Below are 54,993 nucleotides of genomic sequence, written 5' to 3' on the forward strand. Positions count from 1 at the left end.
TGACGTCCTTGTCGTTGCCGACCTGCCGCATGATCCGGTTCATGGCCTTGGTGTCGCGGTGGCGTCGGGCGATGGCGTACTCGCGGCCGAGTTCGACCATCTCCTCATCGCGGGCGGGCTCGGGGGTCGACTTGCGGCTGAAGATGCCCATGTCAGCGGCCCTTCTGGTTGTTGAGGAGCGAGCGGAGGACAACGGCGGTCACGGCGACGGACATACCGGTGATGGCGACCGCGAGGAGCATGGAGACCAGGACCGCGCCGACGACCAGGACCACGGCGGTGCCGCCGCCGACGAGGGCGAGCGTGCTGCCGGGGGTGAGCTGGATCGTGGGCCGGTTCGAGGCCGGAGCCGGGACGACCGGGACCGGGGCCTGAGCCAGCGTGAAGTTGGCCGGGGTGTGGTCGGACGTGGGCGCCGGGGCCGGGCCGGAGACGGGGGCGGTGTCCGGGGGCGGGTATTTCGGGGTGAACACGGGGTTTTCTCCTTCTCTCAGGCGGTGCAGCGGTGGGTGCGGGCGGAGAGTTCGGCGGCGGAGCGGTCGCGGTGTTCGGTGGAGAAGCCGCAGCCGGGGGCGGTGCAGGCGGCGGTGTGCCGGGTCTGGCCACGGCCGTTGTTGAAGGTGCCGACCTCGACCGGGCCGATGCGGATCACGTTGTAGAAGCGGTTCGGGCGCACAGGGTTCACCTCCCTTCCAGGTCAGGTGAGTTGGAGTTGCGCGGCGATGGCTTGGCAGGTCGGGGCGGGCAGGCCGAGCCGGGCGGTCAGCGTTTCGGCGGTGATCTGCTCGCCCGTCGAGTTGCGGTGTGCGTCAGCGATCGAGCGGGCGTGGTTGAGCAGGGCCGGCGGCACGGCCGGGGTGTCCGCGGGCGGCTTGGGCGGTGCCGGGGTCAGCTCTGGCACCGTCTCCGGGGCGGGTTCCGGGTCGGGGATGTCGGTGCGGTGCATCTCGACTTCCGGCGCCGCCGGTTCCTTGTCTTCCTCGTCCGGCTCCTGCTCTGGGGAGGCCGGGGCGGGGGCGTGGACGAGGAGGGTGCCGCCGAGGAACGCGAGGGCGGGCCAGCCGGCGACGAGGATGCGCAGCCAGGCGGGCACATGACCCAGATCGAGCAGGCCGGCGGTGGCGACGTTGGCGCCGAGTGAGGCGGCAAGGGCGATGGCGAACCAGGTCCAGGACGAGCGGTCCCGGCCGGCGCGAAGCCGACGCCAGGCGGCGACCAACAGCAGGTCGACCGAGACCGGATAGGCCCACGCCTTCCATCCGGACTGCCCCGCCGCCGCAGCCAGGTCGTGCAGGTGCGCGAAGGACAACGCCCCGGCGATCACGGCTTGGACGAGGACGGCATCAGGGCGGATCGAACGCGGCACGGTGATCACTCCCCGCCTGCGGGGGCTTCGCCGGTTCCCAGGCAGGTCAGGCAGAAGCCGGACTGCTTGCCAATCGCGCGGCGCTTGCGTCCGACGAGGACCGTGGTGGAGACCTCACCGTCTCCCCGGCAGTCCGGGCAGGGCACCGGCTTGGGCGCGGCCTTCTTGCGCGTGGTCATGACGTGTCCCCCCTTCAGTCCGTGACCGGGCGCGGCTTGACCAGCGACGGACCCGAGACCGGGGCGTCGGCGGGCACGTGCGGGCGGTACGGGTCGAGGGCGGGCAGGTCGGGGACGAGGTGGGCGAACTTCTGGCAGACCGCCACGACTTCATCGCGGGAGGTATGCGGGGTGCGGATCTTCGCCCAGCCCCCGGAGGAGTCGGCGGCAACCGCCGTACCGGGACGCTCCGCCGGGATCAGACCTGCGGCCACGACCGCATCCGGCGCCACGTCAGCGAGACCCATCTCGGCGGTCTGCTTGTCGTTGACCCGGTGCACCACCCGGCCGGTGAGCTGCGCACGGAGCATGGTCGCGCCCTTGCCCAGCTCGGAGCCGAACCGCTGCCCGCACACCTCCAGGTAGATCCCGACCGCGCGGGCCATCTGCGCGAGCCGGATCAACGCGGTGACGATCCGCTCCCGCCGCTCCTCGTCCTTCCGGGAGGAGATCAGGAACAGTTCCGCCACCTCGTCCACCAGGACGACGACCGGCACCGGCCGTAACTCCTCGGCCAGGTCCCACATGTCCGAGACGCCGTGCCGACTCAGCAGGTCGAAGCGGGACTCCATCTCCGACACCAGCACGTCCAGCAGCGAGGCCGCCTCATCCGGCGTGGTGACCAGGGCCGACAGCCGGGGCGCATACGCCGACTGCTCGACACCGCGCTTGCAGTCGATCCCGACCAGCGCCACCGGCAACGTGGCCAGGCCCTTGATCAGGTTGCGCTGGTAGACGGACTTGCCCGAGTTGTTCGCCCCGAGTGTCAGGGCCATGGGCACCTTGCGGAAGTCCCGCACGAACGCGGTGCCGTCCTCGCGCAGCGCCACCGGAACGGCCAAGCCGTCGGGGCGGGCCGTGCGGGGCATCCGGACGCGGCGCAGCACGTCATAGCCGGTCATGCGGAGCTGCACGAAGCCGGGCTTGGTCTCGGCGATGGTCACCGAGTGGACACCCCAGGCGTGCCGCAGCCGCTCCGAGGCGGCCACCAGGTCGGCCGGTTCCAGACCGGCGGGAAGCCGCAGCGTCACCCGCATCCCCGTCGACGTACCCCGCACCCCGCGGACCTTCGGCGGCACCGGCAGCACCTCACGCCGAGCCACGTTCCGGGTGAGGAACGCCCGCAGGCGCGACGGCTGGACCGTCAGCCCGCACACGTCCATCGTGGAGCGGTAGGTGACCGTGAACCGGCCCCAAGCGACCGGCAGGCCGACCAGCGACCAGTACACGCGCGGCGCGCGGACCTTCGCGACCCCGAGACCGCCGGCCCCCGCGAGGGCACCCGTGGCCTCCAGCACCATGGACAGATCCGTCATGGTCAGGCCGCCGAAGTGATCGCGACCGCGCGGAACGAGATGCCGTGCCGCTTCTGCCCGTTGAACTCGTTCTCCCAGTCCCGCGCCTTCAGCCCGACCACCTTCACCGGCATGCCCGGCGCCAGACCCTCCGAGAACCCGGTCTCCGGGATCGTGACCTGGTAGAGGTTCCCCTCCCCCTCGTCCGAGACCAGCAGGCCCACCGTCGACAGCGGCGCCCCGGTCTCACGGTCCATCGCCCGCTCACCCGTCTTCGCGTTGGCCAGCTTCGGCGCCGGCGCGGTCGCCACGAACACCACAGCGGTCGAAAGGTCGATCTTGAACGATGGCATACGTCACTCCTTGCGAGTCGGTACCTGTTGCACTTAGTGCGTCAGGCCTTCCGGGATCGAGAGTGCACTTGTTATGCCAAGTATGTCAAGTGGCTTCTCGACGGCGCCTGTCTCGGTGTGGTGCACTTGGTACGACAACCAGGAGAGGGGCTATGGCCGGGCTGACGGGACAACCGCTGTATCTGCAGATTGCCGATGAACTAAAGGGAGAGATCCGCTCGGGGGTGAGGCCCACGGGCGAAAAGCTTCCCTCTGAGTCGGAGCTGATGAAGCAGCACGACGTGTCGCGCACTGTCGCCCGACAGGCGATCTCCCGTCTCCGTGAGGATGGCTACGCGATCTCCCAGCAGGGGAAGGGCAGCTTTGCCGCACTGCCCGGCAAGGACCGGCCGGCGAAGCACAGTCCCGAGTTCGAGCAGATCACGGAGTACCTGTCCGAGGTCCGCCAAGACGTGCGCCGCCTTGCGGAGCGAATGGACCAGCTGGAGCAACTGGTACGGCAACAGGTTCCAGGGCAGTGACCAGCGCATCGGCTCGACGCGCCAGTTCTGCCACTTCGGTGCTGACCTGCCTTAGCTGGCTGATCAGTTCCCGTCGCTCTTCCGGGGTCAGCCCCACCACGGCCCCCTCGTTGCACTCGCGGTCTGTCAACTCCCTGATCTGACGGCAACGCTAGGACCGGCCCGGCTCACCATCCCGGAAATTTTCTCCGGGGTCGCGCGAAGAGACAGGGGGAGGCTCTTCCCATGCGAGGAATGACGACGAACCTGACGATTGGTGAGCGAGTCGCCTGGTACCGCCGCCGGCGCGGCATGTCCCAGGAAGTGTTGGCCGGCCTGGTCGGGCGTACGGTCGACTGGCTGAGCAAGGCCGAGAACAATCGGATCGAGCTGGATCGTCTGTCGGTCATCAAGACTTTGGCCGATGCCCTGGATGTCACTCTTGGGGATCTTCTCGCCGAGCCGACCCTCATGGAGTGGACGGCTGACAGCGGTACCCGGACGGTGCCAGCCCTTCGATCCGCGCTGATGAACTACCGGCAGCTCACGCCGCTTCTGGGCGTGACCACCGAGGGCGAGCCGACTCCGCTGGACGAGCTGAAGAGCAGCGTGGCCGAAGTCTGGGACGCCTACCAGGATTCCCGGTACGGCTTTGCGACCCGGCGTCTCCCCCTCGTACTGGCTGACGCGCTCATCACCGCCCAAGCCCAGCAAGGTCGGGACCGCGAGCGAGCGCAAGAGCTGATGGCGATGACGTACCAGGGCGCCGCCATGGTGTTGACCAAGGTCGGCGAAACGGATCTTGCGTGGATCGCGGCCGACCGCGGATTGTCCGCCGCTCAGCAGTCGGACAACATGGCTGTGACCGGCTCTCTCTTCCGTTCTGTGGCTCACTGCCTTCTGTCCAACGGTCGGTTTGAGGCCGCCGTGCAATTGGTCGGTGACGCTGCCGACTACCTGCGACCAGCGCTCAGGAATGCCGACGCCGAGTTCCTGTCGATCTACGGGACGCTCTTCCTCGCAGGCTCGATGGCAGCTGCCCGCGCCGACGACCGGGCCACGACTCGTGCCTTCCTCGGCGAGGCCGACCGAGCAGCACGGCAGCTCGGGCATGATGCCAACCACATGTGGACCGCTTTCGGGCCGACGAACGTAGCGATTCACCAAGTGGCTACGGCGGCAGAGCTGGGAGACATGCAGGTGGCGATGGACCTCGGCCCGCAGATCGACACCAGTGGTCTGCCGACCGAGCGCCGGACACGGCACAACCTCGAAGTGGCCCGCGCGCTCAGCGCACACAACCGGGCCGACGACGCCTTGTCGATGATCCTCGAAGCCGAGCAGTGGGCACCGGAACAGGTCCGCAGCCACTACCTTGCGAGGGAGCTTGTTCTTACCTGGGTCCGGAACCAGCGTGGTCGGCCCAGCCGCCCCCTGGCCGAGCTTGCCCACCGGCTGCATGTGGTCTGAGATCGGTACGCTCGGCTACATGGCGGTGAACGAGCACGAAGCGAAGATGGCGCATCCGCGTATGGCCGCGGGTGCGCTTTTCTTTGATACCGACGGGCGGGTTCTGATGGTGGAGCCCACCTACAAGGACTACTGGGACATCCCCGGCGGCTATGTCGAGGCCGGGGAATCACCCCTGCAAGCCGCAGTCCGAGAGGTTCGGGAAGAGCTCGGGATCACTCCTCCGCTGGGCCGCTTGCTGGCCGTCGACTGGGCCCCCAATGATGCCGAGGGCGACAAGGTCCTGTACCTCTTCGACGGAGGACAGCTCACCCCAGAACTGACGAGCCGGATCACGCTACAGGCCGACGAACTTCGCGGCTTCCACTTCGTGTCCCTGGCGGACATGGAGAAGAGGACCATCCCCCGACTGGCCCGCCGCATCAGAACTGCCGCCAAGGCGCGCGAGAGCGCCACCCCGATCTACCTCGAACACGGCCGAGTGCCTGACGCACCGGCTGCGTGAGCTGCGTCAGCGACCGCAGGACCAAGCTGTTACAGGTTTCTCTACCTCATCAAGCCCCGGCTGCGCTCCGCTCCGCCGGGCGCGCTTCCCGGCTCCGCTCCGCGCGACGCTCCTGCCTTCGGCCCGCTCCGCGCGGGCTGCGCCGACGCGCGCCCACATGTGGATAGGGCCGGCGGCCATGAGGCGAGCACTGCGGAGCACGGCCCACGGTCAAGACGATGCCTCCGGCGGGGATCGGCCGGCACCGGGATGGAGGAGGCGCCGTCGCCGACCGCGGGCACGCAGTGGCGTGCGCGGGGTGCTCCCATCCCGTCCACCGTCGACCCAGGCAGAGCCGAGCAGACGCGGCCCAGGGGCGTCAAGGTCGTTCGTACAGTGGCGCGCTCCACCTTGACGCCCCTGAACCACGCCCGCTCCACGGTGTGTGGGTCGACGGCGGACGGGAAGGGAGCTGGGGTGAGTGGTGGGCGGGGTGGAGGACTTGCCCGGCAATTAGTTTTGTGATCTCAGTCACTAAAAAAATACAGACATACGCCGCAATTGGTCATGTGACACGAGATTTGCAGGCCGTTTCGGTGCCGCCGTTGTCAGGAGGGTGTGATATGGCGGCCCTTTTCCGCAGGTCACAGCGGACTAAGGTAGGCCGCCATTGGGCCACCGGGCACGACAACATGTTCCTGGACAACACCTTCGTCGACAACAGTGCGGCGAGCGTTGGGCGGGTCAATGCCTCAGCGTCGTGCCCTACCGTTGGAGCATCAACACCGAAGGGCGCGCCCGCCTTTGGGAAGAGGAACCGGGCGCGCCCTTCTGACAACCGAGGAGGACGTATGCCCATCCTGGGCTTTGGTGGACTGTCGGTGCTCGACACCCACCTGCTTGACACTGTCGCATGCGGGCGTCGCACTATCAAGAAGATCATGATCCCGCTGGCCGTGATCATGGCGTGTGTGATCAACGCCAACGCGGTGACCGCTCTCGTTCGCCAAGCTACGTGGCTGGTGGTCGCGGTGATCGTTCTAATCGTCGTGCAGGGGATCGCAGTGCGCCTCCCTCAGCCCCGTGTCAAGCCCGTCGTTGTTGTCTGACACCAACGTCTGACACCAACAGCGGCGAACACGGCCGAACGAGAGCGGCCTCCAGCGGTCGGTAGACTGCCGCAGGGCTGGGATCACCCCAACGCTCAGAGAGACCGTGATCGACCTGATAAGGATGAGGCCACAGGTTCAAATCCTGTTAGCCCCACATCGGCGTAACGCCTGGTCAGATGCCCGGTAGATCCTCAGGATCTACCGGGCATCTACATTTGCGGATCTTGGTACCCCGCTACTCCCCCGTAACTTGTTCTCCTGTCCACCCGGTGGATAGCAGGTTCCTGCTGTTACGAAATGAGGGGTGCGCCCTCTACTGTGGGCAGCAGGACGCCCCCTGTCGATTCTCGCGACAGGGGGCGTCCGTCATTCCGGTTGGGGCCTCCCGAGCACCCAGACCGGAAGTCGTGGCGGCGGGTGCGTCAGCCCCAGCCGATGTCGGCGGCACTCGCGGCCTCCGGCGGCGCAGTGGCAGCCGGCGTGACGACGCCCCAGCCGATATCCCCGGCCTGCTCGTGCGAGGTGGCTCCCTCAAGGTGGTGCAGCGTCGGGATCAACGCAGCCGGCGCCAGCAGGGCGGCGGCTGCCGCAATACGAACCCTGGACATAGACACCTCACTAATCGAACAGGTTTCCGGTGGTGTCACCGACAGTTAGAGTCGCATGTGGGAATCGTGAGGTCCAAGCGGCCAGTCGTCCGACCTGCGTCGGACGGACCAGGCTCGGGCCCCTCAGTGAGCGCCAGTGGCGCATCCTCCGTGAACTCGACTTCGGCTGCTCCGCCCATCAGGTCGGTCCCCGCATCGGCCTCAGCCGCCGCGCGGTCGACAAGGAGTTGGCCCCGATCCGCACCGCACTGGGCTGCTCGGCTCTGTACCAGGTCATGGCCTGGTACGGGCGCGCGGCCGAGCCTCTGTAGTTCACGCGACACTACGTGTACTTCGCACGCAGGGGAGGTGGACGCGAGGATCCCGTCCGCCTGACGTACAACCCCAAGCGAGCCCGGTCAGCCCCAGGCCGACCGAAAGGGCACTCACCTATACGGCGAGCGCCCAGGGCTGACGGACGCACATCATGCCGGCCCCGCTTCACCAGGCCGGCGTGCCAACACGCCAACCCGAGCTTCGAGGTCCCCTCCCAAGCGGCAGAGATCTAAAAAAATTAGGGTAGACCCTAATCACAAATGATCACTAGGTCGGAAGCGTGGAGCGGGTGTCCCGCCCCACTCCGCCCGACGACCGGGTACTCGCCCGCCGCCGCCAGGTAGGGGAACAGATCCGCCGCGTTCGCGAAGAACGCGGCCTCACCCAGCTGAACGTCTGCGGACGGTCGGGCATTGATGTCGCCACGTACAGCCGCATCGAGCAGGGTCACGCCTCACCGCGGCTGGACACCCTGATCCGTATCGCCGACGCGATCGGCGTGCCGCTCGCGGACCTTGTTCGCTGAACGGCCGAGGCCGGGCCCACGGCTCTCCTCGGCTACGTGCAGTTGGTCAGCTTCGCGAGGAAGTCCGCGTTCGCGCCCAGTTCGTGGCCGAGGACCACGTAGTGGTGCGGCAGCGCGGACAGGCGCCGGGCAACCTCCCGCCGGGCTGCGGGCATGCCGCCGCCGTCGACCTGGGCGAGCGCGAACACGTCGGGGTAGCGGTCTTCCGTCTCCCCGCTCATGAAGTCGCCGTCTTCCAGGACCCGCCCGCGGTCCTCCACGGAAGGCACGGTGCCGGGCTCCACGCGCGGGAACACGAGGGCCGCGGCCCGGCCGCTCGTCGCCAGCGTGAGGCCGAACCAACGGCCGAACTGGTCTGGGAAGACCTGCGCCTTCAGCTCCTTCCCTTCCTCCCAGAGCGGCTTGGTACAGCCGGCGAGGAGAGCCTGCGTGACCCGCTCGTCCTGTGTGGGGTGCAGGGACTCCCCGCGCTCCAGCCGGTTCTGCGTGATGTCGAACCAGCCGAGGGCACCCAGGAGGCCGAGTCCGATCGCGGCGGCGGACGGCCAGGGGAGCACGTCCACTCCGTCGTCCTCGTTGGCGCGGACGAACACGCGGTCGTTGGCCAGGAGGCCGAGCTGGCGGCGGTCGGCCAGGGCCAGGGCCGTGGTGGTCTTTCCCGCGCCCTTCTTCCCGAGGGTGAGGATCGCCTGGCCGTCCTGGACGACGGCGGAGGCGTGGAGGATGGACCAGCCGTCCCGGAGGAGCGTTCCGCGCACCATCTCCCGAGCGAGCCGGGCGGTTGCCGTGGCGACGTCCTCCGTGCGGCAGCCGACAATCTCCAGGGACCGCGCGGCCGGGTCCGACCGGTAGGCGAGCGCGCTCCCGGACGTGACCGCCTGGATCACTCCGGAGGAGTCGCTCGCCACCAGCATCCGCTCCCGTGCGTAGGTGGTGCTGGTGTGCGGCGCCTGCGTCACCGTGAACGCGAGGTCGTCGTACGCCTCACGATCGACGCTCGCGGTGAGCAGCGGCCCGGCGCAGACGCTCTCCGGCGGCACCTCGGCCGCGTTCCACCATGGCCCGATGTATCGGCCGGTCCAGTCCGTGACGGCCTCCTCCGGCGAGACCACGGTGACGGCGGCACCGGCGGTCTCCAGACGGACGGCGTGTGCGCTCATACATTCCTCCCAGGCGGAAGAGGTTGGGACGGGATACCGCGCACGCCCTGATAGGCAGCACGGAGCTTGGAACGGGCGGCCTCCAGCTGCCGGACCTCGGCATCGTCCAGTGGAGGCACGCACGGTAGAGGACGGCCACCGGCGAACCGCAACGGAATTCCCAGACAGACATCGCCGTACGGGGCCGAGAGTTCGGTGACGCCGTCCTGCGCGCCGAGGGTCAGGCGGAGCGCGCTCACCAGGGCGCCGGCCGGTCCGTACCGGGTCCGGCCGATGCCGGCGCTGATCCGTCCGGGCCGCGCGGCGAGTTCGGCGCGTACCTGCTTGAGTGGGACCGTGACGCGTGTGCCGTTGACGGTTGTGGAGGAGGCGCACACCACGGCGGCGTCTCCGTGTTCGCCGATGACGTGGCCGCGCACCGTGTGGACGGGTACGTCCAGGAGGCGGGCCAGGGTCAGCCGGTAGCGGGCGGTGTCGAGGCTAGATCCGAGGCCGAAGACGCGGGTGCAGCCGGAGGCCTCCGTCACGAGCCGCGTCATCAGATCGACCGGGTTCGTCACCACCAGGAGCGTCCCTGGGTAGCCGCGGAACTCCTTGGCCAGGCCCTGGAGGACTGTCGCGTTGGCGTGGAGGCCACCCATACGGACGTCTGTGCTGCGGGTGTTCGTGAAGCGAGCGCGAGCAGCTACTACAACGGCGGAACAGGAACGCAGCTCCGGCACGGCCACCGGGTAGGGCCGGACCGCGGAGCCGATGCTCACCCGCAGGTCGTTGAGGTCGTCCGCGAGGGCTGCGGCCTGGTCCATCGAACGGGACGCAAGGAGGAGGTGATCGCAGAGACCGGCATGGATAAGGGCCGCGCCCACGGCCTGGCCGACCGCGCCGGCCCCGATCACGCCGACCGCGGGCACCCGCGGGTTCATGACGCCACCGCCACGGCGCGGGCCAAGGCTCGGCTCCACAACCCGGTCGTGCCGGCCTTCCGCGCCGCGTCGGCGCTCACCGCGTCGATGAACGAGCACACCGGGACGGCGCGCTCCACGAGTGCGAGGGCAGGGCGAGGCAGCGGGAGTGCGGAGGGCGCGGAGAGGTAGGAGGAGAGGATATTCACCGTGTCCATGAGCCAGAGCGTCACCACGTTCGCCAGCCACAACGGCCGCTCCTGGGCGGAAAGCCGGACGACACGCGTGGCGAACTCGGCCAACCCCTCGAGGACCTGGCGGGCCGTCTCCTCTCCGGGCTGATGCGCGCAGAGGAACAGCACGATCCGGCTCACCAGCTTGGCCATGTCCCCTGCCGGGTGCATCCTCATCAGCCCCGGATCCAGTAGCACCGGCCGCCCCCCAGGGCCGTACGGATACTTCACGTGCTCGGGCTTGAGGTCCCCGTACACCAAGGCCGTGCCCTCCGCCCCAGGAAGCGTCATCCGGAGCTTCCTCAGCTGCCGGACGGACGACCGGATGAGCGTGACCACATCCTCGCGGGTGGCCGGCGCGCATCGTTGCTCCCCGAGCCGGTCCACGTAGGCCGCGCCGGAGAGACCGTTGAACTTCCGGAGGAAGGTGCCGCCGATGCCCCGTTCACCGATGGTGTTCTCCGCGCCCAGATGCCGGGCGGCGCCGGGCCGGTGAAGCGGACGAAGCTCGGCGTAGAGGTCCGTGAGGAGATCGACGGTACGGCCTGGCTCCCGGAGCAACAGGTCGCCGAGGCACGGACCCAGCACGGGCTCCGTGAACAGGACGCCTTCATGCACGCCAGCTACACCGCAGACCGCCGGACTGTCCAAGCTGGCGAGGATGCCGAGCTGTACCGCCTCCCGAGGCACTAATCCGTCGGTCCTCTTCAGGTACTGCTCCTGGGCCTGGAGGACCGCGGGCCAGCTGCCGCCAGCACCGCGCAGGAGGGATACCAGGGAGAGGCCCAGGATGGACAGCTTGCCGTAGAGCACGCGGTCGCCCACCCGCACCTGGTGGACGTACCCGGTGATGCTCGGGACGTGCTGCTCCAGGACGAGGGGAACACCGGGCCACACCCCGGCGGCCGCGCTATGTATCTGCGCTGCGGCGTACGCGAAGATGGTCCCGACACCCGGCCGGTAGTCGTGGGGTAATTCGGATTGAACGCTGATCGTCATGGGCGCCTCCCAGGCGAGTCGATCTTGCGTAGTCCAGTGGATGGCGTGGCGGGGCCGCCGTCGGCATGAGGCAACCAGCGACGGCGACTCCTGCGGCCTCCGTGTCCGGCGCGGTCGGCGTCGCGTCCGGACACGGAGTCGTCAGGACCAGCGCGGCGTCGGCGCGGTCTGCTGGGGTGCGGGGCGGCAGGGGGCGGCGTGGATCCCGATGTCGGCGCCTGCGGCGGTCGCACCAGGGTTCGTGATCGTCTCGACCTTCTCGCCGGGCTGGATCAGCTTGTTGCAGCGGGCGCAGATCATCGCGTTACCGCCCTCTGGGTCAGACAATGTGTGTGGCCGTAGCCGAGGAGATCACGGTCGGGGCCCTCGACGCGGACGGGCATCACCTGTTCGTCAGGGTCCACGGGGCGGCGGCACGCCGAGCAGAACAACTGCTCCTTGCCCGCGGGCACGATGGTGAGTTCGTGCCGGATGCGGCGGCCGCGGCCGACGTAGCAGGTGCGCAGCTGCTGGCAGGGCGTGCAGTCCAGCACGTGCTGCTGCCAGGCGTACCAGGTGATCAGCCAGCTGATCCGGGACAGGTAGCAGTCGAAGCAGCCGTGGTAGCCGGGATACTCAAGGCCGATGGCGCCTGGCCCGGAGGGGCCCCCGCACCAGACACAGACCGCGCCGGCGCGCTGCTCATCGGACAGCCCCAAGGGCACCTGGTAGTAGGCGATGAGCCGGTGTAGCCGCTGCGACTCCTCGGGAACCAGGACGCTCACCGGCGGTACTCCCGGTACAGGCGGCTCAGGCCCTGGCCGACGGTGCACTGCGTAGCGGTCTTCTCGGACGCGCAGAGCGGGCACTGCACGGAGTGGTCGAGCAAAGCGCGGTAGGCGCAGCTGGCGGTACAGCCGTAACAGGCGCGCGGGGTCCAGCTGGTGCGGGTGCCGAGGCGGCGGATCGTGTGCTTGCCGGGGTCGACGGAGGGCATGTTCGCCAGGTCTTCGCCGCCCCATACGCAGGCACGGCCACGAACCTGCCGGGCCGCCAGCGTGTTGTAGTCGGGGAGCGGAAGCAGGGCGAGCGAAGCTTCCGTGGCAATCATCCGGCCCGCTCCTCTCCGACCTTCGGCCCGAATGCGTCCCCGATCGCTGCCGCGAGAGCATCCGGATCGGTGAGCCAGCCGTCCTCACCGGGGCAGACCCGCCAGTGCGGGCCCGGCCCTTCCGTGCGCCGCGCCGGCGGGATCACGAGCGTCGAGCCCCGTCCGAGTGCCACCGTGTTCTCGACATCCCACTTGTCGGCGGTTCCGGTGGGGACGAAGTAGTAGACGACGCCGGCGGACCTGAGGGGGACTTCGACGGCGGCGCCGCAGCGGGGGCCGAGGATGGCGAGTGCGGCGAGGCCGACGCTGAGGGGTACGCGGATGGCGTCCCAGTCGTGTCCGGCGTCGTGCAGGGTGGCTCCTGCGGCGGACGGCAGTTGGAGGCTCGGCAACGGGTTCTCCTCGGCGGCCATGCGTGATGGGGGTGCGCAACAGAGTGGCCCTGACGAGACGCCAAACCGAGGACTTGCGCCGGACTCTTCACGGCCGGGAAGAGGACTTTCTATACGCAGGTCGGGTGACCGTTGCCCAACAGTAGGACCTGCCCGCACACTTAGCCGGGAAAGGCTCGGACCCTGGAGGCGCAGTGTGGCCGCGAAAGGAAACACCCGTCTGAAGTCCGCTCGGATCGCTGCCGGTTACCGATCCCAGCAGGCACTCGCAGACGCGCTCGGCGTCGGAGTCCGTCAGGTCCGCCGCTGGGAATCTGACAATCCGCCATGGCCACACGCCGAGCAAGAGCAGGGCCTCATCCGACTCCTCGGCCAGGACATGCTCTCGCTCGGCTTCACCCCGGAAGCCGGAACTGCCGCCGATCGGATCCGCCGCACCACGCTCGCCACCGACGCCGGACTCGCCGTCGTACCCACCCAAACCGTCGTCGTGCAGCCTGCGACCGCTGCCGACGACTACGAGGCCGTCACCCGCTCTCACCGGCGCCTTTACTGGTCCGTGGCACCGGCCACCTTGCACCCCGCGGCGGTCGCGCATGCCACTCTCGGCTGCGCGCTACTCCCGGAGGCCGCAGGGCAGACGCGCACGCGGATCGCCTCGGCTTTGGCGGAGACGTGGCTGCTGGCCGGCAGGATCGAGTTCTTCGACATCCGCGACGCCGACCGGGCGCAGCACACCCTGCTCCGCGCGCTCCAGGCGGCCGGCGAGGCAGACGAGGCGCTGCTCGGCGCGGCGATCTTGGCGCACACCGCTTTCATCCCCGCTTGGGTGGGCGAGCGCGACGCGGCACTTGAGCGGATGGTGGCCGCGCGGACCTACGCCCGCCGCGGTCCGGCGTCCGCCGAGCTGTTGGCGTGGTTGGACGCGGTCGAGGCCGAGTGCGAGACGCGCTGCGGAAACCCGAGGACGGCGCTGCACCTGATCGGGCACGCAGAGGACGTCCTCGCGCGCGGCAGCGAGCACCCGTCGCCGGGGTGGCTGGACTGGTTCAGCCCCGTCCGCCTGGCCGCTTTCAAGGGCAACACCCAGCTGAAGGCCGGGCACCTCCCGCAGGCCCGGACCACGCTCCTCGACGTCCTTGACGCGCTCGGCCCGACCGAGGAGAAGCAGACCACCGTGATCCTCGGCGACCTCGCCGCGGTCGAGGCCGCGGCCGGGGACCCGGAGGCCGCCTGCGGGTACGCGGTGCGCGCGCTCGACCAGCTGGAGCAGACGTGGTACGCGATGGGTATGGACCGGGTGCGGGAGGTGCGGCGCGCTCTGGCGCCGCACCAGCACGAGCGGTGTGTCCGTGACCTGGATGACCGGCTGTACGGCTGGTCTACGACAGTCAGCGCGCTTGCTCGTTGAACTGCTTGATCAGCCCGGACAGCTCGAGGAGGCTCTCGACCCTGAAGGTGGGGAGCGTCTCCGCGTCCTCCGTCCGCCACTGGATCGTCGCCCACGGGCCGCGGTGCACGAGCGCGGTGTGCATGCCCGCCTCGCGCGCGGGCCGGATGTCGTTGTCGATGCGGTCTCCGACGTACAGCATCTCGTCCACCTCGGCGGGGACAACCTCGGCGACCCGCTGGAAGAACTCGGGGTCGGGCTTGCTAGCGCCCCAGTCGTCCGAGGTGCCGATCAGGTCGACGTCGTTGGTGAACAGCTCGCGGAGGATCCCGCCGGCGCGGACGGTCTGGTTACCGGCGATGCCGAGCCAGAGGCCGTCTGCGCGGAGGGCGGCGAGGGCGTCGCGGACGTCGGGGTAGAGATCGGCCTCGCCGAAGTGCTCCGGGCGCCCGGCAGCGGCCCGCTTCTCCCGCTCCTCGTACAGGTCGAAGCCGGGCCGGAACTCGGCGAAGGTCTCCCTGTAGTCGCGGCCTTGGGCGATGACGGCGCCGAACATCGCGTGGAAGGTGTGGCGCGGGATCTGGAGCCAGTCGGCCCAGGTTCCGTACTCGGTGGTCTCGTCTATGAGGCACTCGCCGACATCAAAGATCACAGCGCGAATCATGCGGCCAGGGTACGGCCAGTCACCTTCTGCCAGCGCGGAGACTGCGGTATCGCCGCAGTTCGCCTCGGCGGCTGAACCTGGGCATGACGAAGGGCCCCCTTCCGCCACGCGGCGGAAGGGGACCGAGGATTCTTCAGCGCATGAGGAGTTGGGCGAGGACGCCAGCACCGGCGCCGAGGACGGCGGCACCGCCGACCGCGCGCCACAGCGTCTGTTCGAGCGCGCGGAGCCGGACCTCGTGATCGGCGACGTCCTTGCCGACCTCGCCGAGGCCCTTGGCCTCGATGGGCGGTCTCGAGTCGCGGCTGCTGCACCCCATACAGCCGACCAGCCTCGTCACGCACCGCGACGCTTCTTCCGCTGCTTCATCAGCCCGTCCACCGGGTCCGCAGCGGTGGCAGCCGGGGTGCCACCTTCCGCAGCTCCAGCATCATGGCCCGCAGTTCCCGCCCGACGACCGCGGGGCGTTGGCGGGGTCGTTGAGGTCGCTGCCGCGGCTGAGGGGGATGGCGTGATCGAGGGCGAATACCCAGGGCGAGTGCTTGGCGTCGACGCCGGTGAGGCTGTAGTCGATGACGTGGCCGCACCACCAACAGAGGAGGGCGAGGGCACGTTGTGCGGCGGTGAGACGGCGGTAGGGGCGCCCGTTGCGGGGGTTGCTGGACATGGCGCTCCTCCCGCGACTACTCGTTGGCGAGTTGCGCGGCGAGCGCGTTGAACGCGGTGACGTACTGGTTGGCCGCGCGCAACGTGGCGTTCTCGGGCGTCACGTTGTACGTCTGAGCGGCTCCGTTGCCGAAGGTCAGGTTGATGACTGCGGCGCCTTTGTTCTTGCGGCCTGCGACGAGGGAAGTGCCGCCGGTGGCTACGCCTCCGACGAGCCGTGTGGCCGTCCAAGCTTTGTGGGCACCCGCGTCGACGAACTCGGCGCTACCGCCTCGGATGGGGCCGAGGGGGGTCTCTCCGAACTTGGAGCTGGGCCACGTGCGGAGCATGCTGGCGCTGTTCAACATTTTCTCTGCGGGGTGGGTGCTGCGCCACTCGGCAAGGGCTTGTGCCTCTGCCTTCTTCTGCGCGGCCCATTCCTCGCGCTGCTGACGCTTCTCCGCCCGCCGTGCTTCGCGTTGTGCGGCCTTCTCCGGGTCCCGTTTGAACATTCGTTGCCCCCTGGCTGGTTCGGCTCTGGCGGGCAGCATGTCGGGTGTGTGGATGAAGTGAAGGCGTGTTCACCGAGCTGTGACATACGTGCGCCCCTCGCGATGGCGGGGCGTTTGTGTCCGGGGCACGCCGGACTTGGTCCCAATGATCCGCGGTGGGGGTGTGGTGCAAGTGGGTGGTGGCGCGGGTGAGTGTGTGTTTTTGGTGATCTTCTAATACACATACGCACCCGGCTCAGTGTCTCGGTGCTGCGGACACTGAGGGGGCAGTGTCCAGGATTCGGAGACGCTGGAGTCGGGGCTTGGGTTTCGGTGTTCCGAGACACAGAGTCGGCGCAAGATCCACTCGAACGAGTTGCTGGCGCCGTGGAAGGGGCGGGCCTGGTGCAGTGGGGAGACGTACCGACGTGGATTGGCGCGGTGGGGGCGATCGGCGCAGCCTGGTTCGCGTACCAGACGATCAAGAGCCAGCGGGAACAGATCGGCGAGCAGCGGGAGTTCATCGCCGAGCAGTCGCGGTTTATGGCAGAGCAGCAGCAGAACCTGGAGCTGGAGCGTGCGGAGTTCCGGGCGCAGGCAGAGGAGCGTAAGGTCTCACAGGCCCGCCAGGTGCATATGTCCTTCAGCCCCACGGGCAGCAATGGCGGAACAGACCGGTACGGCAACCAGACCGGGTACGACCACTGGGGTGTGGAGGTCACGAACACCAGTGACGACCCGATCCACGACGTCATGGTCCGGTTCGGCGACGCCTACAACGCCAGCATGGCTAAAGACCTGCAAGCGCGCCGCCATCCGGACAGGGGTACGCGTCCTGTGCCTGTGGCGCTTATACCTGCCGGTCACACGGTGTACTTCACGTCGCCTCGGATGACGGAGGTCGCGGTGGACAACAACCGGCCGGCGCTGCTGTTCACCGACGACAGTGGGCTGCGGTGGCGCCTCGACTCGTGGGGCAAGCTCGAGGAGGCGCCGGGCAGCGACCCGTCGTGACGGGCGGCGTCGTGGGGCTGTCCACGCGGGGCTAGTACGGCAACGATGTTTGCCGTGACGGGTGGCCAGGTCAGAGGCTGTGTCCGCGTCGTCTGTAGTGGCTGGTGCGGGCCTGGTGTTGTCGTCGTCGGCGCCAGTGTGACCAGTACAGGATGTGCTCGTTCGGGTGTGGGACGCCGGTTGTGAGGTGGGTGATCAGCCGTCGTATCTCGGCGAGGCGAGGTGGATGAGCTGGGAGGATCCGTTTCTGCCTTGCCGGTGTCCAGCTCGCGGGTTCGCAGGACGGTCAGGCAGGCGTGGGCGGCCAGGGCGACGGTCATGTGGGGGTGCCATCCGGGGCAGCGGCGGACCTGGTAGTCGGCAGTCGTCCAGGCCACAATCCTGCTTCGAGCTCTGGAAGCATTCCTCGATGGCCCATCGGCTGCCCGCGATGCGGATCAGCTCGTCCAGGGTGGTCCCGGCGGGGCAGCAGGCGATGTAGTAGGGGATCTCCTGCGGGCGTGCGACGCTGCGGCGGTCGATCACCCAGTGTCGGCGGTCGGGGCGGTGTCAGGGCCGCACCTGACAGGCGCGAATACCGGTGATCAGCCCCGAACCGCAGCGGACGACCAGCCGAGGGCAATGATCCATTGACCAACGTCCCCGAGTCTCTGTATCCGACCTGATGAGGATGAGGCCACAGGCGCAAAGACCCCCGGTCGATATCGACTGGGGGTCTCTGGCATCCACGGCTGCCCCATGCTCACCGCATGTAATCTCGATGGTGATCAGTCATCTCTTGGCTTGGGGGAAGTACCGATGACGAAGGGCCCGTTCGTCGCCATGGCCGCCGCTACCGCAGCGCTTGGGACCGCGCTTGGTTCCCTCGCGCTTCAGCTCCGTGCGGGCGGCTACGAGCAGTACGTCGAATCCGTAGCCACTTTCAGCGTCCTGATGTACGTCACCTCGGTCCTGACCGCAGCGACCTGGGTCCGTGACGGTCGGCCGCACGCGTAGCGCCGGGGCGGACGGGAACGCGAAAGGCCCGATCGCTGGCGACGGGGGATGCACCAGCGATCGGGCTATGGCCAAGGGTAACAAGGTTGGCGCCGCTGTGGTGCCAAGTCGGCAGGAAAAAGCGGAAGTTGGCCGATCAGTTGCCACACGGAGGGTCGTAGGACAGGCGCGGGAGGTACTCGTGCCACTTGTCGGGGGTGAGGACGCCGCGGGTGACCGAGCAGATGTGGTCGATGGCCGGGCCGGCGTCCAGGTCCCACAGCCGGACCGTGTCCGGGCCGCTGGAGACGCCGAGGACGCGGCTGCCGGGGCTGAAGGACAGGAACGTGCCGGTCTTGGCGTTGGGCGTCATGGACTGCCCGATGGGCCGCGCCGCGGCGGGGTCGGTGACGTTCCACAGCCGGACCGTGTTGTCGTCGCCGCCGCTGGCCAGCGTGTTGCCGTCCGCGTCGAAGGTCAGCGAGGTGACCGCCTCGGTGTGGCCGGTGAGCGGATCGCCGATGGGCCGCGCCGCGGCGGGATCGGTGACGTTCCACAGCCGGACCGTGTCGTCGTCGCTGCCGCTGGCCAGCGCCCGCCCGTCGGGGGTGAAGACGAGCGCGTTGACCGGGCCGGTGTGCCCGGTGAGCGGGGCGCCGAGGGGTTTCACCGCGGCCGGCCGGGACACGTCCCACAGCCGTATGGTGCTGTCCGCGCTGCCGCTGGCCAGGGTGTGCCCGTCCGGGCTGAAGGCGAGCGCGTTGATGTAGCCGTGGTGGCCGGTGAGCGGGGCGCCCAGCGGGGCCGGGCGCGCCGGGTCGGACACGTTCCACAGCCGTATGGTGCGGTCGTCGTTGGCCGTGGCCAGGGTGTGCCCGTCCGGGCTGAAGGCGAGCGCGTCGGGGCCCATGAAGCGGGTCCGCAGCGGCAGGGGCGGACCGGGCCGGAAGGGGTGGGCCGGGTCCGAGACGTTCCACAGGTACACCTTCTGCTCGCCCGTGAGCACGGCGAGGGTGCGGCCGTCCGGCGAGAAGACCAGGGTGTCGGCGCCCTCGCCGCTGCGGAACGGCGGGCCCAGCGCCACCGGCCGCCCCGGACGCGCCACGTTCCACAGCCGCAGCCGCCCGTCGCGCGCGGTCGTGGCCAGCACCCGGCCGTCCGGGCTGAACGCCCCGCTGCGGCCGATCATGTCCGAGGTCGGGATCGACCACAGCCGCACCTTGGCGTCCCCGCTGCCGGTGGCGAGGGTGCGGCCGTCGGGGCTGAAGCCCAGCGCGTACATCTCGCCGCTGCTGCCCGCGAGGGGCTCGCCGATCTGCGAGGGGGAGTCCGGGTCGCTGACGTTCCACAGGCTGGCCGTGCTGTCCGCGCTCGCGGCGGCGAGGCGCCCGCCGTCGGGGCTGAACGCCACCGACCAGACGGGCCCGGTGTGCCCGGTCAGGGGCGCGCCGAGCGCCGCCGGGTGGGCCGGGTCGCGCACGTTCCACAGCCGTACGGTGTCGTCCGCGCTGCCGCTGGCCAGGGTGTGCCCGTCCGGGCTGAAGGCGACCGAGTGCACGATGTCCGTGTGGCCGCGCAGCACGCCCAGCGCGGCCGGCCGGCGCGGGTCGGTCACCTTCCACAGCCGGATCGTACGGTCGTCGCCGCCCGCCGCCAGAGTGCGCCCGTCGGGGCTGAAGGCGACGCTGCGCACGGCCGCGGTGGACCCGTGCAGCACGGCGAGCGCGGTGGGGTGCGCCGGGTCGGCGACGTTCCACAGCCGTACCGTGCCGTCCTCCCCGGCGGAGGCGAGGGTGTGCCCGTCGGGGCTGAAGGCGACCAGGTAGATGGTGCCCGAGTGGCCGGTCAGCGGTGCGCCGAGCGCGGCCGGGTGGGCCGGGTCGCGCACGTTCCACAGCCGGATCGTGCCGTCGTCGCCCGCGCTGGCCAGCACCCGCCCGTCGGGACGGAACACCGCGCTGCTCACCCAGCTGGTGTGCCCGGTCAGGGGCCCCCCGAGGGGGCGGGGCCGGGTCGGGTCGGACACGTTCCACAGCCGTACGGTCCGGTCGTAGCTGGCCGTGGCCAGGGTGTGGCCGTCGGGGCTGAAGGAGGTCAGGTAGACGGCCCCGGTGTGGCCGGACAGCGGGGTGGCCAGCGGCGCGTTCACGATCGAGATCAGGCGGCTGTAGGTGCCCTGGTCACCGGGGCGCAGATCGTGCGCGACCAGGTCCAGCTGGGCGGCGAGCGAGGGGTCGGTGTGCTGCACCCGGTCCGCCTCGGCGAGCACCTGTTCGAACACGGCGTCGTCGCGCTGCTGCCAGGCGATCACCGCGGAGCCGCCCGCGACCAGCGCGAGCACCACCAGCGCCGCCACCGCCGCCCGGCTCAGCCACACCGTGCGCTTGCGCAGCCGTACCGAGGCGGCCAGGAACTCCACCGCGCTGCGGGTCAGATACGTGTCCCCCGCCGAGCGCGCCCAGGCGCGGGCCTGTTCCAGCCGGGAGCCCCGGTAGAGCAGTGAGCTGTCCCGCTCCGAGTCCTCCCAGGCGCGGCCGTCCTCCTCCAGGCGCTGGCGCAGCAGATGGTCGTTGCGGTTGTCGTCGATCCAGTGCCGCAGCCGGGGCCAGGCGTGCAGCAGCGCCTCGTGGGTGATCTCCACGGTCTCCGCGTCCAGCGTCACCAGGCGGGCCCGGACCAGCGCCTCCAGGGACTCCTCGGTCTTGCCGGGGTCCGCCGACTCCTGGGAGAGCTGCCGCCGGGTGCCGCGCCGCCGGGTGGCCACGGTGTCCTCGCCGAGCCGCACCAGGCGCAGCAGGAGCAGCCGGGCGGCCGTACGGGCGGCGGGGTCAAGCCCCGACCAGGCGCGTTCGGCGGTCGCGGCGACGGCGCCCTGGATGCCGCCCGCCGCGCGGTAGCCGGCCAGCGTCAGCTTCCCGGCCTTGCGGCGCTGCCAGGTGGCCAGCAGGGCGTGCGAGAGCAGCGGGAGCACGCCCGCGTCGTGCGCCCCGCGCGGACCGTCGGCGCTCACCTCGCGCACGATCAGCTCGGCGAGGCCCGGCTCCAGCTCCAGGCCCACCGCCTTGGCCGGCCCGGTCACCGCGTCGCGCAGTTCGCCGCTGGTCAGCGGGGGGAGCACCATGTGCCGGTGCTGGAGCGCGTCGGCCAGCTCCGGGTAGCCGAGGCACTGCTCGTAGAAGTCGGCCCGGATGCCGAGCACGACCAGGACGGGCGCGGGCCCGGACGCGCCGAACGGCGGGGTGCAGGAGGCGTGCAGCAGCTGGATGAAGGTACGGCGGTCCGCCTCGTTTGGGCAGAGGGTGAACGCCTCCTCGAACTGGTCCACGATGACCACCGGCCGCACCCCCGGCGGTGCCTCCCGGCGCGCCCACTCCGCGACCGCCGCACGGGCGCCGCGCACGATCCGGGGCGCCTGGGCGTTCGTCGCCGCGGCGCCTTCCTCGCGGGCCGCCGCCCGCTCGGCCGCCCGCGCCTCGGCGGCCACGGGGGCGAGGTCGGGGATACGGCGGACCAGTTCGGCGAGCGGGTCGGCGCCGGGCACCAGCTGGACGACGGGGGCCCGCTGCCCGGTGCCGTCGTCCGGCTGCGGGGTGAGCCCCGCGTCGGCCAGGGCGCCGCCCGCGATCGCCGGGACCAGGCCGGCGTTCAGCAGCGAGGACTTGCCCGCGCCCGAGGCGCCGACGAGCATCACCAGGCCGCCGGTACGGCCCGCGGTGCGCAGCTGGGCGATGATCGCCTCGGTGCTGCGCTCCCGGCCGAAGAACCAGCGCGCGTCCTCCTGCCGGTACGGCGCGAGACCCCGGTAGGGGCACACGCCACCGGTGATCGGCGGGGCCTGTCCGGGCGGCCGGCCGTTCTCCTCGGCCGGTGCGGCGGGCGGCGCGGCCCGGTCGCCCACCGGGTCGGCCAGCGCGCGCTCCCACTGCCGCTGCCAGTGGGCGAGGTCGTACAGACCCGCGGAGACCGGCTGCGGGCGGGTGCGGCGCGCCTCCGGGATCAGGATCTGGAGCACCGCCGCGAGGGCGGTGAACTGGGCCGGCACGTTCTTGGCCCGCCGCCAGTCGCTGATCCGCTGCGCGGACACCCGCACCGGACGGCCGCGCTCGTCGACCCGCTGGAGCCGGGCGACCGCCTCGGCGACGCTTTTCAGGGGAGGGTTTCCGGCCTCCTTGTAGAGCAGCGCGAGGCGCTCGGCGAAAGCTGTGCGTGCCCCTGAGTCGGAACCCAAGGTCCCACCCCTCACTTCCCCCTGCCTGCGGACGTCCGGACCGGAAAACTCACCTTATACGGCTGACCTGCGGATAAGCCCTGCGCCGGAGACCGGGACCTGCTCCCCGGTGGTGCCACGTGGCAGGATCGCAACCCCGGTAGCGGAACCGTCACACACCGTCCGGACAGGCCAACGGCCCGGCGCTCGGAGAGACACCTCATGGCGTTGCACATTTTCGGTCGACTTTCACCTCAGACCGCGAGCGGCCGGCGATCCGTCATCTGAGCCGGGCCCGCCCGGACGACCCCCACTCCCACTCCCCACCCACCCCCACGACCCCCCGTCACTTCCCATGCTTCGATCCGCGCCACTACGCCGACGAGGCGCGGATCGACGTCCCGCACCGCCCGGCACCGGTCCCCACGAGGGGAGGGACCGGTGCCGGCGGGCAGGGGACGAGCCGAGGCGGCGACGCGGCCGGTTGAGGGGCCGTCCGGCCGGGCAGTGACGTCCTGGAACCCGAACTGCCCACGGCTGGAGGACGTATGAAGGTCACCGTCGACCGCGCCGCGTGTTACGGCTCCGCGGAGTGCGCGTTCCGGGCGCCGGACGTGTTCGCCTTCGAGGACGGCTACGGCGTGGTGCTCCCCGGCAAGGAGGAGGCCGCCGGCGAACCGGGGGTCCGGGAGGCGGCGGAACGGTGTCCCTCGCAGGCGATCGTGCTCGGGGAATAGCGGCGGGCTCGGGAGTAGGGGAGGGCTCGGAAGCAGGGGAAGGCTCGGGGAGTAGGAGCGCGCCGGGAGCGTCGGTACGGCCCTCACCGTGCCGGATACGTCCAGCCGAGGCCGGCCAGTGCGCGGGCCCTCGCCTCCGCGACTGCCGCGCGGGCCGTGCGCTCGGCGGGATCGGCGTGCGAGGACTGGCCGGTGGCCTGCCCCTCCCACTTGCGGTAGAGCAGCCCGGCCTCGGCCGAGAACCAGCCGCGGCTCACCGCGTCCAGTGCCAGCAGCAGCCCGGTGTCCTCGGAGGCGGGCAGCGCCATCCAGCCGCCCAGCGCGGTCAGCAGCTCCCGGCGCACACAGAGGGTCGCCGGATGGACCGGGGGCCGGAAGTCGTTCGCCTTCCAGTGCCGCAGCACGGTGCCGCGCTCCAGCGGGCCCTCGTCCGGGTCGCCGGGAAAACCCGCCGTGGAGCCGTCGGGCAGCAGGTCCAGGACCCGGCAGGTCGTCCAGCCGAGGCCCGGATCGGCCTCCAGTACGGCGAGGTCGCGGGCGAGCGCGTCCGGCGTGAGCCGGTCGTCGGCGTCCAGGACCTTCACATACGCGCCCCGCGCGTGCGCCAGCGCGATGGTGCGGGCGACCCCCGGCCCACCGGGTCTGCCCTGGTGGAAGACGACCCGCGGGTCCTCGGGGACGTACGGGCGGACCTCGTCCGTCGTGCCGTCCTCCTGGATCACCCACTCCCAGCCGGCGCCGCCGGGCAGTTCCTGCGCGCACAGCGACGCCCAGGCGTCCGGCAGGAACCGGGCCGACGGGGCGTGGACGGCGGTGATGACGGTGACAACGGTGGCGCGCCGGGTCACGGCAGCACTCACCACCTCTCAAAGACCTCTCCGGGATACCGCGGCCATCGTCTCAGGAGCCGCCCGGATCGGTCCGGACCCCCGTGGAACGCGCGGAACCCCCGGCCGTGGGGCCGGGGGTTCTTTCGTGTCGACCGTGCGTACGCAAGTCGCCGGGTTGTCGAGACGTCGCGGTGCCGAAGGGGAGGAGGGCCGGCTCAGCAGTCCAGCGAGGTGGCGGAGCGGTGGCCCTCGGTCTCCTGGCCCGTCCGTTCCGTCTCCTGCGCCTCGCGGTTCTTCTGTGCCTCGTGCTCGTCCGGTGTCAGCTGGGTGTCGTCGAGGGGGCGGTGCCGGCAGCTGGGGGACTTCCCGTGGGCCTCGGCCCTGATCCGCTGCTTCATCGTGGGGGGCAGGGCCTTGGTCGCGGACCAGGAGCCATGGCGTGGTGCCGGGATCGCCGGGACCGTGCGGGGCGCGGTCTCGGAGCGCGGGCTCTCGGTGTGCGGCGCGGCGGTCGCCGTGGCGGTGGCGGCGCTCATGAATCCGAGCGTCGTGCACAGTGCGAGAAAGGCGGTGACGATGGCAGTCCACAGCTTCATGACCTTGTTCCGGTCCATGGCCCCTCACTTTCGGGTTGGGCGATTTGCGTACTTTCCTCATGATGTGTATGTGGACCGCGAAGTGGTGGACCGACGCCCGTGGCGCGGCGTTGTTCTGATGAACACCACTCGGATGGCCGTAAGAAGGTCGGAAAACCCCTAAATCCCGGTCAGTGCGCGCGAAGGGGCAGCAAAGTGACCGTCCGTCCAGGCGCGCTCACCCTCTGGTCGGGAGGGCGCCCGACCTGGGCTATTGCGCTGGCAGGGGCCGGAGTTGGGGCCGGACGCAGGTCACCGATCGATATCGGCCGGTGTGTATAGTCGGGCGCCAGAGGTCCCCTACGTCAAGGAAAGACGAGGTCGCGCGGTGAAGAAGCTGCTCCTGGTCGCACTGGCCGCCATCGGCGGACTCCTCGTGTACCGCCAGATTCAGGCGGATCGCGCCGAGCAGGACCTGTGGACGGAGGCGACTGACTCCGTGCCCACGGGTTCGTGAGTCCGATTCCAGATTTCAGCAGGCCCCGGTCGCAGCAAGCGGCCGGGGTCTTTGCGTGGGGTTGCGGCCTTCTGCGGGGTGCGGTAGGCGTGGCCGCACCGGGCGGGCGCCGGGCGATGCCTTTCGGACGGCTGCGTCCATCGCCCTGATGGCGCTGTGGCCGCCGGGGCAGGATGGGCCGCGAGGACAGGACGTCACAGGGGGTGGGCGCGTGCGGGGGCGCAGGGATACGGCGTGGGGGCGCCGGCGTACGGCGGGGCGGTACCGGCTGACGGCAGGGCGGTACCGGCTGTCGGCGGGGCGGCGGGGGCGCGGGCGCCCGGCCGCCGTGCTGCTGGCCGTGGGGCTGTGCGGTACGGGCCTGCTCCCGGCCGGCGCCGCGTCCGCCGCCCCCGGCCCCGGCACCTACGCCTTCGCCCCCGGCGCCCGGCCCGTCCAGGGCACGGCCTCCGCCGCCGGTGCCCCGCGCCTCGACCCCGGCCGCGTCTACCGCGGCTCCCTGCCCGCGCACGGCCGGCTCACCTACCGCCTCGACCTCGCCGACGCCACGGAAACGGCGTACGTCCCCGTCACCGCCGTACCGCCCGCGGGCGCGGACGTCACCTCCACCGACGGCATCCGGGTCACCGTCCGGGACGCGCACGGCACGGCCTGCTCCTTCGCCACCGCCCGTTTCGGCGCCGGGCTCAGCCCGCGTCCGGTCACCGCCCTCGGCAAACGCGAGGCGGGCCGGGCGCTGTGCCAGGGCGCGGGGACGTACTCCGTGCTGGTCGAACGCCTCGACAGCGGGGGCACGTCCGGGCCCTGGGACCTGGAGCTGGCCCCCGCGACGGAACCCCGGCTCGCCTCCCCCGGCCCCACCGACCCGCCCCGGATCCGGGATTCCGCCTCGCCCGAGCCGGTCACCGGCGAGGCCCGCGAGCGCTCCGGCGGGGCGGGCTTCGCGGCGGCCCGGCCGCTGGGGCAGGGGGTCTGGCGGACCACCCTCGTGCCCGGTCAGACCCTGTTCTACAAGGTGCCGCTCGACTGGGGCCGCCGGCTCTCGGCCGCCGCCGAACTGGGCGGCGCAGCGGGGCACGGGTACGTTGGCGGCGCCCTTGACCTCTCCCTGTACGACCCCGTGCGGGGCCTGGCCGACGACGTCTCCCTCGGCTACACCGGCGTCCGCAAGCCGGTCGCTCTCGCCCCGCTGCCGCCCGTCGAGTACGCCAACCGCTACGCCGCCCCCGCCGCCGTCAGCGCCCTGCGCTTCGCCGGGGACTACTACCTGGTGCTGCACCTCAGCGACCAGGTGACCGCGGCGTTCGGGCAGGGGCCGTACGACGTGACGCTGCGGGTCCGGGTGGACGGCCGGGCGCACGCCGGTCCCGGCTACGCCGGGCGCCCGGAGCCGGCCGGCGTCTTCACGCCGACGGCGTGGGACGAGGGGGCGCCGCCGGTCGGCGGGGACGGCGATGACGGCACCGGGGGCGGTGGCTCGCCGGGGATGAAGGCCGTCGCGGCCGGCGGGATCGGGCTGGGGACCGCGCTGCTGCTGGTGCTCGGCGGATGGACGCTGGCGGCCCGGCGGGCTCAGACGCGGCTCAGCGCCCAGAAGCCCACGGCGTAACAGGCCAGCGCCAGCAGCAGGATCGGGACGACGGCCCTGGCCGGGGGGCCGGTCCTGCGCCGGGCGCGGCGGCCGTGCGGGGCCGGGGGCCGCGGGGTGACGGGCGGGGGAGCCGGGGGGACCGGCGGCGCCTGGGTGGCCGGGGGCGTGTAGGCGGCGGTGACGCTGTCGCCGGGACGCACGGGGTGCGGGGGCCAGGGGCCGTGGCCGGGCGTGGGGGCGATGGGGGGCAGCGGGGGTGTGGTGGGCGGGGGCGGAGTGGGATCGGCGAGCGGGGGCGGCGGGAGGCGGAAGCTTCCGGTGTCCGAGAGGGGGCCGCCGGGGCCGGAGGGGGTGGCCGGGGGCGGGGTGGTGCCTGTAGGCGGGGTGGTGTCCGGGAAGGGGGTGGTGGCGGGTAAGGGGGCGTTGGCGGGGGCCGGGGACTTCTCCAGGGGGCCGTGCGGGCCGAAACCCGGCGGGAGCGGCGGGAGTTGGTCGAAGATCTCGATCGGCTCGTCGTCCAGGGTCGGTTCCGGCAGGAGTTCGATGACGCCGGCGAGCGACTTGCGGGCCCCCGTGGCGGAGCGGTACCGCGCTTGGGGATCGGGCTGGAGCAGCGTGGCGACGACCTCCCACAGCGGTCCGGGGATGCCCTTGGGCGGGCCCGGCGTGCCGTGCTCCGTGAAGTACCGGACGAGTTCCCCGGCGTCGGGCCTCGCGCCCTCCAGGAGATACAGGGCGACGAGGCCCACGGCGAACAGGTCGGCGGTGAAGTCCGGGTCCCCACCCGCCAGTTGTTCCGGGGCGAGGTAACCGGGCGTCCCCACCACGAGGTTGGTGTCGGTCAGCCGCGGCTCGCCGAACCGCATGGCGATGCCGAAGTCCCCCAGCCGCAGCCGGGGCCGCGCGGTACCGGTCGCCTCCAGCAGGATGTTGGCGGGCTTGATGTCCCGGTGCACCACACCCTCGGCGTGCACGGCGGCGAGCCCGGACAGCAACTGGTCGAGCAGCACGCACACGAACGCCGGCGGCAGGGGGCCGTAGTCGTTGACGAGGCGGACCAGGGAGCCGCCCGCGACCAGGTCCATGGTGAACAGCACCTGGTCGTCGTCGGCGGCCCAGCTCGCCGGGGCGAGGACATGGGGGTGGTCGATCCGCAGGGCCTGCTCGCGCACGAAGCGCAGGAGGGAGTGGGCGTCGCGCTGCTGGAGCACCTTGGCGGCCACATAGCGCCGCCGCCGGTGGTCCCACACCCGCCATACGTCGCCCGCGCCGCCGCGCCCGATCGGGTCGGCCAGTTCGTACCGGCCGTTGAACACCTCGCCCATGACTGCCGCAGCTCCTCCCCCTCGGGCCCGCCCCGCCCGGCTCCCCCCGGTGCCGGGCAAGCTTTCAGTTCTGGTGCGACTGGTAGTGCGCGACCGCGTCGGAGGTGCGGCCGGCGCCGTAGACCCGCAGGAACTCGGCGAGTTCGGGCTGGGTCGGGGCGAGCGCGTCGGCGGCCTCGATGATGTCGCTCGCGGCGGCCACCGAGCGCAGCAGCGACTGGATCTCGCGGACGACCCGCTTGACGGTGGGCGCGCCCGAACCGTTCGTCGACTGCGCGGTGTTGCTCAGCACCGAGCCCCCCTGGGACTTCTTGATCTCGTCCATCCGCTCGGTCGCCTCGGCCGCGCTGACGCTGCCGTCCGCCACCTGCGCCGCCAGTTCCTGGAGCAGCTGCACGCGCTGGACCACCGCGGGGTTGCCGATCTTGGCCCGCTGGCCGCTCATCAGCTGGGAGAGCATCGGAGCGGACAGCCCCAGGACCGCCGCGAGCCGGGCCTGGTTGAGCCCGAGATCGTCGATCAGCTTACGGAAGAGCGCCCCCAGCGGCTCCCCGTACCAGTTCCGCTGGAGCTCTCTCGCTCTTGCGGTGGCTTCCTGCTGTGCGGCGTCCATTGCGTCTCCCCATCGCTTCCCCTGAATACCGCGGTTCGCTGTAGCGAACCACGGTTGAGCATCTTACGGAGCGTGGTCATGCGCGGGGACCCCCAATCTTTTTGCGGGATACGGGGGGTGACCCGGTACTCTGGTCCCCGGCACCCGGCCGGGACACCCCCACCGGAGGCCACCCCCATCCTCGGGGCCTTAGCTCAGTTGGTAGAGCGCCGTCTTTGCATGGCGGATGTCAGGGGTTCGACTCCCCTAGGCTCCACTTAGGGAAATGCCCTCTGAACTGCGGAAACGCGGTTTCAGAGGGCATTTTTCGTGCTCTTGTTCCGCGGATCGGTCAGCTGCAACGAGGGAGCCCCCGCGTCACCGCTGCCGCCGCACCGCGCAGAGAGATGGGGACCCCTCCGGGGAGGTTCCCGAAGATGATCCTGGTCAGCTCCGCCGCGCGGCCGGGGCGCCGGTCCTCTTCCCGACGGTGAGCGACTCCAGGGCCTCCTTCGTCGTCCTGTCGTCGGGCAGGTAGGCCAGCAGATGGTGGCCCGGCTCGTCCACCGCGGCGAGCTTCACGTACCGCAGCCGCAGGTCCCCGGCCACCGGGTGCCGGAAATGGCGTACGGCGGGATGGAACGCCGCGGTCTCCCGGCGGCCGTACCAGCGGGCCGCGTCCGGGTCGGCCAGCAGTTCCGCGGTGATCTCGGCGTAGCGGCCGTCCTCCGGATGCCGGGCGGCCTTCGCCCGGAACTGGCCGAGCAGACTCCGCGCCTCCGGCTCCCAACTGGCCAGCAGCGCCCGGCTCGGCGGCCAGCGGAACACCAGCCACAGCAGGTTGCGCTGCCGGGGCGCCAGCCGCGCCAGATCGGTGAGCAGCGCCGTGTACCCCGCGTTCCAGGCCAGCAGGTCCCAGTGCGGGTCGAGCACCGCGGCCGGGTTCGGCGCCAGCGACTCCACCAGCGACAGCAGGTTCCGCGACACCCATCCGGGCGGCCGCCCGGCCGGTCCCGCGTGCTCCACGAACGACAGCACGTGCGCGGTTTCGTCCGCGTTCAGCCGCAGCGCCCGCGCCACCGACCGCAGTACCTGCGCCGAGGTGCGGACCCGGCCCTGCTCCAGCCACGCGTACCAGGACCGGCTGACCCCGGCCAGGGCGGCGACCTCCTCGCGCCGCAGCCCCGGCGTACGGCGCCGCGGCGAGCCGGGCAGCCCCACGTCGGCGGGCTTCAGCCGCTCGCGGCGGGAGCGCAGGAAGGCGCCCAGTTCCCGGCGTGGTCCCTCGGGTCCGCTGCCGTGCACGCCCCCGCTCCTCCCCGCACCGCCGGCCTGCTCCCCGGACCGGCGCACCGCGCCCAGGGTGTGAGCAAGGGTAATCGGCTACGGGCTCGTCCCGGCAGGCCGCGGTGGTGAGCTGGATCCTGTCCGGCAAACGCCGTCAGGCACGACAAGGAGCCCCATGGAGACCGCCGACGCACCCCGCACCACCCCGACGCCCCCCGCGGCCACCGCCGGTGGGGGCCCGGCCGCGCGGACGATGCCAGCCGCCTCGTTACGCCTGCTGCGCGCGGCCGGTTTCGTCAGCAACTTCGACCGCTTCTGCATCACCCCGATGCTGCTGCTCATCGGCGCCCGGCTCGGTGTCCCGCTGACCACGGCGATGCTCGCCGCCAGCGGCTACTTCCTCGCCTACGGCCTGATGCAGCCGGTCTGGGGCCTGGCCAGCGACCGGCTGGGCCGGGTGCGGGTCATGCGGATCTCGCTGACCGGGGCCACCGCCGCCGCGCTGCTGTCGGCCTTCGCGCCCGACGCCACGGTGCTGATCGTGGCGCGCGTCGCGGCCGGCGCCTGCTTCGCCGCGTCCATCGCCGCGTCCATCACGTACGTCGGCGACACCGTGCCCGCCGCGGTCCGCCAGCGCCCGCTGAGCGAGCTGATGACCGCGTTCGCGCTGGGCACCGCCGTGGCCACCGTCGTCGCCGGGGCGCTCGCGCACTACGCCGGCTGGCGGCTGGTCTTCGCGCTGCCCGGCGTGATCGCCGCCTGCCTGGTCGTCGCCCTGCGCCGACTGCCGGAACCACCGCGCGCGGCCCCCGGCGCGCTGCTCGCCCCGTTCAAGGTGGTGCTCGGCTCCCGCTGGCAGTGGTACGTCATGGCCGTCGCGATGCTCGAAGGCGCCGTCCTGCTGGGCTTCCTGACGTACCTCGCACCGGCGCTGGAGGCACAGGGCGCCTCGGCGACGCTGGCCGGCGTGGTGTCCGCGCTGTACGGCGTGGGGTCGATGGCGGCGGCGCGGCTGGTCAAGCGGCTGGTCGGGCGCTGGACGCCGGTACGGCTGATCGTGGTCGGCGGGGCGCAGATGGCGGTGGCGTTCGGCCTGGCCGCGGCCGGCCTGTCCGTGCCCGCGCTGGTGGGATGCGCGCTGCTGCTCGGCGGCGGCTGGTCCTTCATGCACTCCACGATCCAGTCCTGGGCCACCGCCCTGTCCCCGACCGCCCGCGCCACCGGCGTCGCGATGTTCGGCGTGGCGCTCTACGTGGGCAGCGCCCTGGCCAGCGCCCTCGCCGCCGGGGCCGCGGAACGCCACGCCTACCAGGGCCTGTTCCTGACGGCCGCGCTGCTCAGCGTCCCGCTGACCGTGGCCGCCGCCGTGGGCCGCGCCCGCTACCAGAGGTGACCGGTTCGCGCACGCCGGGTTCCGCCGACCGGGGGGCTTTCCGGGGGCGGCGCGGGGTGTCGGAGCGAGGGCGGCGCCAGTCATCCTTTAGCAAGGGGTCGTGAGATTTTCTTCGGATGCGATGAGACCACGACCGCGGGGCCGGGTTCACGCCGTGCTGACGGCGCTGCTGGCGGCCCTGTTCGCGGTCCTCTGCCCGGCCGGTCTCGCCGCCCTCCTGGTGCGCACCGTCGCACCGGCCCGGAACACCGGCGGCCGGGGACGGCGAAACGTCACCGAGACCGGCTGTGCCCCCTCGGCCGGGGCCCCCGCGCCCGGCCGCCGCGTCCTCGCCTCGCCGCCCCGGTCACGGTCGCCGTCGGGGACGCCGGCCCGGCAACGCGCCGCGGCACCGCACGCCAACGGAGAGCCCCGGCACCGGCCAGACCGCGCGAGCGGGCCCCCGGTCGCAGGGCGGGCCTCTTGCGGTGATCCTGTCAGGGAGAGCGTGGCTGGGTCCGCACGGCCGCTGTGCGTGGCCGGCCGTGCCGCACAGGAAGGCGACGCCCATGACGGTGGCATCCGACAAGACACAGCACGGGCACGGGGGCCGTACGGTCGACAGCGCTTCACTGGCCGCCGCGCCCATGAGGATGCTCAGCGGACCGCTCAGCATCCTCATGGGCGCGGCGGGCATCGCGAACGACAGACTGTTCGCCACGTCGACCGGATACGCCTACAACTTCGGCCTGACACCCTGGGGCATCATCCACCTCGTCATCGGCATGGTCCTCGTCGTCGCGGGCTTCGGTCTGCTCGCGGGGATGAGCTGGGGCCGCAGGGCCGGCGTGGTGGCGGCCGGGATCAGCCTGATCACCCAGTTCATGTTCGTGCCGTACTACCCGGCGTGGGCGATCCCCGTCATGGCCCTGGACCTGCTGATCCTGTTCGCCCTGACCAGGTCGCACATCGAGCGCGCCCGGTAGGACCGCGGCCCGCGGCCGCGCCCGGTAAGGCCGCATCCCGCCGCATCCCGCAGCACTTCGGCGGATTTCTCCAAAAGCGCACCCGGTGTCCGTTCGGTCACCTATCGTGAGCGGAGCGCTCTCATGGGAGGAACCGCGTATGAGGAAGTGGCGAGGGGCTTTCATCGCCGTGGCGTCGACGGCCGCACTGCTGGCCGGGGTCGTACCCGCGCACGCGACGAACGAGGTCAACGTCTTCGACTGCCAGGCCGACTTCGGCAGCCAGTACTTTCACCTGGGCATCCGCAACCCCAACGGGACCGGCACCACCCGGTGCTTCGCCAACGCCGGCGACCTGGACATCGGACAGGATGGGGTCGAGCAGTTCAGCAGCGGGAACAACGCGGGCTGGTTCGACTACGAGCCGGGCGACGGCTCCGTCTACCGGCACACGTTCGGCAAGGGCGAGTCCAAGTACCAGGCCTACGGCTATGTGACCCACCTGCACATCAACTGACCCGCCGCAGCGGACGTTTCACGTGAAACGGGCCCCCTCCGGCGGAAGGAGCCCGTTTCCAGGAAGATGCTCAGGGCTGCTCCTCGCCGCCGCTCCCGTCCACCGAACCGAGGCCGCCGCCCGGCTCGGGGACCTCCGTCGCGGCGGGCGGTTCGACCAGCCACTCGGGGTTGGCCTGGCGCTCCCACCACTTCCATGCCGCGAAGGCGCCGCCCGCCGCCAGGGCGGCCAGCGCCAGCATCTTCGCGGCGCGGCCGGCCCGGCACCTGCGCGCGTTGCGCCGGGCCAGCTTCTGGATGTCCTGCGCGGAGACCTGGCCGCGCAGCGCGGCCAGCGCGGCGGCACCCCGTGCCGCGGCCTCGTCGGCCACCGGCGCGGCGGCGGCCACGGCCTGTTCGATCCGGGGGCGCGAGTACTCGGCCGCCTGCCGGGCGGCCTTGCGGGTACGGCAGGCGGCCTCCTGTGCGGCGAGGTCCACCTTCGGTGGCACATAGGTGCGCCGGGCCTGTTCCAGACGCGGGGCGAGCTGGGCGTTGTACTGCGCGCGGGCCTGTTCTGCGGCCCCCGACACCACGGGCGCGAGCCGTACGCGTGCCTCCTGCGCGTAGAGCGCGGCACGCTCCTTGGCCGTGTCGGCGTAGGGCGCCACCACTTCCGCGGCGTGCAGCACGCTGTCCTTCGCCGAGCCGGTCGCGGCGCGCACGCTGTCAATGCGGGTCACGGTTTCCTCCTCCTCGGTGGCGTACGGAATTCGACTTTCCACCCTTTTACGGATCATGCCTGTCGACGCGGCATGCGGCATGCGGGACAGGCATACGGGTGCCGCGCGCTCCTTCGGTTGGCCGACTGGCGCCGCGAGTACCCACCCGTGCGAGGATCGGAGCGTCACAGGAAGACGACAGAAGACGACGGAAGGCAGATCGTGGCTGAGCAGCTTTACGCCACCCTGAAGACCAACCACGGCGACATCGAGGTCCGGCTCTTCCCGAACCACGCGCCCAAGACGGTCAAGAACTTTGTCGAGCTGGCCAAGGGCGAGCGCGAGTGGACCCACCCGAAGACCGGCAAGACGAGCAAGGACAAGCTCTACGACGGCACGATCTTCCACCGTGTCATCAGCGGCTTCATGATCCAGGGCGGTGACCCGCTGGGCACCGGCATCGGCGGTCCGGGCTACAAGTTCGAGGACGAGTTCCACCCGGACCTGTCCTTCGACAAGCCCTACCTGCTGGCCATGGCCAACGCCGGTCCGGGCACCAACGGCTCGCAGTTCTTCATCACCGTCGCGCCGACCACCTGGCTGACCCGCAAGCACACCATCTTCGGCGAGGTCACCAACCCCGCCAGCCAGAAGGTCGTGGACGAGATCGCGGCCGTGAAGACCGGCCGCAACGACCGTCCCGCGCAGGACGTCGTGATCGAGTCGGTCGTGGTCGAGACCCGCGAGGGCTGACCCGGACGCCCCACGGGGAACCAAACGCCCCGCTCGTCCGTAAGGATGGGCGGGGCGGGGTATGCGCCGGGGAAGTGCCAGAGGAGCGAGGGGATCATGGAGCACATCGCAAGCAGCGCACCGGACGCCCGGAGCGTGCCCGTGTGCTACCGGCACCCGGACCGTGAGACCGGGGTGCGCTGCACCCGCTGCGAGCGCCCCATCTGCCCCGAGTGCATGGTCAGCGCCTCGGTCGGTTTCCAGTGCCCCGAGTGCGTCCACGGAGGGGGCCCCGCCCGGCCGCACCCGCCGGGCGGCGGCACCGCGCGCACCATGGCCGCGGCCCGCCCGCGCACCCTGGCCGGCGGCACCATGGCGGCGGACCCCCGGCTGTGCACCAAGGTGCTGATCGGGGTCAACATCGCCCTGTTCCTGGTGCAGCTGGCCGTCGGCGAGAGTTTCACACAGCGCTTCGAGGTGATCGGGCAGGCGTACACCCCTCTGATCCCAGGGGTGCAGGGCATCGCCGAGGGGCAGTACTACCGGCTGCTGACCGCCATGTTCCTGCATGCCGGGTTCACGCATCTGCTGTTCAACATGCTCAGCCTGTGGTGGATCGGCGGCCCCCTGGAGGCGGCGCTCGGCCGCGCCCGCTATCTCGCCCTGTACTTCGCCTCGGGCCTCGCGGGCAGCGCCCTCACCTATCTGCTCGCCGCCCCGAACGCGCCCTCGCTCGGCGCCTCCGGAGCGATCTTCGGCCTCTTCGGCGCCACCGGCGTGCTGATGCGGCGGCTCAACTACGACATGCGGCCGCTGTTCGCGCTGCTGGTGGTCAACCTGATCATCACGTTCACCCCGAGCTTCAACATCGCCTGGCAGGCCCATGTCGGCGGCCTGGTGGCGGGGCTCGTCACCGGGTACGCCATGGTGCACGCCCCGCGCCGCAACCGGGCGCTCGTGCAGTACGGCACCTGTGCGCTGGTGCTCGTGGTGGTGGCCGTACTCACCCTGGTCAGGACCGCTCAGCTCACCTGATACCGAACCGTTGTCCACAGCGGGTGCATGATCTTGTGCACACGGTGCGGCCTCAGGTGCGCCTAGGGCCGCTCGGATGTGTTTTCGCAGGTAGGGGCGGGTGCGAACGCCTGTGTGGGCACCAGTAGTGCAGTCGTACCGGCGTCAACCCTCGCTGAGTTATCCACAGATCGTAGTCTTTTCCCCAGGGGGATGTGGAAATCCCTAGACCTGTGGATAACTCAGCGGGTCCGCGTCACTTCCACTGCGTGGAGACACCGAATCCGGCGGCGATGAAGCCGAAGCCGACCACGATGTTCCAGTTGTCCAGCGCGTCGATGGGCAGCGAGCCGTCGGTCACATAGAAGACGACGATCCAGGCCAGGCCGATGACGAACATGGCCAGCATGACCGGGGCGACCCAGCCGTGGTTGTTCATCTTGATCGCCGCGGCCTGCTTCGCCGGCGGCGGCGTGAAGTCGGCCTTCTTGCGGATACGTGACTTCGGCACGAGGGTCTCTCCTGTCGATGCGCTGCGTGGCCGCGCAGGTAACTGATCGGGCTCGGGCAGCGTACAAGTGGCCAACATGACGACTCTGTGTGCTCCCCCGGGCGTCCGTTAGCGTAGTGCTTCCGTGGCGCCGAAGGAGAGTAAGGGTACGTTGAGCAATTCTGCCGACTCCCCCGGTACGGGAGCAATGGGTTCCGGCCCTCGCCGCGGGCCGCGGGTGCGCCCGGTGCGGATGCTCACCGCGGCCGTCTTCGCGCTCGCCGGCCTGATCTTCTTCACCAGCTTCGACACGGCCAAGGGCACCGACATCCGCCAGGACGGCTCCCTGCTGAAGCTGTCCGACCTGATCCAGCAGCGCAGCCGCAAGAACAAGGACCTGGACGAGTCCAACGCCGCCCTGCGCGACGGCGTGGAGTCCCTGGCCAAGAGCGACGGCGGCAGCACCGAGGCCCAGGACCGGCGGCTGACCGGCCTGGAGAAGAGCGCGGGCACCCAGAGGCTCACCGGCAGGGCCGTCACCGTCACCCTGAACGACGCCCCGCCCAACGCCACCGCCAAGCTCCCCGGCTACCCCCCGCCGCAGCCCGACTACCTGGTCATCCACCAGCAGGACCTCCAGGCCGTGGTGAACGCCCTGTGGCAGGGCGGCGCCAAGGGCATCAAGGTCATGGACCAGCGGCTGATCTCCACCAGCGCGGTCCGCTGCGTCGGCAACACGCTGATCCTCCAGGGCCGCGTCTACTCACCGCCGTACAAGATCACGGCGATCGGGGACCCGGACCGGCTCCAGAAGTCGCTCGCGGACAGCAAGGCGATCCAGACCTACATGGTGTACGTCAACGTCTACGGCCTCGGCTGGAACGTCACCGACGACGGCACGGTGACGCTGCCGGGTTACTCCGGCACAGTGGACCTGCACTACGCGAAGCCCGTGCAGTAGCCCTCGCGCGCGTATCGGATCGACAAAGGGCCGCACAAAACCGCCCCGGCCGGCGCCGGCGTCCCCGACCCTGTGGAGTCGGGCGAACCGGACGGGCCGCGCCGCTAGTCTGGTGACGTACGGCGGATGTCTGGTGCCGTAGGGATACGGAAGGGACGGCAAGGACGGCATGTACGGCTGGATCTGGCGGCATCTGCCGGGAAACGTATGGGTGAAGTTGCTGATCTCCGTCGTCCTGGTCCTGGCCGTGGTGTACGTCCTGTTCCAGTACGTCTTCCCGTGGGCCGAGCCGCTGCTGCCCTTCAACGATGTGACGGTGGACAACCAGTGAGCGCGCGCATTCTCGTCGTGGACAACTACGACAGCTTCGTCTTCAACCTCGTCCAGTACCTGTACCAGCTGGGTGCCGAGTGCGAGGTGCTGCGCAACGACGAGGTGAGCACCGCCCATGCCCAGGACGGCTTCGACGGCGTCCTGCTCTCGCCCGGCCCCGGCACCCCCGAGCAGGCCGGCGTCTGCGTGGACATGGTCCGCCACTGCGCGGCCACCGGGGTCCCGGTCTTCGGCGTCTGCCTGGGCATGCAGTCCATGCAGGTGGCGTACGGCGGGGTGGTGGACCGGGCGCCCGAGCTGCTGCACGGCAAGACCTCCCCGGTCGAGCACGAGGGCAAGGGCGTCTTCGCCGGGCTGCCCTCCCCCTTCACCGCGACCCGCTACCACTCCCTGGCCGCCGAGCCCGCGACGGTCCCGGCCGAGCTGGAGGTCACGGCCCGTACGCCCGACGGCATCATCATGGGCCTGCGCCACCGTGAACTGCCCGTCGAGGGCGTGCAGTTCCACCCGGAGTCGGTGCTGACCGAGCACGGCCACCGGATGCTGGCCAACTGGCTGGCTCAGTGCGGCGACCAGGATGCCGTGGCGAGGTCGGCGGGGCTCGCCCCGGTGGTGGGCAGGGCCACGGCGTGACCGCCCTGCGCCCCGAGCGCGAGGACTTGTACGGCGGCGGGGAACCGTACGAGTCCCACGGCGGTGCGCCCCACGAGGCCCCCTTCGACGCGGAGACGATGGTGCTGCGGGTCGCCGACCCGGCGTCCGCGGGGCCCAGGGGGGCCTCTGGAGCCCCAGCGGCCCCTTCCGCACCTGGACCCGCTCCCGGTGGCCGTGCGGCCCGCAGAAGGGCGGCCAAGCGGCACGGCGGGCGCCGGGACCCGGTGACCGGGGGCCCGCCCTCCGGTGTGTCCTCCGGTGTGTCCGCCGCCCCCGCCTGGGCGGAGGACGATCCGGACCGCCCGCTGACACGGGTCGAGGCCCGGCGGCGGGCGCGGCTGGCCAAGCCGGGACCCGGTGTGATCGCCAGCCGGGTGATCGGCGAGGTGTTCATCACCACCGGCGTGCTGATGCTGCTGTTCGTCACCTACCAGCTGTGGTGGACCAACGTCCGCGCGCACGCCCAGGCCGGCAGCGCGACCCATCAGCTCCAGGACGACTGGGCGAACGGCAAGCGCGCCCCCGGTGTGTTCGCGCCCGGCCAGGGCTTCGCCATCCTGCACATCCCCAAGCTGGACGTGGTGGCGCCGATCGCGGAGGGCGTCAGCACCACCAGGGTCCTCGACAAGGGCATGGTCGGGCACTACGGCGAGGCGCCGCTGAAGACGGCGATGCCGGACGCCAGGACCGGCAACTTCGGGCTCGCGGCGCACCGCAACACCCACGGCGAGCCGTTCCGGTACATCAACAAGCTCACCCCCGGCGACCCCGTGGTGGTAGAGACCCAGGACACGTACTACGTCTACAAGGTGACGTCGACCCTCCCGGTCACCTCGCCGTCCAACACCAGCGTGCTGGACCCGATCCCGAAGGGCTCGGGCTTCACCAAGCCCGGCCGCTACATCACCCTGACCACCTGTACACCGGAGTTCACCAGCAAGTACCGGCTGATCGTCTGGGGCAAGATGGTCGAGGTGCGCCCCCGCAGCAAGGGCAAGCCGGACGCGCTCATCGAGTAAGGGCTAAGGACACTGTGGCAGCGACCGCCGACGAGAACGAAGCGACCGAGGAAATCACTGCCGCGTCCGACCCGGAACCCGCCGAGCCGCGCCGGCGTCCGGGCCGGATCGCGCAGGCCGTCAGCGTCTTCGGCGAACTGCTCATCACCGTGGGCGTGTTGCTCGGCCTCTTCGTCGTCTACTCGCTGTGGTGGACGAACGTGCTGGCGGACCGCAAGGCCGACAAGCAGGCCGAGAAGGTGCGCGAGCACTGGGCGCAGAGCGCGGCCGGCGGGCCGGGCGCGCTGGACACCAAGGACGGCATCGGCTTCCTGCACGTGCCCGCGATGAAGAACGGCTCGGTCCTGGTCGAGAAGGGCACCAGCACCGACGTCCTCAACAACGGCGTCGCCGGCTACTACACCGACCCGGTCAAGGCGATGCTCCCCATGACCGGCAAGAAGGGGAACTTCACCCTGGCCGCCCACCGCGACGGCCACGGCGCGAAGTTCCACAACATCGACAAGCTCAAGAAGGGCGACCCGATCGTCTTCGAGACGCGGGACGACTGGTACGTCTACAAGGTCGCCTCGATCCTCCCGGAGACCTCGAAGTACGACGTCGGCGTCGTCGACGCGGTCCCCAAGGAGTCCGGCTGGAAGAAGCCCGGCCACTACATCACGCTGACCACCTGCACGCCCGTCTACACCTCGCGCTACCGCTACATCGTGTGGGGCGAACTGGTCCGGGTGCAGAAGGTCGACAGCAAGCGGACGCCCCCGCCGGAGCTGCGCTGAGCGTTCGCCGGGAACACGCCAGGGCCCCTGCCGGGAGATTCCGGCAGGGGACCTGGCGTTCGCAGGCCGGGTCAGCCGTTCATGCCGCCGAAGATGTTGGCACCGCCGTTGTCCCCGTTGTCCCCGTTGTTGCCCTGGCCGCCCCCGCCGATGGCGGTCACGTCGATGGCCTGGCCCTTGTCGACCGTGGTGCCGGGCGCCGGGTTCGAGCTGACGACCAGCGCGTTGTCGTCGTTGGCGCCCGTGACGTTGCCGAGCGAGAGACCCGCCTGGGCGAGCAGCTGCTTCACGTCGCCGAGCTTCTTGCCCTGGATGCCGGGCACCTGGACCTGGTCGTTCTGCGCCTTGCCCACGTTGATCGCGACGGGCGTGTTCTTGGCGACCTGCTGACCGGCCGGCGGATTGACCGACAGGACCTTGCCGTCGTCGTCCGGGTTGTCGGTCGCCTGGTCGTTGCAGGTCGGCACCAGGCCCATGCCCTGGAGTTCGGCCTTGGCGTCGGCACAGGACTTGCCGACGACATCGCCCGGAATGGTCACCTTCTCCTCCGCCTTGGCGACGGTGAGGGTGATCGTGGCGCCCTTCTCGACCTCGGTGCCGAGGTCCGGGTTCTGCTTGATGACGGTGCCCGCCGGCTGGGTGGAGACCTCGTCCTTGCGGTTGACCTTGAACTGGTACTTGTCCCCGGTCAGCGCCGTCTGGGCGGCATCGAAGGTCTGGCCCAGGACGTTCGGCACGGCGACCTTGGGCGCGCCCGTGGAGATCACCAGGCCGACGGTGGTGTTCTTGGCGACCTTCGTGCCCTTCGCCGGATCCTGCGAGCACACCATGCCCTTGGGTTCGTTCGCGCAGGGCTTGCGGTCGGAGACGGAGACCTTCAGGTCCACGTTCGCCGCGGTGTTGCGGGCGTCCTTCTCGGACATGCCGACGAAATTGGGCACCGAGGGCTTGTCGTTGACACCGTGCCCGCTGAACGCGTACTTCCCGATCAGGATGGCGCCGATCAGCACCAGGACACCGGCGACGATCAGCAGGATCGTGGAGGTGTTCGACTTCTTCGGCTGCTGGCGGCGCCGGTCGGGGCGGTCGTCGTAGCCGAAGCCGCCGTCGTCCCCGTTCATCGGCGGGAGCATGGCCGTGGCGGCCGCGGGGGACTCCGGGCGCAGCGCGGTGGTCGCCTGGTCGTCGCCGTAGCCGGCGTAACCGACCGCGCCCAGCGCGGCGGTGGCGCCGACCGGCTGGCCGTCCAGGCACGCCTCGATGTCGGCGCGCATCTCGTCGGCCGACTGGTAGCGGTAGTTGGGGTCCTTGACCAGCGCCTTGAGGACGATCGCGTCCATCTCGGGGGTGATCTCGGGGTCGAAGACGGAGGGCGCCTGCGGTTCCTCGCGGACGTGCTGGTAGGCCACGGCCACCGGGGAGTCGCCGACGAAGGGCGGCCGGACGGTCAGCAGCTCGTACAGCAGGCAGCCCGTGGAGTACAGGTCGGAGCGGGCGTCGACCTGTTCGCCCTTGGCCTGCTCGGGGGAGAGGTACTGGGCCGTGCCGATGACCGCCGCGGTCTGCGTCATCGTCATGCCGGAGTCGCCCATCGCACGGGCGATGCCGAAGTCCATCACCTTGACCTGGCCGCCCCGCGTCAGCATGACGTTGGCCGGCTTGATGTCGCGGTGGACGATGCCGTTGCGGTGGGCGTACTCCAGGCCCTGGAGGATGCCGATGGTCATCTCCATGGCGCGCTCCGGCAGCAGCTTGCGGCCGGAGTGGAGCAGCTCGCGCAGGGTGGAACCGTCGACGTACTCCATCACGATGTACGGGATGGAGACCCCGTCGATGTAGTCCTCGCCCGTGTCGTAGACCGCGACGATCGCGGGATGGTTGAGCGAGGCGGCCGACTGGGCCTCCCGGCGGAACCGGGCCTGGAAGGACGGGTCGCGCGCGAGGTCCGCGCGCAGCGTCTTCACCGCCACGGTGCGGCCGAGCCGGGTGTCATGCGCGAGGTAGACCTCGGCCATGCCACCACGGCCGAGCACGTGGCCCAGCTCGTACCGGCCGCCGAGGCGACGCGGCTCATCCATAGCTACCTACCAGCCCTCTCCGTCGGTCCCGGCCGTCACATCGCTGTGCGCCGAGGCTGCCGTCCGGGCCTACGGTACCCGGCTCGCTTTGTATGACCTGGCCAAGCTCGGATCCCGATACCGGACCGGTACCGCAACGTGCGTCGTTGGGAAAGCGATGTGATGGTCGTCACTTCTTGGAGTTGATGACCGCCTCCATCACGTTCTTCGCGATGGGCGCGGCCAGACCGCCGCCGGAGATGTCGTCGCGGTTGGCGTGCTCGTCCTCGACGACCACGGCCACGGCCACCGGGGAGCTGCCGTCGGGGAGCTTGGCGTAGGAGATGAACCACGCGTACGGGTTGGCGCTGTTGGCCACACCGTGCTGGGCGGTACCGGTCTTGCCGCCGACCTTGACGTTCGGGATCCGGGCGTTGGTGCCGGTGCCCTTCTCGACCACGGTCTCCATCATCGACTGGAGGATCTGCGCGTTCTGCGGCGACAGCGGCCGGCTCAGCTCCTGGGGCTTCGTCTTCTCCACCGGGTCGAGGTTGGAGGCCTCCAGCTCGTCCACCATGTACGGCTTCATCAGCTTGCCGTCGTTGGCGACCGCCGAGGCGACCATGGCCATCTGGAGCGGGGTCGCGGCGGTGTTGTACTGGCCGATGGAGGACAGCGCGGTCTGCGAGGCGTTCATGTTGTCCGAGAACACCGAGGCGTTGGAGCGCACCGGGGTGAACTGCTCCGCGTCGAAGCCGAACTTCTTCGCCTCCGCCAGCATCTTGGCGTTGCCGAGGTCGGCGCCGATCTTGCCGAAGACGGTGTTGCAGGAGTACTGGAGCGCGACCCGCATGGTGGCGTTCTTGCAGGGCAGGTTGCCCTCGTTGGGCAGCGGGGTCGTGGTGCCCGGCATGATGTACGGCAGCGGCGAGTCGGTCGGCTGGTCGGCGGAGGTGTACTTGCCGTTCTCCAGCGCGGCCGCGGCGGTGACCACCTTGAAGGTGGAGCCCGGCGGGTAGGTTTCGCGCAGCGCCCGGTTGAGCGTCGGGTCGGCCGGGTCGTTCTTCTTCTGGAGCTTGTTCCAGGCCTTGGCGTCGTCGTCGGTGTTCCCCGCGAAGGTCGAGGGGTCGTACGACGGGTACGAGGCCAGCGCCAGGATCTTGCCGGTGGCCGGGTCGAGCGCGGCGACCGCGCCCTTGCCGCCGACGGCCTTCAGCCCGTTGTACGCGGCCTTCTGCGCGGCGGCGTTGAGCGTGGTGACGACGTTGCCGCCCTGCTTCGGCTTGCCCGTGATCATGTCCAGGGTGTTGCGGAAGAACAGCCGGTCGTCGTTGCCGGTGAGGATGCCGTCCTCCAGCTTCTCCAGCTGGCTGCCGTCGAAGGCCTGGGAGGAGTAGCCGGTCACCGGGGCCCACATGGGCCCGTTCTTGTAGGTGCGCTTGTACTTGAAGTCGCCGTGCTTGACCTCGGTCGAGCCGGTGATCGGGTTGCCGTCCACGATGATGTCGCCGCGCGGCGCGGAGTAGCGCTCGATGGCGACCCGGCGGTTGTTCGGGTCGCTGCGCAGGCTGTCGGCCTTGACGTACTGGAGGTAGTTGTCGCGGACGAGCAGGGCCAGCACGAGCAGGCCGCAGAAGATCGCGATCCGGCGCAGGGGTTTGTTCATGACGGGCGGACCACCTGGGTCATCTCGGCGTCGGGGTTGGCTGCGGGGGCGGGTGCCGGGCGGCGGGCGGTGTCGCTGATGCGGATCAGGATGCCGATGAGCGCCCAGTTGGCGATCACGGACGAACCGCCGTACGCGAGGAACGGCATGGTCATACCGGTCAGCGGGATGAGGCCCATCACACCGCCGGCCACGACGAAGACCTGGAGCGCGAAGGCGCCGGAGAGGCCGATGGCGAGCAGCTTGCCGAACGGGTCGCGGGCGGCGAGGGCGGTGCGCACGCCGCGTTCCGCGATCAGGCCGTAGATCAGCAGGATCGCCATGAGGCCGGCCAGGCCCAGCTCCTCGCCGAAGGTGGCGAGGATGAAGTCGGAGTTGGCGGCGAACTTGATCAGCTCGGAGTGGCCCTGGCCCCAGCCGGTGCCGAGGGTGCCGCCGGAGCCGAACGCCCACAGGGCCTGCATGGCCTGCTCGGAGTGACCGGCGACGCCCGCCTGGGAGAGCTTGTACTCCTTCATCGGGTCGAGCCATGCCTGCACACGCATCTTCACGTGCGGCTCGAAGCTCGCCACGCCGACGGCGCCGGCCGCGGACATCAGCAGACCGAAGACGATCCAGCTGGTCCGCTCGGTGGCGACGTACAGCATGATCACGAACATGCCGAAGAACAGCAGCGACGTACCGAGGTCGGTCTCGAAGACCAGGATCAGGATGGACATCGCCCAGACCACGAGGATCGGACCGAGGTCGCGGCCGCGCGGCAGGTAGAGGCCCATGACACGGCGGCTGGCCAGGGCCAGCGCGTCGCGCTTCACCATCAGATAGCCGGCGAAGAAGATCGCCAGCACGATCTTGGCGAACTCACCTGGCTGGATGGTGAAACCGCCGACGGAGATCCAGATCTTGGCGCCGTAGACGTTCAGCCCCAGCCCCGGAACCAGCGGGAGCAGCAGCAGGATCAGCGCGCACACCATGGAGATGTACGTGTAGCGCTGGAGCGTGCGGTGGTCCTTGAGGAAGTACAGCACCGCGACGAACAGGGCAATGCCCATCGCCGTGTACATCAGCTGGTTGGTCGCCTTGCCGCCCGCGACATGGATCTGCTGGAGCGCCTTGGACTGGTCGAGCCGCCAGATGGCGACGAGCCCGAGCCCGTTGAGCAGGGTGGACAACGGCAGCAGCAGCGGGTCGGCGTACGGGGCGAACTTCCGTACGACGAGATGGGCCACGCCGGCCAGCAGGCCGAGGCCCAGGCCGTAGCTGAGCAGGCCGGAGGGTACGTGGTCGTCGATGGCCAGGCCCACGTTGGCGTAGGCGAACACCGGGATCAGCACCGCGAAGACCAGCAGGGCCAGCTCGGTGTTGCGGCGGCTCGGCGCGCCGATCGCGCCGATGGTGGACGTGTGGTGTGTCGGCGAGTTAGTCGTACTGCTCATCGTGTGACAGGGCCTCTCACGGCTTGCCTACTGCTTACCGCACAGCGAGACGACCTTCTGCTCATCCTCCGAGAGGGTGGGGCCGGGGCTGGGGGTCGCGGACGGGGTCGTGGACGAAGACTGCGAAGGTCCCGGCGAGCCCGCGGACGGACCCGTCTTGGGGTTCGTGGTCGCGGTCGTCCGGGTGAAGGCGGCGGTGGACAGGGTGCCGGTGGCGCCGTCCGCGTTGGACTTGCTCCCGCTGGACTTGCCCGTGTGCGGCTTGCCCGGCTGGGTGCGCTCGGCGTCCTGGCGCTCCGCCTCCTTCCTGCAGGCGGAGGCCTGCACGGCCAGCTCCTGGATCTTCGACTGGGCCTCCTTGAGGCCGTCCTCGGCGATCGTGGCCCTGACCTGCTTCTGCTGGTACGACGGCAGGTACTTGAGTTCGATCTCCGGGTGGTCCTGCTGCATCTTCGACAGCGACACCCAGGCCAGGTCCTGGCTGATCCCGCGGTACAGCGCGACGTGCTCCTCGCTGGCGCCGACGTAGTACTGCGTCTGCGTCCAGCGGTAACCGCCGTACAGGCCGCCGCCGATGACCGCGAGGGCGAGGGCGCTGTACAGCGACGCCTTCAGCCATCTGCGGCTCTTGCGTTTGGTGAAGTCGCCGTCGGCGTAGTCGTCGAAGCTGCCCGCCGGGATGTAGCCGGTGGTGTCGCCGGAGCCGGGCGGGCCGAACTCGCCGCCGCCGTGCCCTTGGCGGCCGAGGTGGGAGGCGCGGCCGGCCGGGGTCTGCATGATCCCGTTGTCGTGCAGGTGGCTCTGGTTCTCGGCGACCGCGCCGACCACGACCGGCTGGTCGGACAGCCGGCCCGCGAGGGTGTCGCCGGTGTCCAGGTCGAGGACGTCGGCCACGATGACGGTGATGTTGTCCGGGCCGCCGCCGCGCAGCGCGAGCTGGATCAGCTCCTGCACGGTCTCCTGCGGGCCCTGGTAGCTGGCGAGGGTCTCCTCCATCGTCTGGTGGGAGACGACGCCGGACAGGCCGTCGGAGCAGATCAGGTACCGGTCGCCGGCGCGGACCTCGCGGATGGACAGGTCGGGCTCGACGTGGTCGCCGCTGCCGAGGGCACGCATCAGCAGCGAGCGCTGCGGGTGGGTGGTGGCCTCTTCCTCGGTGATCCGGCCCTCGTCCACGAGCCGCTGCACCCAGGTGTGGTCCTGGGTGATCTGGGTGAGCACCCCGTCGCGCAGCAGGTAGGCGCGCGAGTCGCCGACGTGCACCATGCCGAGCCGCTGCCCGGTCCACAGCAGCGCGGTGAGCGTGGTGCCCATGCCCTCCAGCTGGGGGTCGTCCTCGACCATGGAGCGCAGCTGGTCGTTGGCGCGCTGCACGGCCACGCCGAGGGAGGTGAGGATGTCGGAGCCGGGCACGTCGTCGTCGAGGGTGACCAGCGTGGAGATGACCTCGGAGGAGGCGACCTCGCCGGCCGCCTGGCCGCCCATGCCGTCGGCGATCGCCAGCAGCCGGGGACCGGCGTAACCGGAGTCCTCGTTGCCCTCGCGGATCATGCCCTTGTGCGAACCGGCGGCAAAGCGCAGTGACAGACTCATGCGCACCTCGCCCGTCGGCTCCGAATGCAGCCGGTCGTGTCGAGCCACACTGCCCACCCTCCGGTCGGGAGCGCGCCGGGGACCGGAAGACGGTCCCCCGCCGCGTGCTCGCTCCGCTCGCGCTCACTCATGATGTAGCACTACTTCCGCAGCTCGATGACGGTCTTGCCGATGCGGATCGGCGCGCCCAGCGAGATCGGCGTGGGGGTCGTCAGCCGGGACCGGTCCAGGTAGGTGCCGTTGGTCGACCCCAGGTCCTCGACGATCCACTGGCCGTCGCGGTCGGGGTAGATCCTGGCATGGCGGCTGGAGGCGTAGTCGTCGTCCAGCACGATGGTGGAGTCGTGCGCCCGGCCCAGCGTGATGGTCTGGCCCTGGAGCGCGACGGTGGTGCCGGCCAGTGTGCCCTCGGTCACGACGAGCTTGCTGGGGGTGTTGCGCCCGCGCCGGCCGCCGCCGGCGGCCTGCTGGCCGCGCTGCTGCGGGGGCGCGGCCTGCTGCCGGGCCTGGCGGCCGCCCGCGGGCTGGGCCGCCCGCCCGGCCTCCCTACGCGATCCGCGCTGGGTGACGCGCGTACCGAACAGGTCGCTGCGGATGACCTGCACGGCCACGATCACGAACAGCCACAGTACGGCCAGGAAACCCAGCCGCATGACCGTGAGGGTCAGCTCTGACATTGCCCCCGCTTCACCCTTCGGCTTGCCTATAGATAACGGTGGTGCTGCCCACGACGATCCGCGAGCCGTCGCGGAGCGTAGCGCGGGTGGTGTGCTGCCCGTCCACCACGATGCCGTTGGTGGAACCGAGGTCCTGGATCGTGGAGGGCGAACCGGTGCGGATCTCGCAGTGCCGGCGGGAGACGCCGGGGTCGTCGATCCGTACGTCGGCCTCGGTGCTGCGGCCCAGCACCAGGGTGGCGCGGGAGATCTGGTGGCGGGTGCCGTTGATCTCGATCCAGTAGCGGGTGCGTCCGCCGCTCATCGGGGCGGCCGCGGGGCGCTGGGTGGCGGGCTGCGGGTAGCCGTAGCCGCCGGGGCGGGTGCCGGGCGGCGGGGCGGCGGGCATGGGGGGCGCGCCGGCGGGCATGGCGGGCGGATAGCCGTAACCGCCCTGGCCCGGTGCGCCGGCTCCGGCCCCGCCCGGCCGGCCCGGAGCCGCGGCGGGGCCCGGTCCGTGCGCGGGGGCCTGCTGGTCGCTGGAGGAGGCGAGGGTGCGCGAGCGCACCCGGTACAGCCCGGTGTCCAGGTCCTCGGCCTTCTCCAGGTTCACCTTGATCGGGCCCATGAAGGTGTAGCGCTGCTGCTTCGCGTAGTCGCGCACCATGCCGGCCAGCTCGTCGCCGAGCTGGCCGGAGTAGGGGCTGAGACGCTCGTAGTCGGGCGCGCTGAGCTCCACGATGAAGTCGTTGGGTACGACGGTGCGGTCGCGGTTCCAGATCGTCGCGTTGTTGTCGCACTCGCGCTGGAGCGCGCCGGCGATCTCCACGGGCTGGACCTCGGACTTGAAGACCTTGGCGAAGGTGCCGTTCACCAGACCTTCGAGACGCTGCTCGAACTTCTTCAGGACTCCCATGGGGCACCTCCTCCGTCCCTTGTCGGTTCCTTGTCCTGCTCTGTGGTGCGTGTGCTGCGTGTGGTGCTGCCTGTGGTGCTCTGTGCGTTGCCTTGCCGGTACCGCCGGTACTGCTTACTGATCGTATCCACGCCCCCGGCAAACAGCCGGTTCCCCCAGCGGCTCCGCTTGGAACTCCTCCCCGGCATGGATCGTAGAGCCGGGCGAAGACCAGTGTCCCGCACCCGGCCCCGCCCCCGCCCCTCTCCTGGGGAGATGACCGGGACCGGTACGAGGTTGATACGTGAACCAGGACTCCTTGATACGCGGTGAAACGGCCGTGCGCTGTGCGGATGGTCACGGGTGTGGGGACGGTCACGGTGCGCAGGGGCGGGCGCGGCGGGACGGGGCGGGACGCGGCGGTGGGGTCCGGGTCCGGATTCGGGTCGGGCGCGCGGTGGGCGGTGGGTTGTGCGGTGGGTCGCGGTGGGTTGTCGGTGAGGCGCGGTGGGTTGTGCGGTGAGGGGCTGGTCAGGGGGCCCGGGAAAGGGATGTGAACCCACCCCGTACGACGTGCTAATGTTCTGCATGTCGGAAGGGGCCAGCCCGAAAGGGCCGAAGCCGGAAGACACACCCAATGCGCGGGTGGCGGAATAGGCAGACGCGCTGGATTCAGGTTCCAGTGCCCGCAAGGGCGTGGGGGTTCAACTCCCCCCTCGCGCACAGAGGGAATGGGCGGCATCGCGATGGCGATGCCGCCCATTCTTGTTTGCGTGTGCTGTGGCATTCGTTTCCGGCCTCTGCTCTCTGTGAGGAAGGTCTCATGCCTGTGGCCGGATTGTTCGTAGAGGGTCCCGGCCGAGTTCTCGCAGTGCCGAGCTCGCGGCGTTGTGGCCGCACATGCCGTGCACGCCCGCGCCCGGTGGCGTCGCCGCCGAGCACAGGTAGACGCCGGGGATGCCCGTCGCGTACGGGTCGAGGGCCGGGCGCGGGCGGAATGCGAGCGAGACGAGGGAGTTGGCGCCGGTGAGGATGTCTCCGCCGACGTAGTTGGGGTTGTACGCCGCCAGCTGGGCCGGGGTGCGGGCGGACAGGCCGACGACGCGGTCGAGCAGTCCGGGGGCGTACTGCTCGATCCGGTCCAGGACGGCGGCCGTCGCGTCGCCGTCGTAGCCGTGCGGGACGTGCGCATATGCCCACACGGGATGGATGTCGCCGGCCGAACGCCCGGAGTCGGCGAGGTGCTGCTGGGCGACCAGTACGAAGGGGCTTTGTGGCATCCGCCCGCGGGACACCGCCTGTTCGGCCTCCGCGATCTCCTCCGCGGTGCCGCCGAGGTGGACGGTGCCCGCCGTGCGGCACACCTCGGCGCGCCATGGCACGCCTCCCTCCACCGCCAGGTCCACCTTGTACGCGGCGGGCCCGTGCCGGTAGCGGGTGTAGGCGCGTCGGACGCGGGCGGGAAGACGCGGACCGCACACCCGCGCCGCCGCGTGGGGAGCCAGGTCGAGCAGGATGGTGCGGGCGGGGGGAAGGTCTCGCAGGGAACGGACGGGGGTGCCCGTTTCGATGGTGCCGCCGAGTTCGACGAGACGGGCGGCGAGCGCGTCGGCGATGGCCTGAGAGCCCCCGCGGGCGACGGGCCAGCCGTGCCGGTGCGCGGCGGCGGTGAGCATGAGTCCGATGGCGGAGCTGCCGGGGGCGGCGAGCGGTTGCAGCGCGTGGGCGGCGATCCCCGCGAACAGGGCACGGGCCGCCTGGCCCCGCCATCGGCGCAGGGTCCACTGCGCGGGTTGGGCCGCCAGAAGCCCGAACCTGCCCGTCAGGACGGGGTGACGGGGCAGCCGCGCCAAGGGGCCCATGAGGTCTTCGCTCAGAGCGTCGTAGCGGGCGGTCAGGGGTGAGAACAGACGACGCCAGGCCGGGCCGTCGACGCCGAGACCCCGCACGGTCGCGGCCAGCTCGCGCTGGAGCACGGCCGCGCGGCCGCCGTCGAGGGGGTGGGCGAGGGCGGTCTCGGTGTGCTCCCAGCGCAGCCCGTGGCGTTCGAGGCCGAGAGTGCGCAGGTAGGGCGATGCGACAGCCATGGGATGCACCGCGGCGCAATGGTCGTGGAGCAGGCCGGGCACGGTGAGCTCGCTGCTGCGCGTCCCGCCGCCGATGGTGGTGGCGGCTTCCAGGACGGTCACGGAGAGGCCCGCCCGGGCGAGCGTGACGGCGCCCGCGAGGCCGTTCGGCCCTGCTCCCACGACGATGGCGTCGGCGGTCACCGCAGGGCGCCCTTGGTGTGCTGGAACCAGCGCAGGTATCCCGGCGCGGGGGACCCCAGGCCCGTGGCGTCGTCGTAGCCGTGGTGCGCGGGCAGGCCGAAGTCATGGCCGAGCGTGTAGAGGATGTAGCGCTGGGCGCCGGTGGAGGTGTCGGTGTCGGGGCCCTCGTCGCGGACCACGGTGAGGGGCGAGGATCCGGCGTGCGCGGGCCGGTCGGTGACGTCGTGGAAGGTCTGGGGGCGGGAGCCGGAGAGTGCGTACAGGAGCGGGTTGGCGAAGCCGATCCGGTGCCCGGAGGCCTGTTGTGCGTCGGCTTGGACGGCAGCGAAGGCGGGCGCCGCCGCGGAGGTGCCGCCGGATCCGATGAGGTGGAAGGTTCCCGCGTCGGTGAACCCGACCAGTACGGGCAGTGCCCCGTCACCCTCCATCGCGACGTCGGGTGTCGCCCGGTGCCCGGTGTCGCCGGTGCCGCGGCCGCGCTGGTACCAGGGCTGCGGGAAGTCGCTCGCGCCTCCTCCGCCGCCGAAGGCGAAGACGCCGGGGATGGGCCCCCAGGGTCCCTTGCCCGTGTCGGTGCGGATGGACAACTCGTCGCCCATGCTGGTCTCCCAGGCGTAGTCGCCGTGCCGGTCGAGGGCGAGGGTGGTGCCGCCGACCGAGGTCACCCACGGGGAGCCGCTGGGGAAGTCGGCCTGGGCGCGGGTGGTCTTCGGGTCGCAGTTGACGCCGGTCTGAGCTGCCCGGGGCGAGGAGTCGCCGCAGTCGCCCGCCGCGAAGTGGACACCGATGCCTTCGGCGGCGGCTTGCTCGAACAGCAGGTTCCACGACGCCACCAGCGCGGGTGTGAGGTGGCCGGGGCTGGAGTGGATGATCTCCGCCCAGGAGTTGGAGATGACGTCCGCCCGGCGGCCGTCGATGATGTACGACTCGGCGTCCATCAGGTCGTTGTCGAGGCAGGAGTTCGCGCCGACGTACAGGATGTTCGCGTCCGGGGCCAGGCCGTGGGCGAGGTCCACGTCGAGCGCTTGTTCGCCGGCCCAGGTGCGCGGGGGCGCGGGGGCGACGCCGACATGCCAGTCGGCGGGCGTCACATGCTGGCGGTACTGGCCCGGCCGGAAGCGACGGTCGCCGGTGGCGCGGGTGTAGCGATCGGAGTCCGCGGCCACGTCCGGCGATCCGTAGGCATCGACGATGGCGATGGTGGAGCCGTGCCCGCTGGCGCCCTTGGTGCCGGCCCCGTAGGCGTGGCGCAGCTGGGCGGGGGTGTAGGGGCAGGGCGCGTAGGTGGAGGTCCTGCCGTACGCCTTGGGCATGTCGGTGGCGGGCTTCTCACCGAAGTGCCCGGAGCAGACGGCGCCGTCCGCGGGTACGTTCAGGGCGGGCGACGGAGTGGACAGCGGGTGGGCCGCGCCAGGGGCCGACAGGCCGGACACGCCGAGCACGGTGGCGCCGAGGGAGGCGGGCACACTGAGGTCGCCGGTGGGGGCGTCGCTCGTACCGCGGCCGGTGCGGTAGCTGTGCAGCCCCGTACCGAAGGCCCGCTGGACGGCGCGGGCGGGACCCTCGATGGCCAGGTAGTGGGAGGTGCGGCCGGTGACGGTGAACCCGGACCCAGGCAACCAGGCGGTCACGGCGCGGACCTGATGAGTGGTCGGGCCGAAGCGCCGCTGGTACTCGGCCGGGGTGAGGTAGGGCCGGTAGTGCGGGCTGCGGGGATCGGTGATGTCACGCAGGAGCGCCACGAGCCCTTGCGGGTCACGGGAGCCGAGGTAGACCCGCGCATCGATGTGCCGATCGCCGGGCACCGGGCCGGAGTCGGTGGCAGGCGTCGCGAACGCGGGCCGGGATCCCGTCAGCGGATGCCGGTCGGCCGCGTGGGCCGCGGGCAGGAACCCGGCGGTGCCGAGCAGCGCGGCGCAGGCCGCTGCGACCAGGGACCGGCGGCGCAGATGACGTGGCGGGCGTATGAGGGCATGCAGGGACACGTATACGGACCTTCTGGTGTGGGAGCGCCGGAGGGCGCGCAGCGCAGAGCAGTCCGGCACGAACGGGGCTTCTCGCCGTACCGGACGCCGGCCGCTCAGGAACGGGGTGCTACGTGCGGATGGTCCGGCCCCGGCACAGCGGGCCCGAGACTCCTTCGAATTCCAGGTCGAGGCCGATGCCGTCGCGCTCGGCGTGGATGTGCAGGTGCGGCTCGGTGCTGTTGCCCGAGTTGCCGATCTGGCCGAGCACCTGCCCGGCGCGCACGGTGTCGCCCTTGGCCACGGTCACGGTGCCGGGGCGCAGATGAGCCAGCTTCACGATCTCGGAGCCCGTGTCGATTCACACGTGGTTGCCGTACAGGGGCTGGTAGCGGATGAGGCCGGGTTCCTGATCGGCGATGTGGTCGGCGGCGGAGACGACGGTGCCGTCGCAGGGCGCGTGCACAGGCTTCCCGTAGACGAGGTAGCTCTCGTTCCTGCCGGACACGCCCTTGGCGCGGTTCCGCGACCGGCTGCCGCCGGGGCCGACCTGGATGATGTCCAGGGCACCCCGCTGTTCGGTGAAGGCGAAATGGTGGTTGAGGCCGCGCCCTCCGCCCTGCGCGATGTACCAACTGCCGCCCCGCAGGGGGAACACGAGGGGGCGGGAGACGGCTGTTCCCCAGCGGTGGCGTCGTGCCCGGACGAGCAACGCGCAGAAGACGCCGACCAGGACGAGGCCCACGACGGGTTCGGCGGCATTGCCACCGGAGACGGGCAGCCCGGCCAGACGCCACGCGGAGGCGAGGGCGACGAGCGCCCCGGCCTCCACGGGCCGGCGGATCCACCACGGAAGCCGAGCGGGGGTGAACCGGCCCTCCAGGGCCACGTAGCCGGCCGCCACCATGAGCGCCCGCCCGCACCAGACGATGCGGGAGGGCGCATCCCAGCACGCTGCGATGCGCAGGACGAGCAACAGTGTCAGGACGCTCCACGCGAACGCTCCGCGTACCTCCGGCGGGATGCGCAGGCGCGGTGGCCGGTACGCCCCCGGTTGGATCAGGAACTCGTCGAGTCGCTGGCCGTCCTGGCTGACGGCGAAGGCGAGGGCTCGGCCGGTGGTGCCCTCGATCACCAGGCCGTCGCGGCTGTCGCGTATGCCGGTGACGTCTCCGATGCGCGCGAGCGTGGCGTCCACGATCTCGTCGAGCCGTGCGCGGCCCGCGGCCCACGGCGGCGACCACGCGCGGCGCGAGATGCTCCCGGTCGGCGGCCTCGGCGGTGAGGAAGCGGTACAGGGCTTGCGCCGCGGCAGCTGCCGGCCCGTAGTCCGGCCGCCCCGCCTGGCGGGGCGTCGCCGGTTCCCCGGTCGTGTCACGCATCGGCCACACCGTCCTGTCCGGCCACCATGGCCACGGGGGTCATTCCGCCGGTGGGCAGCGGTGCCCAACGGCGTTGCTTCAGCCGGTCCTTGACGGACCGGAAGCGCCGGGCGAGCGACTGGTAGTCGTCGTCACGCAGGCAGGTGCAGTCCGCGCCGATCATCAGCAGGCCGAAGCAGATGAGGCCCATGAAGGCCATGATGCCCAGATGCAGGCCCTCCAGGGCCACGGTGTTGGCCTTCCGGACCCATGGGCGGGCGGAGAGGATGGCGAAGGGCAGCGCGAGTTCGATGAAGATCGTGAAGTAGCACACGGCGGTGCCCACGAACGCGTTGTTCATGAGATGCGCATAGGCCGACGACATCTCGAAACCGGTGATCCGGCTGATGTAGTACATGGCAACGCCGTCCTGCCACATCTTCCCCGTGATCTTCCAGTAGCCGGCGGCGAAGTACAGCACCGCGGTCTGGAAGACGATGAGAAAGGCGGCCAGGTTGTGCAGCACGGTGGGGACCGTCGGCTGTTCCTGTTCCCGCATCCGTGCGCGCCGCTGCTTCGCGCCGGGCGCGAAGTAGGCGTTGGAGACGGTGAAGACCATGAACAGGATGAGGATCTGGGCGAGGTTGCCACCGCCCTCCAGGACGTCCTGGTTGCGGTTGTGCAGCGACCACATCATCACGGCCTGCACCAGGGTGAGCACCCGGCCGCCGAAGATCATGAAGGCCAGGGCGACCAGGATCGCGGCGTGGAAGACGATCTCGAACCAGAGCGTGGAATGACTCCATAGGAAGATCGAGAAGTTCCAGCGCGGCAGGGCGGCCTTCGCCGTGGAGATCGAGTCGTAGGAGTCCGGCCCCCACAGGAAGCGCCGCTTCGAGTAGTCGGACAGGCAGTACAGAACGGTGGCGAAGCCGATGACGACACGGAGGATGGCCACGCCGATCAGCCGGTGCCTCCTGCTCGCGAACCGCACCAGTACATCGGTCAGCCGAGCCGCGACCTTGCGCCATCCCCTGCCCAGCAGGGCGAAGACCCCGGTCATTCCGCCACCTCCGGTACGCAGGTCAGCCACGACGTCGCCAGAATTCCCCGTTCGTGCCGCTTCGGCCTGGGCGTCTCGTACCGCGCCGAGAACGGAACCATGGGGCGGTTCTTGAAGGTCGCCTGGACGGCGGTGATCTGCGCGTCCGGGTAGAGCGCCTTCGCTTGCACCGAGAAGAACCGCTGCATCTCCTCGAAGTCGGGCTTGAACTGGGCGTCGAGGCGTTCGCGGGCGGCCGCGCGCGCTGTCGCGGGCAGCCCGGGAAAAGTCTCACGTACTCGACCAGGTGCGCTCCGGAGAGCACCCAGGAGCCGATCGCGTCCAGCTGCTGACGGCTCGCTTCGAACTCCCCAGGCTGGTGGCGGTGTTCCCTCTGAGCGTCCATGCCTGTCTCAGCCGTGCAGGACGGGCGCTGTCGCCTTCTCCGTGTCGGTGGCGGCGGATGGCCCGGCGTCCTGGCTGGAACCTTGGATGAGGGTGAATGCGGCCAGACCGGCGATGCCGAGGGTTCCGGGGTTCCTGGGGTGCGTGCAGGAAGCCGTTTCCCGGTGCGTTCGCCGAACGAGACGGGCGGCTCCCGTTGCCGTGATCGAAATAGAACGCTAGCCAAGTATTTCGGTGACCGATGTAATCTGG

At 70.8% G+C, this 54,993-nt stretch carries 60 protein-coding genes, 2 tRNA genes and 1 pseudogene (1 of these 63 cut by a window edge); 23 read left to right on the plus strand and 40 right to left on the minus strand.

From position 1 onward, the window contains the following. The 7 genes in view from AC069R_RS09225 to AC069R_RS09255 are tightly spaced (at most 21 nt apart) and all read right to left on the minus strand, a layout consistent with a single transcriptional unit that may run on beyond the window. On the minus strand, positions 1-151 hold the 5' portion of the coding sequence (locus AC069R_RS09225) for a hypothetical protein (protein WP_388312525.1). It extends 83 nt beyond the left edge of the window; the window shows 151 of its 234 coding nt (coding positions 1-151); it begins with the start codon at positions 149-151; its stop codon lies beyond the left edge, outside the window. Position 152: 1 nt separating this feature from the next. Next, complete coding sequence (locus AC069R_RS09230; protein ID WP_478765876.1) at positions 153-473, minus strand: SpdD protein; 321 nt, start codon at positions 471-473, stop codon at positions 153-155. 17 nt (positions 474-490) lie between these two features. Then, positions 491-676 (minus strand): mobile element transfer protein, encoded by a 186-nt coding sequence (locus tag AC069R_RS09235; protein WP_046418866.1) that lies wholly within the window; start codon positions 674-676, stop codon positions 491-493. A 21-nt stretch (positions 677-697) separates the two neighbouring features. Then, entirely contained in the window at positions 698-1,366 is a 669-nt protein-coding gene (locus tag AC069R_RS09240) for a DUF2637 domain-containing protein (RefSeq protein ID WP_478765878.1), read from the minus strand. Between the two features lie 5 nt (positions 1,367-1,371). Then, positions 1,372-1,545, minus strand: a complete 174-nt coding sequence (locus AC069R_RS09245; RefSeq protein ID WP_478765880.1) for a hypothetical protein — start codon at positions 1,543-1,545, stop codon at positions 1,372-1,374. Between the two features lie 14 nt (positions 1,546-1,559). Beyond that, complete coding sequence (locus tag AC069R_RS09250; protein WP_478765882.1) at positions 1,560-2,900, minus strand: FtsK/SpoIIIE domain-containing protein; 1,341 nt, start codon at positions 2,898-2,900, stop codon at positions 1,560-1,562. A gap of 2 nt (positions 2,901-2,902) precedes the next feature. Beyond that, entirely contained in the window at positions 2,903-3,232 is a 330-nt protein-coding gene (locus tag AC069R_RS09255; RefSeq protein WP_388108766.1) for an SCO3933 family regulatory protein, read from the minus strand. A gap of 152 nt (positions 3,233-3,384) precedes the next feature. On the opposite strand from AC069R_RS09255, the gene AC069R_RS09260 reads away from it, so the two are divergent. From AC069R_RS09260 to AC069R_RS09275, 4 genes are all read left to right on the plus strand, one after another. After that, positions 3,385-3,753 carry a GntR family transcriptional regulator gene (locus tag AC069R_RS09260; RefSeq protein ID WP_388312530.1) on the plus strand — a complete coding sequence of 123 codons (369 nt, stop codon included), beginning with the start codon at positions 3,385-3,387 and terminating at the stop codon, positions 3,751-3,753. 234 nt (positions 3,754-3,987) lie between these two features. After that, complete coding sequence (locus AC069R_RS09265; RefSeq protein ID WP_478765884.1) at positions 3,988-5,202, plus strand: helix-turn-helix domain-containing protein; 1,215 nt, start codon at positions 3,988-3,990, stop codon at positions 5,200-5,202. Between the two features lie 19 nt (positions 5,203-5,221). After that, positions 5,222-5,707 carry an NUDIX domain-containing protein gene (locus AC069R_RS09270; protein WP_388312532.1) on the plus strand — a complete coding sequence of 162 codons (486 nt, stop codon included), beginning with the start codon at positions 5,222-5,224 and terminating at the stop codon, positions 5,705-5,707. A gap of 830 nt (positions 5,708-6,537) precedes the next feature. Then, the gene (locus AC069R_RS09275) at positions 6,538-6,795 is read left to right on the plus strand and encodes a hypothetical protein (RefSeq protein ID WP_478765886.1); all 258 of its coding nucleotides are present in this window, start codon (positions 6,538-6,540) and stop codon (positions 6,793-6,795) included. A 425-nt stretch (positions 6,796-7,220) separates the two neighbouring features. Here the strand turns inward: AC069R_RS09275 and AC069R_RS09280 are convergent, their stop codons facing one another. Further along, positions 7,221-7,406, minus strand: coding sequence for a hypothetical protein (locus AC069R_RS09280; RefSeq protein WP_478765888.1), 186 nt, complete (start codon positions 7,404-7,406; stop codon positions 7,221-7,223). A gap of 595 nt (positions 7,407-8,001) precedes the next feature. Between AC069R_RS09280 and AC069R_RS09285 the strand changes: the two genes are divergently transcribed. Continuing rightward, on the plus strand, positions 8,002-8,247 hold the full coding sequence (locus tag AC069R_RS09285; protein WP_478765890.1) for a helix-turn-helix domain-containing protein: 246 nt from the start codon (positions 8,002-8,004) through the stop codon (positions 8,245-8,247). A gap of 32 nt (positions 8,248-8,279) precedes the next feature. Here AC069R_RS09285 and AC069R_RS09290 read toward each other — a convergent pair whose 3' ends face one another. The 7 genes from AC069R_RS09290 to AC069R_RS09320 form a co-directional block, all read right to left on the minus strand. Continuing rightward, a complete protein-coding gene (locus AC069R_RS09290) occupies positions 8,280-9,407 on the minus strand; it encodes a hypothetical protein (protein ID WP_478765891.1) in 1,128 nt (375 codons plus the stop codon). Continuing rightward, the gene (locus AC069R_RS09295; protein WP_478765893.1) at positions 9,404-10,330 is read right to left on the minus strand and encodes a lactate/malate family dehydrogenase; all 927 of its coding nucleotides are present in this window, start codon (positions 10,328-10,330) and stop codon (positions 9,404-9,406) included. The genes AC069R_RS09290 and AC069R_RS09295 overlap by 4 nt, the downstream gene beginning before the upstream one ends. Beyond that, positions 10,327-11,541 (minus strand): phosphotransferase, encoded by a 1,215-nt coding sequence (locus tag AC069R_RS09300; RefSeq protein ID WP_478765895.1) that lies wholly within the window; start codon positions 11,539-11,541, stop codon positions 10,327-10,329. Before AC069R_RS09300 ends, AC069R_RS09295 begins: the two co-directional genes overlap by 4 nt. 141 nt (positions 11,542-11,682) lie before the next feature. Continuing rightward, the gene (locus AC069R_RS09305) at positions 11,683-11,841 is read right to left on the minus strand and encodes a hypothetical protein (RefSeq protein WP_478765897.1); all 159 of its coding nucleotides are present in this window, start codon (positions 11,839-11,841) and stop codon (positions 11,683-11,685) included. After that, positions 11,838-12,305: a hypothetical protein gene (locus AC069R_RS09310; RefSeq protein WP_478765898.1), complete on the minus strand. Its 468-nt coding sequence runs from the start codon at positions 12,303-12,305 to the stop codon at positions 11,838-11,840. Before AC069R_RS09310 ends, AC069R_RS09305 begins: the two co-directional genes overlap by 4 nt. Then, on the minus strand, positions 12,302-12,631 hold the full coding sequence (locus AC069R_RS09315; RefSeq protein ID WP_478765899.1) for a hypothetical protein: 330 nt from the start codon (positions 12,629-12,631) through the stop codon (positions 12,302-12,304). Before AC069R_RS09315 ends, AC069R_RS09310 begins: the two co-directional genes overlap by 4 nt. Then, positions 12,628-13,044, minus strand: coding sequence for a hypothetical protein (locus tag AC069R_RS09320; RefSeq protein ID WP_478765901.1), 417 nt, complete (start codon positions 13,042-13,044; stop codon positions 12,628-12,630). Before AC069R_RS09320 ends, AC069R_RS09315 begins: the two co-directional genes overlap by 4 nt. Positions 13,045-13,219: 175 nt before the next feature. On the opposite strand from AC069R_RS09320, the gene AC069R_RS09325 reads away from it, so the two are divergent. Beyond that, positions 13,220-14,434: a transcriptional regulator gene (locus AC069R_RS09325; protein ID WP_478765903.1), complete on the plus strand. Its 1,215-nt coding sequence runs from the start codon at positions 13,220-13,222 to the stop codon at positions 14,432-14,434. Here AC069R_RS09325 and AC069R_RS09330 read toward each other — a convergent pair. The 4 genes from AC069R_RS09330 to AC069R_RS09345 all read right to left on the minus strand — a co-directional run bounded on the left by AC069R_RS09330 (position 14,415) and on the right by AC069R_RS09345 (position 16,234). After that, entirely contained in the window at positions 14,415-15,077 is a 663-nt protein-coding gene (locus tag AC069R_RS09330) for an HAD family hydrolase (protein ID WP_478765905.1), read from the minus strand. The two genes, AC069R_RS09325 and AC069R_RS09330, sit on opposite strands and share 20 nt — an antisense overlap. A 133-nt stretch (positions 15,078-15,210) precedes the next feature. Beyond that, the gene (locus AC069R_RS09335; protein ID WP_478765907.1) at positions 15,211-15,417 is read right to left on the minus strand and encodes a hypothetical protein; all 207 of its coding nucleotides are present in this window, start codon (positions 15,415-15,417) and stop codon (positions 15,211-15,213) included. 90 nt (positions 15,418-15,507) lie between these two features. Continuing rightward, complete coding sequence (locus tag AC069R_RS09340) at positions 15,508-15,744, minus strand: HNH endonuclease (RefSeq protein ID WP_478765908.1); 237 nt, start codon at positions 15,742-15,744, stop codon at positions 15,508-15,510. Between the two features lie 16 nt (positions 15,745-15,760). Further along, positions 15,761-16,234 carry a hypothetical protein gene (locus AC069R_RS09345; RefSeq protein ID WP_478765909.1) on the minus strand — a complete coding sequence of 158 codons (474 nt, stop codon included), beginning with the start codon at positions 16,232-16,234 and terminating at the stop codon, positions 15,761-15,763. A 384-nt stretch (positions 16,235-16,618) separates the two neighbouring features. On the opposite strand from AC069R_RS09345, the gene AC069R_RS09350 reads away from it, so the two are divergent. Further along, positions 16,619-17,227 (plus strand): hypothetical protein, encoded by a 609-nt coding sequence (locus AC069R_RS09350; protein ID WP_478765910.1) that lies wholly within the window; start codon positions 16,619-16,621, stop codon positions 17,225-17,227. Between the two features lie 203 nt (positions 17,228-17,430). Here the strand turns inward: AC069R_RS09350 and AC069R_RS09355 are convergent. Then, positions 17,431-17,866: pseudogene (locus AC069R_RS09355) on the minus strand (IS701 family transposase); the annotation flags it as partial. A gap of 183 nt (positions 17,867-18,049) precedes the next feature. Between AC069R_RS09355 and AC069R_RS09360 the strand changes: the two are divergent. Continuing rightward, positions 18,050-18,223, plus strand: a complete 174-nt coding sequence (locus AC069R_RS09360; RefSeq protein WP_478766142.1) for an SCO3870 family protein — start codon at positions 18,050-18,052, stop codon at positions 18,221-18,223. Positions 18,224-18,359: 136 nt separating this feature from the next. Here the strand turns inward: AC069R_RS09360 and AC069R_RS09365 are convergent, their stop codons facing one another. Continuing rightward, positions 18,360-22,430, minus strand: a complete 4,071-nt coding sequence (locus AC069R_RS09365) for an nSTAND1 domain-containing NTPase (RefSeq protein WP_478765912.1) — start codon at positions 22,428-22,430, stop codon at positions 18,360-18,362. 527 nt (positions 22,431-22,957) lie between these two features. On the opposite strand from AC069R_RS09365, the gene AC069R_RS09370 reads away from it, so the two are divergent. Then, entirely contained in the window at positions 22,958-23,146 is a 189-nt protein-coding gene (locus AC069R_RS09370) for a ferredoxin (protein WP_397985037.1), read from the plus strand. 83 nt (positions 23,147-23,229) lie between these two features. On the opposite strand, the gene AC069R_RS09375 is transcribed toward AC069R_RS09370, so the two are convergent. Both AC069R_RS09375 and AC069R_RS09380 read right to left on the minus strand, forming a co-directional pair. Next, positions 23,230-24,006 carry a glycosyltransferase family 2 protein gene (locus AC069R_RS09375; protein ID WP_478765914.1) on the minus strand — a complete coding sequence of 259 codons (777 nt, stop codon included), beginning with the start codon at positions 24,004-24,006 and terminating at the stop codon, positions 23,230-23,232. Positions 24,007-24,191: 185 nt separating this feature from the next. Beyond that, positions 24,192-24,590, minus strand: coding sequence for a DUF6344 domain-containing protein (locus AC069R_RS09380; RefSeq protein ID WP_478765916.1), 399 nt, complete (start codon positions 24,588-24,590; stop codon positions 24,192-24,194). Positions 24,591-24,939: 349 nt separating this feature from the next. On the opposite strand from AC069R_RS09380, the gene AC069R_RS09385 reads away from it, so the two are divergent. Together AC069R_RS09385 and AC069R_RS09390 are read left to right on the plus strand one after the other, a co-directional pair. Further along, a complete protein-coding gene (locus tag AC069R_RS09385; RefSeq protein ID WP_003999697.1) occupies positions 24,940-25,068 on the plus strand; it encodes a DLW-39 family protein in 129 nt (42 codons plus the stop codon). 211 nt (positions 25,069-25,279) lie between these two features. After that, a complete protein-coding gene (locus tag AC069R_RS09390; RefSeq protein ID WP_478765917.1) occupies positions 25,280-26,677 on the plus strand; it encodes a hypothetical protein in 1,398 nt (465 codons plus the stop codon). Here the strand turns inward: AC069R_RS09390 and AC069R_RS09395 are convergent. Continuing rightward, complete coding sequence (locus tag AC069R_RS09395; RefSeq protein ID WP_478765919.1) at positions 26,641-27,984, minus strand: serine/threonine-protein kinase; 1,344 nt, start codon at positions 27,982-27,984, stop codon at positions 26,641-26,643. The two genes, AC069R_RS09390 and AC069R_RS09395, sit on opposite strands and share 37 nt — an antisense overlap. Positions 27,985-28,048: 64 nt before the next feature. Next, entirely contained in the window at positions 28,049-28,597 is a 549-nt protein-coding gene (locus tag AC069R_RS09400; RefSeq protein WP_397985032.1) for a helix-turn-helix domain-containing protein, read from the minus strand. Positions 28,598-28,780: 183 nt separating this feature from the next. Between AC069R_RS09400 and AC069R_RS09405 the strand changes: the two genes are divergently transcribed. Then, positions 28,781-28,853: transfer RNA gene (locus AC069R_RS09405), tRNA-Ala, on the plus strand. Positions 28,854-29,023: 170 nt separating this feature from the next. Here the strand turns inward: AC069R_RS09405 and AC069R_RS09410 are convergent. Further along, entirely contained in the window at positions 29,024-29,881 is an 858-nt protein-coding gene (locus AC069R_RS09410) for a helix-turn-helix domain-containing protein (RefSeq protein WP_478765921.1), read from the minus strand. A 157-nt stretch (positions 29,882-30,038) separates the two neighbouring features. Here AC069R_RS09410 and AC069R_RS09415 point away from each other — a divergent pair, with 157 nt between their 5' ends. The 3 genes from AC069R_RS09415 to AC069R_RS09425 all read left to right on the plus strand — a co-directional run bounded on the left by AC069R_RS09415 (position 30,039) and on the right by AC069R_RS09425 (position 32,717). After that, complete coding sequence (locus AC069R_RS09415; RefSeq protein WP_478765923.1) at positions 30,039-31,256, plus strand: MFS transporter; 1,218 nt, start codon at positions 30,039-30,041, stop codon at positions 31,254-31,256. A 548-nt stretch (positions 31,257-31,804) separates the two neighbouring features. Then, entirely contained in the window at positions 31,805-32,221 is a 417-nt protein-coding gene (locus tag AC069R_RS09420) for a DUF7144 family membrane protein (protein ID WP_478765925.1), read from the plus strand. 139 nt (positions 32,222-32,360) lie between these two features. Beyond that, a complete protein-coding gene (locus AC069R_RS09425) occupies positions 32,361-32,717 on the plus strand; it encodes a beta/gamma crystallin domain-containing protein (RefSeq protein WP_478765927.1) in 357 nt (118 codons plus the stop codon). Positions 32,718-32,787: 70 nt separating this feature from the next. Here the strand turns inward: AC069R_RS09425 and AC069R_RS09430 are convergent, their stop codons facing one another. Continuing rightward, positions 32,788-33,438 carry a DUF5324 family protein gene (locus AC069R_RS09430; protein ID WP_478765929.1) on the minus strand — a complete coding sequence of 217 codons (651 nt, stop codon included), beginning with the start codon at positions 33,436-33,438 and terminating at the stop codon, positions 32,788-32,790. A gap of 201 nt (positions 33,439-33,639) precedes the next feature. Here AC069R_RS09430 and AC069R_RS09435 point away from each other — a divergent pair, with 201 nt between their 5' ends. Beyond that, positions 33,640-34,170, plus strand: a complete 531-nt coding sequence (locus AC069R_RS09435; protein WP_478765931.1) for a peptidylprolyl isomerase — start codon at positions 33,640-33,642, stop codon at positions 34,168-34,170. A gap of 96 nt (positions 34,171-34,266) precedes the next feature. Continuing rightward, positions 34,267-35,184, plus strand: a complete 918-nt coding sequence (locus AC069R_RS09440; RefSeq protein WP_478765933.1) for a rhomboid family intramembrane serine protease — start codon at positions 34,267-34,269, stop codon at positions 35,182-35,184. 235 nt (positions 35,185-35,419) lie between these two features. Here AC069R_RS09440 and crgA read toward each other — a convergent pair whose 3' ends face one another. Continuing rightward, positions 35,420-35,674, minus strand: coding sequence for a cell division protein CrgA (gene crgA, locus AC069R_RS09445; RefSeq protein ID WP_478765935.1), 255 nt, complete (start codon positions 35,672-35,674; stop codon positions 35,420-35,422). Between the two features lie 151 nt (positions 35,675-35,825). Here crgA and AC069R_RS09450 point away from each other — a divergent pair, with 151 nt between their 5' ends. The 5 genes from AC069R_RS09450 (at position 35,826) to AC069R_RS09470 (ending at position 39,396) form a co-directional block, all read left to right on the plus strand. Further along, positions 35,826-36,614, plus strand: a complete 789-nt coding sequence (locus tag AC069R_RS09450; RefSeq protein ID WP_478765937.1) for a DUF881 domain-containing protein — start codon at positions 35,826-35,828, stop codon at positions 36,612-36,614. 169 nt (positions 36,615-36,783) lie between these two features. Beyond that, positions 36,784-36,945, plus strand: a complete 162-nt coding sequence (locus AC069R_RS09455; RefSeq protein WP_392212326.1) for a hypothetical protein — start codon at positions 36,784-36,786, stop codon at positions 36,943-36,945. After that, entirely contained in the window at positions 36,942-37,580 is a 639-nt protein-coding gene (locus AC069R_RS09460) for an aminodeoxychorismate/anthranilate synthase component II (RefSeq protein ID WP_478765938.1), read from the plus strand. The genes AC069R_RS09455 and AC069R_RS09460 overlap by 4 nt, the downstream gene beginning before the upstream one ends. After that, positions 37,577-38,620, plus strand: a complete 1,044-nt coding sequence (locus AC069R_RS09465) for a class E sortase (protein ID WP_478765940.1) — start codon at positions 37,577-37,579, stop codon at positions 38,618-38,620. The genes AC069R_RS09460 and AC069R_RS09465 overlap by 4 nt, the downstream gene beginning before the upstream one ends. Before the next feature lie 14 nt (positions 38,621-38,634). Beyond that, positions 38,635-39,396 (plus strand): class E sortase, encoded by a 762-nt coding sequence (locus tag AC069R_RS09470; RefSeq protein ID WP_478765942.1) that lies wholly within the window; start codon positions 38,635-38,637, stop codon positions 39,394-39,396. A 71-nt stretch (positions 39,397-39,467) separates the two neighbouring features. Here AC069R_RS09470 and pknB read toward each other — a convergent pair whose 3' ends face one another. From pknB to AC069R_RS09500, 6 genes are all read right to left on the minus strand, one after another. Then, positions 39,468-41,474 carry a Stk1 family PASTA domain-containing Ser/Thr kinase gene (pknB, locus tag AC069R_RS09475; RefSeq protein WP_478765944.1) on the minus strand — a complete coding sequence of 669 codons (2,007 nt, stop codon included), beginning with the start codon at positions 41,472-41,474 and terminating at the stop codon, positions 39,468-39,470. A 169-nt stretch (positions 41,475-41,643) separates the two neighbouring features. Then, positions 41,644-43,119 carry a peptidoglycan D,D-transpeptidase FtsI family protein gene (locus AC069R_RS09480; protein WP_478765946.1) on the minus strand — a complete coding sequence of 492 codons (1,476 nt, stop codon included), beginning with the start codon at positions 43,117-43,119 and terminating at the stop codon, positions 41,644-41,646. Beyond that, complete coding sequence (locus AC069R_RS09485; protein ID WP_478765948.1) at positions 43,116-44,555, minus strand: FtsW/RodA/SpoVE family cell cycle protein; 1,440 nt, start codon at positions 44,553-44,555, stop codon at positions 43,116-43,118. Before AC069R_RS09485 ends, AC069R_RS09480 begins: the two co-directional genes overlap by 4 nt. Positions 44,556-44,582: 27 nt before the next feature. Next, complete coding sequence (locus tag AC069R_RS09490; RefSeq protein WP_478765950.1) at positions 44,583-46,148, minus strand: Stp1/IreP family PP2C-type Ser/Thr phosphatase; 1,566 nt, start codon at positions 46,146-46,148, stop codon at positions 44,583-44,585. 140 nt (positions 46,149-46,288) lie between these two features. After that, complete coding sequence (locus AC069R_RS09495) at positions 46,289-46,825, minus strand: FHA domain-containing protein FhaB/FipA (protein ID WP_397984995.1); 537 nt, start codon at positions 46,823-46,825, stop codon at positions 46,289-46,291. A gap of 10 nt (positions 46,826-46,835) precedes the next feature. Then, entirely contained in the window at positions 46,836-47,720 is an 885-nt protein-coding gene (locus tag AC069R_RS09500) for an FhaA domain-containing protein (protein WP_397984994.1), read from the minus strand. Positions 47,721-48,338: 618 nt separating this feature from the next. Here AC069R_RS09500 and AC069R_RS09505 point away from each other — a divergent pair. Continuing rightward, positions 48,339-48,422, plus strand: a tRNA-Leu gene (locus tag AC069R_RS09505). A 98-nt stretch (positions 48,423-48,520) separates the two neighbouring features. Here the strand turns inward: AC069R_RS09505 and AC069R_RS09510 are convergent. The 6 genes from AC069R_RS09510 to AC069R_RS09535 all read right to left on the minus strand — a co-directional run bounded on the left by AC069R_RS09510 (position 48,521) and on the right by AC069R_RS09535 (position 54,545). Further along, entirely contained in the window at positions 48,521-49,969 is a 1,449-nt protein-coding gene (locus AC069R_RS09510; RefSeq protein ID WP_478765952.1) for a phytoene desaturase family protein, read from the minus strand. Further along, the gene (locus AC069R_RS09515) at positions 49,966-51,954 is read right to left on the minus strand and encodes a S53 family peptidase (protein WP_478765953.1); all 1,989 of its coding nucleotides are present in this window, start codon (positions 51,952-51,954) and stop codon (positions 49,966-49,968) included. The genes AC069R_RS09510 and AC069R_RS09515 overlap by 4 nt, the downstream gene beginning before the upstream one ends. Positions 51,955-52,063: 109 nt before the next feature. Beyond that, on the minus strand, positions 52,064-52,273 hold the full coding sequence (locus AC069R_RS09520) for a M23 family metallopeptidase (protein ID WP_478765954.1): 210 nt from the start codon (positions 52,271-52,273) through the stop codon (positions 52,064-52,066). Positions 52,274-52,294: 21 nt separating this feature from the next. After that, positions 52,295-53,131, minus strand: a complete 837-nt coding sequence (locus AC069R_RS09525) for a hypothetical protein (protein WP_478765955.1) — start codon at positions 53,129-53,131, stop codon at positions 52,295-52,297. A gap of 176 nt (positions 53,132-53,307) precedes the next feature. Beyond that, positions 53,308-54,357, minus strand: coding sequence for a hypothetical protein (locus AC069R_RS09530; protein ID WP_478765956.1), 1,050 nt, complete (start codon positions 54,355-54,357; stop codon positions 53,308-53,310). Continuing rightward, the gene (locus tag AC069R_RS09535) at positions 54,354-54,545 is read right to left on the minus strand and encodes a hypothetical protein (protein WP_478765957.1); all 192 of its coding nucleotides are present in this window, start codon (positions 54,543-54,545) and stop codon (positions 54,354-54,356) included. Before AC069R_RS09535 ends, AC069R_RS09530 begins: the two co-directional genes overlap by 4 nt. Positions 54,546-54,993 lie beyond the last annotated feature (448 nt).

Source organism: Streptomyces sp. NPDC043952 (assembly GCF_056435325.1).

Coding starts and splice junctions, on each gene's coding strand:
- AC069R_RS09245 (WP_478765880.1), bottom strand. CDS start 1,545: ATGACCACGCGCAAGAAGGCCGCGCCCAAGCCGGTGCCCTGCCCGGAC.
- AC069R_RS09250 (WP_478765882.1), bottom strand. CDS start 2,900: ATGACGGATCTGTCCATGGTGCTGGAGGCCACGGGTGCCCTCGCGGGG.
- AC069R_RS09255 (WP_388108766.1), bottom strand. CDS start 3,232: ATGCCATCGTTCAAGATCGACCTTTCGACCGCTGTGGTGTTCGTGGCG.
- AC069R_RS09260 (WP_388312530.1), top strand. CDS start 3,385: ATGGCCGGGCTGACGGGACAACCGCTGTATCTGCAGATTGCCGATGAA.
- AC069R_RS09265 (WP_478765884.1), top strand. CDS start 3,988: ATGACGACGAACCTGACGATTGGTGAGCGAGTCGCCTGGTACCGCCGC.
- AC069R_RS09270 (WP_388312532.1), top strand. CDS start 5,222: ATGGCGGTGAACGAGCACGAAGCGAAGATGGCGCATCCGCGTATGGCC.
- AC069R_RS09275 (WP_478765886.1), top strand. CDS start 6,538: ATGCCCATCCTGGGCTTTGGTGGACTGTCGGTGCTCGACACCCACCTG.
- AC069R_RS09280 (WP_478765888.1), bottom strand. CDS start 7,406: ATGTCCAGGGTTCGTATTGCGGCAGCCGCCGCCCTGCTGGCGCCGGCT.
- AC069R_RS09290 (WP_478765891.1), bottom strand. CDS start 9,407: ATGAGCGCACACGCCGTCCGTCTGGAGACCGCCGGTGCCGCCGTCACC.
- AC069R_RS09295 (WP_478765893.1), bottom strand. CDS start 10,330: ATGAACCCGCGGGTGCCCGCGGTCGGCGTGATCGGGGCCGGCGCGGTC.
- AC069R_RS09300 (WP_478765895.1), bottom strand. CDS start 11,541: ATGACGATCAGCGTTCAATCCGAATTACCCCACGACTACCGGCCGGGT.
- AC069R_RS09305 (WP_478765897.1), bottom strand. CDS start 11,841: ATGATCTGCGCCCGCTGCAACAAGCTGATCCAGCCCGGCGAGAAGGTC.
- AC069R_RS09315 (WP_478765899.1), bottom strand. CDS start 12,631: ATGATTGCCACGGAAGCTTCGCTCGCCCTGCTTCCGCTCCCCGACTAC.
- AC069R_RS09320 (WP_478765901.1), bottom strand. CDS start 13,044: ATGGCCGCCGAGGAGAACCCGTTGCCGAGCCTCCAACTGCCGTCCGCC.
- AC069R_RS09330 (WP_478765905.1), bottom strand. CDS start 15,077: ATGATTCGCGCTGTGATCTTTGATGTCGGCGAGTGCCTCATAGACGAG.
- AC069R_RS09340 (WP_478765908.1), bottom strand. CDS start 15,744: ATGTCCAGCAACCCCCGCAACGGGCGCCCCTACCGCCGTCTCACCGCC.
- AC069R_RS09345 (WP_478765909.1), bottom strand. CDS start 16,234: ATGTTCAAACGGGACCCGGAGAAGGCCGCACAACGCGAAGCACGGCGG.
- AC069R_RS09360 (WP_478766142.1), top strand. CDS start 18,050: ATGGCCGCCGCTACCGCAGCGCTTGGGACCGCGCTTGGTTCCCTCGCG.
- AC069R_RS09370 (WP_397985037.1), top strand. CDS start 22,958: ATGAAGGTCACCGTCGACCGCGCCGCGTGTTACGGCTCCGCGGAGTGC.
- AC069R_RS09380 (WP_478765916.1), bottom strand. CDS start 24,590: ATGGACCGGAACAAGGTCATGAAGCTGTGGACTGCCATCGTCACCGCC.
- AC069R_RS09395 (WP_478765919.1), bottom strand. CDS start 27,984: ATGGGCGAGGTGTTCAACGGCCGGTACGAACTGGCCGACCCGATCGGG.
- AC069R_RS09400 (WP_397985032.1), bottom strand. CDS start 28,597: ATGGACGCCGCACAGCAGGAAGCCACCGCAAGAGCGAGAGAGCTCCAG.
- AC069R_RS09415 (WP_478765923.1), top strand. CDS start 30,039: ATGGAGACCGCCGACGCACCCCGCACCACCCCGACGCCCCCCGCGGCC.
- AC069R_RS09420 (WP_478765925.1), top strand. CDS start 31,805: ATGACGGTGGCATCCGACAAGACACAGCACGGGCACGGGGGCCGTACG.
- AC069R_RS09425 (WP_478765927.1), top strand. CDS start 32,361: ATGAGGAAGTGGCGAGGGGCTTTCATCGCCGTGGCGTCGACGGCCGCA.
- AC069R_RS09440 (WP_478765933.1), top strand. CDS start 34,267: ATGGAGCACATCGCAAGCAGCGCACCGGACGCCCGGAGCGTGCCCGTG.
- AC069R_RS09455 (WP_392212326.1), top strand. CDS start 36,784: ATGTACGGCTGGATCTGGCGGCATCTGCCGGGAAACGTATGGGTGAAG.
- pknB (WP_478765944.1), bottom strand. CDS start 41,474: ATGGATGAGCCGCGTCGCCTCGGCGGCCGGTACGAGCTGGGCCACGTG.
- AC069R_RS09480 (WP_478765946.1), bottom strand. CDS start 43,119: ATGAACAAACCCCTGCGCCGGATCGCGATCTTCTGCGGCCTGCTCGTG.
- AC069R_RS09485 (WP_478765948.1), bottom strand. CDS start 44,555: ATGAGCAGTACGACTAACTCGCCGACACACCACACGTCCACCATCGGC.
- AC069R_RS09490 (WP_478765950.1), bottom strand. CDS start 46,148: ATGAGTCTGTCACTGCGCTTTGCCGCCGGTTCGCACAAGGGCATGATC.
- AC069R_RS09495 (WP_397984995.1), bottom strand. CDS start 46,825: ATGTCAGAGCTGACCCTCACGGTCATGCGGCTGGGTTTCCTGGCCGTA.
- AC069R_RS09500 (WP_397984994.1), bottom strand. CDS start 47,720: ATGGGAGTCCTGAAGAAGTTCGAGCAGCGTCTCGAAGGTCTGGTGAAC.
- AC069R_RS09530 (WP_478765956.1), bottom strand. CDS start 54,357: ATGACCGGGGTCTTCGCCCTGCTGGGCAGGGGATGGCGCAAGGTCGCG.
- AC069R_RS09535 (WP_478765957.1), bottom strand. CDS start 54,545: ATGCAGCGGTTCTTCTCGGTGCAAGCGAAGGCGCTCTACCCGGACGCG.